We start from the raw sequence: 55,488 nt of genomic DNA on the forward strand, positions 1-55,488 counted from the left end.
GCGGCGCCAGTCGTTCGACGACAGGATCTTATAGGCGACGGACGTCATGCCGCCCCGCCCAGGGTGCGCGGGGTCAGAAAGCCTTCGTAGGTGCAGCGCCCGGCCGCATCGACGGTGAACAGGGCCGCCGCCCCGGTCGGAAAACCCCCGGCCAGGCGATCGAGAATGGCGGGCGAGGCCGCGCTTTCCGACAGATAGTCGCCGGCCAGCGCATGGACCCCCGGATTGTGGGCCAGAACCAGCAGACAGCCGGCCTCTTCCTCGCTGGCCTCGACGAAGCCGCGCAGGACGTCGGCGGGGGCGTTGTACAGGCGCGGCTCGTCGCGCACCTCCACATCGCCGAAGGCGTCATGCATCTGCTCCCAGGTCTGGCGGGTGCGGACCGCCGAGGATACCAGGGCCAGATCGGGCTTCAGCCCGCGCTCAGCCAGGGCCCGCCCCATCAGCAGGGCTTCGTTGCGTCCGACGGCGGACAGGGGGCGGGCTTCATCGCCGCCAGACGGGCTGTTCGGCTCGGCCTGGGCGTGCCGCATGAGGATCAGTCGATGCATGGGGCTTCGCCATAAGGCCGTTCGCAGGCGGCGACCAGATGGAACGACGTCAACTCCCCGTCAGAAGCGATCAGCCGAGCGGCCCGTCATGCGAGACGGAGGCGGCGGGCTGGGGCGCAAGCGCCGCCTTGGCCGGGACGCGCTGGGCCTTGCCGCTGGGGCGGATGCGGGCGTAGGCCTGACGCGACGCCTCCAGCAGGATCAGACCGGCCGCGCCAGGCGCGATCCGACGGCCGACCTGTTCGAAACCGTCGGCCAGGGGCAGAAGGGGCGACCAGGGTGGGACATAGAGGGTCTGGGACCAGGCCGTCGGCTCCAGCCCCGCCTCGCGCACCAGCCGTTCCAGCTGGCCCCGCGTGAACGGCCGGCCGTGGCCGAAGGGGGTGTTTTCAGCGCGGGACCAGAGCCCGCCCCGCGCGGCGGCGGCCAGGATGATGCGGCCGGTTGGGGCCAGGGCGCGCACCGCCTCCAGCAGCAGGGCCGTCGGGTCGTCGGCCTCTTCCAGGGCGTGGACCAGCAGGATGCGGTCAAAGGCGCCGGCGGCGAAAGGCAGGCGGCGGTCATCGACCAGCAGGCTGCGGTTGCGGCCGACGCTGGGCCAGTGTTCGACCCCCTGGCCGCCGGGCATGGCCGCCACGACCCGTCGCGCCCCGACGAAGGCGTCCAGCCAGGGGGTGGCGTAGCCCAGGCCCAGAACGTCGCAGCCTGTCGCCTCGCCCCAGGCGTCCTCCAGCCGACGCGCCAGCAGTCGACGAGCCAGGGCGCCGGTCGGCTCGCCGTAGAAGGTTCGAAGCTCGTCGATGCTGCGCCGCATGTCGCCACCATAGGCCGCCTGGGTCCGTCCTGCTAGAACGTCGCCATGACCCTGGATGTTCACCTGTTTCCCTGCCGCAGCGACAACTACGGCTTTCTGATCCGCGACCGGGCGACCGGAACCGTCGCGGCCGTCGATACGCCGGACGCGGCGCGCATCCTGCAAGAACTGGACGGCCTGGGCTGGGGGCGGCTGGACCTGATCCTGAACACCCACTGGCACCCCGACCATACCGAGGGCAACGAGAGGCTGAAGGCCGAGACGGGGTGCGAGATCGTGGGGCCGCAGGAGGTCGCGCGCGTGGCCCCGCTGGACCGCGTCGTCGGCGATGGGGACACGGTCGCGGTGGGCGAGACCCGGTTTGAGGTCACGGGTACGCCGGGCCACACCCTGGGCCACGTCGTCTATCGGTCGGTGGAGGCGGGGGCGGCCTTCGTCGGCGACACCCTGTTCGCCCTGGGTTGCGGCCGCCTGTTCGAGGGGACGCCCGAACAGATGTGGGCCAGCCTTCAGACCCTGGCGGCCTGGCCGCCGGAGACGGTGATCTTGTGCGCCCATGAATATACGGCCGCCAATGCGCGCTTCACCCTGAGCCTGGACCCCCGGCCCGAGACGGCCGCCCACGCCGAGGCGATCTTTGAGGCGCGGGCGCGGGGCGAGGCGACCGTGCCCACGACCCTCGAGACGGAACTGCGGTTCAACCCCTTCCTGCGGGCGGGTGACGCAGAGCAGTTCGCCGCGCGTCGGGCGGCCAAGGACGGCTTCAGCGGCTGAGGACGTCGTCCGCCACCAGGCGCACGATCCGCGCCGAGGACGGGCGGCCCGCGACGCCGGCGCGCGGCTCGATCACGATCCGCAGGGTGCCGCGGCTGAAGGCCGTCTGGCTGGTGCGGCCCTGATCGACGATTTCGATCCGCCGGATGCGGTTGGCTTCGGACCGTAGATTGGGCGAGCGGGCCATGCGGACGATGGCGTCCACGGCGGTGGACAGGGCGTCGGCGGCCACCGCCTCGGACCCCGGCTGGATATCGACATCGACCACGACCAGGCGCCCCAGAGCCCGGCTGGCGCGGTCGCTCTGGCGGACGATGTAGTTCCACAGCTGAACGGCGGTCAGGCCGGGCGCCAGAAGGGGCGCGGCCTCGCCGTTGCGCGACACCGGCGATCCTTGCGGCGCGGCGGTGGTGTAGAGGGTCATGCCGCCGTCGGGCGTGACCCGCAGGATCTGATCGCCGTTGTCGTTGCGATAGATGATGTCGCCGCGCGGCGCGGCGGTTGGACGCAGCACCCAGATCTCGGTCGACTGCTCGAACCGCATCAGGGGCCGGGCGCCCGTCACATCCAGCACGAAGGCTTGACCCGTGCCGGAGACGTAGCGGGCCGACGGGGGCAGGTTGCGGCGCGACTGGGCGTGGCAGTCGGCCGGCAGGACGGCCGGGGCGGCGACGGACAGGCCAAGGGCGACGACGGCGGCAAGCGCCGTCGCAGTCCCGCGCGGCGATTTTTTCGCCCAGGCCGATCCCGTCAACATCATGAGACTATGGATGAAACCGTCACGCGGCGGATTTTGGGCGAAGCCCGTTCACCCGACCAGGTATTGGCCGCCGTTCAGCGACAGGGTGCAGCCTGTGACATATCCGGCACGCTCACCGACCAGCCAGGACACCATGTCGGCGATCTCCTCGCCCTTGCCCAGGCGGCCGACGGGAATCTGGGCCACGATCGACTCCAGAACCTTGGGGTCCATGGCGCCGACCATTTCGGTGTCGATATAGCCGGGGGCGATGCAGTTGACCGTCACCCCCTTTCTGGCGTTCTCCAGCGCCAGGGCCTTGGTGAAGCCGATCATTCCGGCCTTGGCGGCGGAATAGTTGGTCTGGCCGATCTGACCTTTCTGACCGTTGATCGAGGAGATGTTGACGATCCGGCCGTGGCCCCGGTCGCGCATGCCGTTGATGACCTGGCGCGTCATGTTGAAGACGCTGTCCATGTTCACCCGGATCACGTCGGACCACTGGTCGTGGCTCATCTTGTGGAAGAAGCCGTCGCGGGTGATGCCGGCGTTGTTGACCAGGATGTCGATCGGACCCAGTTCGGCCTCGACCTCGCTGACCGCGCGGGCGCAGTCCTCGAAACTGCCGACATTGCCCTTGACCACCATGACGCCCAGGGCGCGGGCGGTGGCCTGGGCCGCCTCGTCATTGCCGGAATAGCCGGCGGCCACCCTTATGCCGTCCTCGCTGAGGCGTTGAACGATCGCCTTGCCTATGCCCCGGGTTCCGCCGGTCACCAATGCTACGCGCGCCATCCGTCCGTCCTTGTTTCCTCGCGTCCGTCTGCTGCGGACTGTCGCTCAAGGTGTAGCCGCGCAGGGGTTGCGGATCAAAGGCCGATTTCCCCTGCGGCGCCTTTGCGCCTGTTCAGGCGCGTCAGGCCGCCATCTTCGCCATGTCGATGACGAACCGATAGCGGACGTCGGACTTCAGCATCCGCTCATAGGCGTCATTGATCTGGTCCGGGGCGATGGTCTCGATGTCGCAGACGATGCCGTGTTCGGCGCAGAAGTTCAGCATCTCCTGGGTCTCGGCCATGCCGCCGATCAGAGAGCCGGCGATCCGCCGCCGACGCCACAGCAGGGGCACGGCGTAAACCGGCAGGCCCTCGGTGGTCAGCCCCAGCATGACCATGGTCCCGTCGCGGGCCAGAAGCTGGGTGTGGGCGGCGATCTCGTGGGTCGCCGAGACGGTGTTGATGATGAGGTCGAAGCTTTCGGCCGCCGCCTTCATCGCCGCCTTGTCGCTGCTGATCAGGAAATGTTCGGCGCCCATCCGCTCCGCATCGGCCTTCTTGCGGTCGGAGGTGGACAGGACGGTGACCTCGGCGCCCATGGCGGCGGCCAGCTTGACCGCCATATGGCCCAGTCCGCCCAGGCCGATGACCGCCACCTTGGAGCCCGGTCCGACCTTCCATTCCTTCAGCGGCGAATAGGTCGTCACGCCGGCGCACAGCAGGGGGGCGGCGACGTCCAGCGGCAGGCTGTCGGGAATGGTGACGACAAAGTGCTGATCCACCGTGATATGATCGGAATAGCCGCCCTGGGTGATGGTCTCGGCCGTGCCGCCCTTCCTGTCCTTGGCCCCATAGGTGCCGGTGAAGCCGGGCACGCAATATTGCTCAAGCCCCTCGCGGCAGGATGAACATTCGCGGCAGCTGTCGACCATGCAGCCGACGCCGACGCGGTCGCCTTCCTTGAACCGGACGACGTTGGAGCCGACGGCCTTGACCACGCCGGCGATCTCGTGGCCCGGCACCAGGGGATAGGAGGCGGGTCCGGTCTCGCTGCGGGCCATGTGCAGGTCCGAATGGCAGATGCCGCAGTATTTGATCTCGATCAGCACATCGTCCGGGCCGGGATCGCGCCGCTCGAAGCTGTAGGGGACCAGGGGCTTGTCGGCGGCGGTCGCGGCGAAGGCGCGGGTGGCGATCGGCATGGGGAGTCCTTCAGGCTTTGGGGCGTGGCTGACAGATGCGCACCGCAGGCGCCGCCCGCAAGGCCGGCCCTATTTGAGCTGGGCGATCAGAGCCATGGCCGCCGCCGGATTGCGCACCTTGGCCCCCGAGATGAAATAGGCGAACACCTCGCCGCGCTTGGCCCAGGCGCGGACCTGATCGGCGACGGCGGACAGTTCGTCGGCGGTCATGCCGGTCGGTTCGTCTTCGCGGCTGGACATCAGCCGGGCATAGGAGAAGTCGGCGGTCGCCTCGTCGATCTGGGGCCAGGTCGGCTCTTCGTCATCGACGGCGTAGACGATGGCGACGCCATACTTCCGCGCCAGATCATAGAACTGTTCGGTGGCGAAGGTCGGGTTGCGCACCTCCAGGGCGTGGCGCAGGCGGACCCCGTCCTTTTCGGGCGGCAGCAGCTTCAAGAAACCCTCGAAGTCCTCAGGATCGAACTTCTTGGTCCCCATGAACTGCCAGTTGATCGGCCCCAGCCTGTCGCCCAGTTCGGTCAGGCCCTGGGACAGGAATCGGTCGAAGCTCTCGCCGCCTTCGGACAGGACCTTGCGATTGGTGCAGTAGCGGCTGGCCTTGACCGAAAAGACGAAGCCGTCCGGCGTCTCGTCGCGCCACTTCTTCCAGCTGTCGGGTTTGAAGGTCGAATAATAGGTGCCGTTGATCTCGATCGAGGTCAGTTTCGAGGCGGCGTATTCCAGCTCGCGCTTTTGAACCAGGCCCTCTGGATAGAAGACCCCGCGCCACGGCTCATAGGTCCAGCCGCCGACGCCGATGTGGATGGGGTGGGTCATCATGGATCGTCTATCTCCTGAACCAGATTCATCCAGTCCTCATGTGCGTGACGGATGCGAATGACGACGACGCCGTCGTCATCCTCCAAATCATACAAGATCACATGAGACCTGAAGACATACGCCCTAACGGCCGGCGTGATGGTCTCACGCAGTCGGGCGATGTTCGGGAAGTCCTGGATTCGGTCCAGCGCTTGCAGAAGGTCGTCGATATATCGGTCGGCTTGCGCCATGCCGAACGTCTGCACACCTTGGATGTAAATGTTCGCGAGATCATGATCCGCGTCTTCGGTGAGCCGCAAGCGCCCCACGGCTCAAGCCGTATTGCGAAGTTTGGCGCGCAATTCGTCGATCACCTGACGAGGTGTGCGGTCGCTGATGCCGCTGGCCCGGCCTTCATCGATCAATCTTTGCCAGTGCGCGATTTTTTCGGCTTTGACCTGCTCTCGGCGGATAAGGTCGCGGATGACGTCGGAGGCGTTGGCGTAGCGGCCCGATTGGGCCTGTTCCTCGACCCAGGCCTTCATCGGGTCGGGCAGGGAGATGTTCATCGTGGCCATGGGCGATCCTTCCCTATCGCGTTGGAGGATGGACCTTTGGCAAACTTTGTCAATTCTCACCCCCCAAAGGGACGATCGGCCGAAAAAGGGTGTCCGAACTGTCCGATGTGTCCGATCTGTCTCCTTACCCCGCCCGGACGTCAGGGGCGGTCGCAGGGGCGGCCGTCAGGGCCTGAATGCCGCCCAGCAGGGCGGCGGCGGTGACGGGTTTGGAGACGTGCAGATCGGCGCCGGCCGCCAGGGCCTGACGGCGGTGGTCATCCATGGCGTTGGCGCTGAGCATGATGACGGGGGTGCGCCTATGGCGGCTCGCCTCCGCCCGGCGAATGGCGCGTGTCGCCGTCAGGCCGTCCATTTCCGGCATCTGCATGTCCATCAGCACCAGGTCGAAGTCCTGGCTCTGGAAGGCCTCAAGGGCCTGGAGCCCGTTGTCGACCGTGACGATCTGCATGTCGTGCGCGCCCAGGATCAACTGGACGACCCGCTGGTTGACGGGGTGATCTTCGGCCAGAAGCACGCGGAGCGCGGGCAGGGGCGCGGCGATCTGGGTCGTCCGGCCGCGCGTCCGGACATCGTAGTCGCCCAGGCTGCTGACGCGCGGCAGCGGAATCTCGACCATGAACCGGCTGCCGACGCCCGGGGTCGAGGCGACTCTGATGCGGCCGCCCATCATCTCCGTCAGGGCGTGGCAGATCGACAGACCGAGGCCAGTCCCGCCGAAGCGACGGGTGACGGTGCTGTCGGCCTGAGTGAACCGCTCGAACAGGCGCGCGCCCTGGTCGCAGGAAAAGCCCACCCCGGTATCCTGCACCGTCAGGCTCAGCACGGTCAGGCCGTCGGAGTCTTCGCACACCCGGACGTCGACTTGGACGCCGCCGTGCTGGGTGAACTTGACCGCATTGGACAGGAGATTGTCCAGGATCTGGCGGATTCGCAGACTGTCGCCGACGAAGACGCCGCGGGCGTCGGCGTCGCGCCGCACCTCCAGGGTCAGGCCCTTGGCCTCGGCCCGCAGCCGCGCCACGTCCAGGCCGGCCTCCAGCGCCTCGTCCAGGTCGAAGGGGCGGGTCTCCAGGTTCAGCTGGCCGGCCTCGATCTTGGATACGTCCAGAATGTCCGAAACCAGGCGCTCCAGCGTCACGCCCGAACTCGCGATCAAGGCGACCATCTCGGCCTGTTCTGGGCTGAGGTCGGTCTTCGACAGGGCGTCGACGATTCCGATGACGCCGTTCAACGGCGTGCGGATTTCATGGCTCATATTGGCCAGGAAGTCGGATTTGGCCTGGTTGGCGGCTTCCGCTGCGGCCTTGGCCTCCATCAGGGCGCGCTCAGCCGCGACCTTCTCGGTGACGTCGCGCGCGACGCCGAAGATCCGGTTCCCCAGCCGCTGGGCGCGCCATTCCAGGGTGACGTAGCGGCCGTCCCGGTGGCGATACCGGTTGATCTGGCCCAGAACGGGATCACCCGGCCGACGGTTGACGACCTCGGCCATGGCCTCGCGCGTCGCCTCCTGGTCGTCGGGATGGATCAGGCTGGGCAGGAGGCGGCCCACCAACGCCTCGGGACGATAGCCGAGCACGGTGAACCAGGAGGCGCTGGCCTTGAGCACGGGCCCGTTGATGTCGCGCACCACCAGCAGATCCAGCGAGACGTCGAAGAAGGTGTCGAGATCCAGCTCCGGCGCCCTGCGAGGGGCGTCAAAGGGCGCGGCAGGCGTGAGCGAGTCTGCGATCGAGCGGCTGGTCATTGTTCGGCTTACCCGTATGGGACACGCCGTACAGCTTGCGGGTTAAGGACGCCTTTTCATCAGTAGGCGAAATCGGCGTAAATCCGCTTCACATCGCCGCCCCAGGGGCCGTGGTACAGGTCCAGCAGCCGCTCGGCGGGGGTGATCCCGCTGTCGGCGATGTCTTCCAGTTCGGACAGATAGCCGCGCTCGTCCACCATGCCGCCCGAGAAGCGCGCCCGGTTCTTCAGGCCCTGTTTGGCGATATTGACCAGGTCCACGGCGATGTCGCGCACGCTGCGGCCCGCGACCTCGGCCTTGAGGCCCAGGCGGGTCACGTCGCGGCGCAGGCGCTCGTGGTCGGCGATGTCCCAGTCCTTGACCAGGTCCCAGGCGGCCGCCAGCGACGGCGCGTCGTACAGGACGCCGGCCCAGAGGGCGGGCAGGGCGCAGATCCGGCTCCACGGGCCGCCGTCGGCGCCGCGCATCTCCAGATAGGCCTTCAGCCGCACCTCGGGGAAGAGGGTGGTCAGATGGTCGTTCCAGTCCTTGATGGTCGGATAGTCGCCGGGCAGGGCGGGCAGTTTCCCGGCCTGGAAATCACGGAACGACTGGCCCGAGGTGTCGACGTAGCGGCCGTCGCGCTTGGCGAAATACATCGGGGTGTCCAGCGCATAGTCGGCGTAGCGCTCGAAGCCGAAGCCGTCTTCGAAGACGAAGCCCAGCATGCCGGTCCGGTCCGGGTCGGTGTCCGTCCAGACATTGGCGCGGGCCGACAGGAAGCCGTTGGGCCGGCCTTCGGTGAAGGGGCTGTTGGCGAACAGGGCGGTGGCGATCGGCTGAAGCGCCAGGGAGGTGCGGAACTTCAGCACCATGTCGGCTTCGGAATCGAAGTCCAGATTGGCCTGGATGGTGCAGGTGCGCAGCATCATGTCCAGGCCCAGCGACCCCACCTTGGGCATATAGGCGCGCATGATGTCATAGCGGCCCTTGGGCATGACCGGCGTCTGCTCGCGCGTCCACAGAGGGTCGAAGCCGACGCCCAGGAAGCCGACGCCCAGCTGGTCGGCCACCTGTTTGACCTCCATCAGATGCTGGCCGGTCTCGTTGCAGATGTCGTGGATGGTCAGGAGCGGGGCGCCCGACAGTTCGAACTGCCCGCCGGGCTCCAGGCTGACTGAGGCGACGAAGCCCTCGTCGTTCTTGCGCTCCAGCCCGATCAGAAAACCGTTCTCCTCGACCGGCGTCCAGCCGAAGCGCTGCAGCCCCTCCAGCATGGCCTTGATGCCGTTCGGGCCGTCATAGGCGGGGCGGGCCAGGGTGGTCTTGTCGAAGCCGAACTTTTCGTGCTCGGCGCCGATGCGCCACTGGTCCTTGGGCTTGATCCCCTTGGACATGGCCTCGATCAGGGCGGTCCGGCTCAGCGGCGCGTTGTCGGTCATGCGTCAGTCCCCTTCGGCGCATCAGCGACCGTCTGTCGCGGCTAGATGGGCGAGGTTGAGGCAAGGCTCAAGGGGGCGGCGCGTATTCCGGAACGGATCGCAACGTCAAAAATCCTCCCCCTCTGGGGGAGGTGGCTCGGAGCGCAGCGGAGAGACGGAGGGGGCGCTGCGGCGTCGGGCCCCCTCCACCCCCGCGCAAGGGCGCGGCGGTCCCCCTCCCCCAAGGGGGAGGAATGGGGGGGAATGGCGTCTCTCAGCGGTCCCAATCCCCGACCGCCGCCTGCCACAGGCTCATGGCGGCGATGGCGGCGGTGTCGGCCCGCAGGATGCGGGGGCCGAGCGAAACGGCGGTGGTGAAGGGCAGGGCGCGGAGCCGTTCGCCCTCCTCGGGCGAAAAGCCGCCTTCGGGACCGATCAGAATGGACCATTTGGCGGCCGGAGGAGACGCCTGGGTCAGCGCTCGGATCGCCGGCGCCCCGCCGGTCTCGTCGCAGAACATCAGCCGCCGCCCGGCCTCCCAGCCTTCCAGCAGGGCGTCCAGCTTGATCGGATCGTCGATGCGGGGGACGTCCAGGCGGCCGGTCTGTTCGGCGGCCTCCTCGGCGATGGCGTCCAGCCGGTCCAGACGGATACGGTCCGCATTGGTGCGTTTCGTCAGCACCAGCCGCACCCGGCGGGCGCCCAGTTCCGCGGCCTTCTCGACGATGGTCTCGACCCGGGCCTTCTTCACCACGGCGACGATCAGCTCCAGATCTGGGCCGAGCGTCTGGGGTCGGGTCTGGGCCTCGGCGCGCAGGATGACGCCCTTCTTCAGCACCTCGGCGATCGAGGCGCGCCATTCGCCGTCGCGGCCGTTGAAGACCAGCAGTTCGTCCCAGGCCTTCAGCCGCATCACCTGGGTCAGGTAGCGGGACTGGTCCAGGGTCGGGGCGACGGCGGCGCCGGGCGACAGGTCGCCGGTCACATAAAGACGTATCATGGGTCAGGTCTCGGTCGCCGCAGGGGCTCAGCTGCTCATCATGTCCTGGGCGAACTCCAGGTCCATCTTCTTCATACGCTTGATCTCGTCGCGCAAGCGAGCCGCCTCTTCGTGCATGGACTCGGTCAGGTCCTCGGCCATCTCCATGGTCAGGTGGCGACCGGGGCGCGGCGGCCGGCGCGGCTTGCCGGAGGATGACGAACGATCAGGGGATAGCTTGGCCGCCGAAATGGAGACCGCCGCGCTCAACTTCTTCCTTCTCCCCTTGCGGGAGAAGGTAGCCCGCAGGGCCGGATGAGGGGTCGGTTCGGCGTGGACCGTCAGGGCTGGTGCAACCCCTCATCCGACCTCCCCTCGGGACAAGCCCGAGGGTCGCCCACCTTCTCCCGCAAGGAAAGAAGGAGTCCCACCTCCACCCCCTCCGGCACGCCCACCGCCCGGCGCCACTCCTGCGGGTGCAGACGCGCCATCTCTGCATCCAGCCGGTGAAGCGGCCTCAGCGCCCCGTCCTCGTCCCAGAACGCCTCGGCCCAGACATACCCCATCTCCACCGCCCGTTCCCGGTCCCGCGCCGCCGCCTCGGGGCCCAGATGGTCGGCGCGCCAGCGATACAGCCACGGAATATGCCAGTGCGGCGCCCGCATCAGCCGCTCGTCCTTCATCGCCTCGACCAGACATTCGGCCAGCGCCCGCGCATCCGCCAGGCGAGCCTCGAAGGCGTCGCGGCGCGTCTGCACATAGGCGCCCCAGCCCTCGGCCGGCTCCACCGGCCCCGCCTTCGGCTCGGGCCGCGTCCAACCCTCCGCCTCGCGCCGCTTCCATAGGGCGTGAACCCCGACGTCATACCGCCGCGCCACCGACCGCGCCGTCTCCCCATCCTCCCACGCCTTGCGCACCTCGGCCCAGACGGCGTCGGATCGGATCTTGCGGTGAATGCCCTGGCTCATGCCCCCACGGCCTAAACCCCCGTTACGCCAAACCCGGACGCAACTCTCTCTTCCTTCTCCCCCTGCGGGAGAAGGGATTGGAACGGCGATGAAGGCTCAGGACCTGACCTGCCCCTCCTTTCGTCATCCTCCGGCGCGAAGCGACCGGGGGACCCAGCGGCGCCGAAGGCGAAATCCATCCGCCGCACACTGTCTGAACACCGAGTCCGCGACAGGTTCGCGCTCCCGCGCGCCGCTGGGTCCCCCGGTCTGCGCCGCGAAGGCGCGGCTTGCCGGAGGATGACGAAAGGTCAGGGAATAGCTTGGCCGCTGAAATGGAGACCCACCGCGCCCAACTGAACCGTTTTCCCGATCAGGAGGCTGTCAGTTCAGTTCTTTCCATACTGCATCGCTGTCTCTCTGGATCGCCCATCGATAAGCCATATGAACTTCCCAATCCCATTGCCCAAGTCGGACCTCTCGAAGACGTCGATCCGCGAAGTCGTAATACATGCGCTCCACAAAGCCGTTGCTGTCAGTTCGGCTGGCGACCAAAAAATTAATGCGGAATAGAAATTCAGCTAGCTCCGCTGAAGAAGCTGGCACGTTCGCGTAGGAAAATCGGAGACTGAGATTTCCCTTTATAGCATTTATTTTGGCTATTAATTGGTCGTGTGTGTAGTAATGTTTCTTGATAGATGTTGCTTTTTTATTATCTTTCCGATCTGATGGTCGCATTTCATTTAGTAACTTTTGTACGTCTGGAAGTTCATTGGAGAACTCAACCACCGTATCGTTAAATCGATTCTGACAATATATCGGTATTACGTCGTGAAGGGCGCGCGTATCTATAATTGTTCCAGATGATTCCGCTTCTTTTGCCGCTAAACGGCATAATCCGATCAGGTCTCGAGGCCGCTGTCTAACAAATGATAATAGCACTTGGCGCATGGGGGCGTTTTCCCAGGCGCCGGCGTACCGAAATCGCTCTTCAAAATACGGCGTAAAGAATCGTTGGAAAACAGCTTCTTGAGGTAACCTATCGACTTCCTCATCGTCGTATTCTCGACCTTCGTATATAGCGATACGTTTGGCGATGACTCTAAAAATCTCATCCACTGTCCAACGTACGCGAACAACTCCGCTTTGTACTTTGTCGATTATGTCAGATGTTACGGAAAGAGAGTTAAATAAATCAGATCTTATCGAGATTTTGAATCGTACATCTCCGTCGCTGTCCGCAGAAATCTGAAAACAGGATTGTATGAGGCGATTTACTTGGCTGGCCGCAGCCTTGCTTCCGTCCCAATCGACATCCGTATCGTCGATATATACATTGACCGCAGGAATTTTATCTAAAAGCCAAGGGGAAGCTTTCGCAGCAGCATTCTTTAGAGCTTCATTTTGGCTGGTAGCGATCGACGTGCCTAGCGCTGTCAGTCGGCCTAAGAATGATCCCACTCCTTCGGGTACTTTCAACGCCGACGCGGCTTCTTTTGCGATGCCCTCTGCCACCTGCGAGAGCAATGCATCTTCGATTACAGTCCGGAATTTGCCAATCGTGGCGGATCCGGATCCTCCTGCTTCCGCAGCCGCCAAAATCCTTGAGCCCCGAATAAATATACTTGGAAAGCGGTTCCGCTGATCATCCAAAGCGGACACTCGCATAAGCGCTGTCTTCCCAATTCCTTTCTGGCCTACAACAAGGCAAATTGGATTCGGTGCTCGCACGTTGTGGTACGAATCGTTTGAGATAAAGAAGGTGTAGAGGCGTGCGGCATCTTCGGTGTCGGCGGCATCTGAACCGAAGATTTCGCCGATATTGTCGGGCGTAAATGGCGACATAAGACCCCCTTAGCTATTTCATCATATCCTAGGCAATCTGAAGGTCCATGACCTTCATCCAATTGATCGCGCGCTGCCCGCTATGGCTTGTCCGCAGGCCCTACACCCTCCCCTTCCTAAACGCCTCCGCCTTCTCCGCCGCCGCCTCCCTGCGCCACTTCTTCGGCGCCGACCGGTCCACCTCTTCGCCCGCCCCCGTCAGGGCCTCGTTGGCGAATTCCAGGTCCAGCAGCTTCATGCGCTTGATCTCGTCGCGCAGGCGGGCGGCTTCCTCGAACTCCAGGTTGGAGGCGGCCTCGCGCATGCGGCCTTCCAGGTCCTTGAGCGCGGCCTGGAAGTTGGAGCCGACGAAGGGTTTGGAGGCCTCGGCCACGCCGGGGCGGGTCAGGCGGTCCATCTCGCGGGACTCATAGGGGCTGTCGAGGATTTCCTTGATGTCGCGCTTGACGCTTTCGGGCGTGATGCCGTGCTCGGCGTTATAGGCCATCTGGCGTTCGCGGCGGCGGTCGGTCTCGGCGATGGCGCGCTCCATACTGCCGGTCATGCGGTCGGCGTAGAGGATGACGCGGCCGTCGACGTTGCGCGCGGCGCGGCCGATGGTCTGGATCAGGCTGGTCTCGGAGCGCAGGAAGCCCTCCTTGTCCGCGTCCAGAATGGCGACCAGGCCGCACTCGGGGATGTCCAGCCCCTCGCGCAGCAGGTTGATGCCGATCAGACAGTCGAAGGCGCCCAGACGCAGGTCGCGCAGGATTTCGATCCGCTCCAGCGTGTCGACGTCTGAGTGCATGTAGCGGACGCGGATCCCCTGTTCGTGCATATATTCGGTCAGGTCCTCGGCCATCTTCTTGGTCAGGGTGGTGACCAGGCTGCGATAGCCCTTGGCCGTCGTCGCCTTGACCTCGTCGATGACGTCGTCGACCTGGTTGCGCGTGGCGCCCGAGACGGGGCGGATCTCGACCGGGGGGTCGATCAGGCCGGTGGGGCGGATGACCTGTTCGACGAAGACGCCGCCGGCCCGCTCCATCTCCCACGGGCCGGGGGTGGCCGAGACGTGGATGGTCTGGGGGCGCATGGCGTCCCATTCCTCGAACTTCAGCGGGCGGTTGTCGATGCAGGAGGGCAGGCGGAAGCCGTATTCGGCCAGGGTCGACTTGCGGCGGTAGTCGCCGCGGAACATGCCATTGATCTGGCCGATGGTGACGTGGCTCTCGTCCACGAACAGCAGGGCGTTGTCAGGGATGTATTCGAAGAAGGTGGGCGGCGGCTCGCCCGGCGCGCGGCCGGTCAGCCAGCGGGAATAGTTCTCGATGCCGGCGCAGCTGCCGGTGGCCTCCATCATCTCCAGGTCGAAACGGGTGCGCTGCTCCAGCCGCTGGGCCTCCAGCAGTTTGCCGTTCTCGATCATCCAGTCCAGCGTCTCCTTCAGCTCGGCCTTGATGCCGTTGACGGCCTGGTTCAGCGTCGGGCGCGGGGTCACATAGTGGCTGGCGGCGTAGACGGTGATCTCGTTCAGCTCGGCGGTCTTCTTGCCGGTCAGGGGGTCGAACTCCTGGATCGCCTCCAGCTCGTCGCCGAACAGGCTGAGGCGCCAGGCCCGGTCCTCCAGGTGGACCGGGAAGATTTCGATCACGTCGCCGCGCTTCCTGAACATGCCGCGTTCGAAGTTCAGGTCGTTGCGCTTGTACTGCAGCGCGATCAGGTCGGCCCGCAGCTTCGCCTCGTCGATCTGGTCCCCCACCTTCAGCGTGAAGGTCATGGCCGTATAGGTCTCGACCGAGCCGATGCCGTAGATGCAGCTGACGCTGGCCACCACGATCACATCATCCCGCTCCAGTATCGCCCGCGTCGCCGAGTGCCGCATCCGGTCGATCTGCTCGTTTATCGAGCTGTCCTTCTCAATATAGGTGTCGGTGCGGGGGACATAGGCCTCGGGCTGATAGTAGTCGTAGTAGCTGACGAAATATTCGACCGCATTGTCGGGGAAGAAGCTCTTGAACTCGGAATAGAGCTGGGCCGCCAGGGTCTTGTTGGGGGCCAGGATCAGGGCCGGGCGCTGGGTCTGTTCGATGACCTTGGCCATGGTGAAGGTCTTGCCCGAGCCGGTGACGCCCAGCAGCACCTGATCCCGGTCGCCCGCCTCGGCCTGGGCCACCAGTTCGGCGATGGCGGCGGGCTGATCGCCGGCGGGGGTGTATTTCGTCTCCAGCCGAAAGCGCCCGCCCTTCTTGGCGCCTTCGCGCGAGGGGCGGTGCGGCACCCAGTCGGCCGGGGCGGCGACCGGCTCCTCCGGCGTCAGGCGCGGACCCGTCACCGGGGCGAACATCGGCATTTTCCCGGTGTCGCGAATGAAGGCGGCCGCCGCCTCCCGCACGCCGGGATCGGGCACATGGACGGGTTTGGCGGGGACGGGCTTGGCGGGCTTGGCCGCAGCGGGCTTCGGCGTCGAAGAACGGTTCATGAACAGAACTTAGTGCGGCGACGGCAAGGGCGCCAGAGAGCCGAAGAGCGCCTGTAGCGCGCAGAATGTGGCGCAGGCGGGCCAAAAAATGGCGACAAAACGTCACTACGCGAAAAGAACATGCTTCGATATGCCGCGACGTGGCTGCTGTTTTTCGGTTTTTCGTCGCTAATCGTACGTTTGTGCGACTTTTTGGTTGCGGCCCGTATTCCCGATCCTTAACAGGGTCACAGAACTGATACATTTGATGTATCGGTGATATATACCTTTGCTACCCGGCTACCGATCTAAGTAGTGTATCAATACTGTTTGTGAATGGGGCGTATGCGTACTCGTAAAAACACTCTTCTTTCTTCGACTATTGTCGGGGGATTGGCCGCTTCTATCTCGGTCTTGGCCGCTTCCGGCGCCTTGGCCCAGGACGCCGCCGTGGTTCAGGACGGAACGGCGGCCCAGGACGGCTCCGCCCAGGTCGAGGACATCGTCGTCATCGGCTCGCGCATCCGGCGCGACAACTACAATGCGCCCTCGCCGACCCAGGTGGTGACGCGCGAAGAGGCGACCCTGCAGGGCTTCGCCTCGACCACTGAGGCGCTGCAAAGCACCGCCGTCACCGGCGGCACGTCCCAAATCAACAACGCCTACGGCGGCTATGTCACCGACGGCGGCCCCGGCGCCAACACCATCGGCCTGCGCGGCATGAGCCCGAGCCGGACTCTGGTGCTGCTGAACGGCCGTCGCGTTTCGCCGGCCGGTTCGCGCGGTTCGGTCGGCGCGGCTGACCTGAACGTCCTGCCGACCGCCATGATCGACCGGGTCGAAGTCCTGCGCGACGGCGCCTCTTCGGTCTACGGCTCCGACGCCGTCGCCGGGGTGGTCAATATCCAGACCCGCCAGAACTTCGAAGGCCTGGTCTTTGAAGGACAGCGCAACGAGCCCCTGGAGGCCAATGGCGCGGGCGGTTCGACCCGTCTGTCGCTGACCGCAGGCGTTCGTGGCGATCGCTGGCGCGCCGCCGGTTCGATCGAGCGCTACGAGCGCGACGAACTGACCCTGCGCGACCGCGAGTTCACCCGTTGCCAGACCGACGGTTTCCGGAACGGTCAGGACTATATCGACCCGCTGACCGGCCAGTCGAAATGCTATCCGGTCACCACGACCGGCTCGAACGGCGTGACGATCAACACGATCGCCACGGGCGCCACGACCGGCGTCGCGGCGCCGGGCGCGACCGGCACGACCTTCAACCGCTGGCGTCCGAACTCGGCCGTCACGACCGGTCTGGTCGGCTTTGAGGGCGTGGGCGGTCCGGGCAACGACCTGAACGTCCGCGACACCTTCGAAGACCGGATGCTGAACGAGTCGCTGATCTCGCCGGTCGAGATCACCACCCTGTACGGCGAAGCCGGCTATCAGTTGAACGCCCTGGGCAATGCTGAAATCTACGGCGAGGCCCTGTTCAATCAGCGCAAGTCGTCGCAAACCGGTTACCGCCAGCTGGCGCTGGACTACGCCGTCGGCAGCCCCCTGATCCCCGCCAATCTGCAGGGCAGCGTCGCCTTTGGCGACCAAGGGCTGAACCAGGGCCAAGACGTCGGCGTGCGCGCCTTCATCGGCTACGGCAACGATCACTCCGAACAGGAAGTCGATTTCGGCCGCTACGTCGCCGGGATCAAGGGCGACTTCTTCGTGCCTGAATGGCGCTATGACGCCTATGTCAGCTATTCGCGGTCCAAATCGACCTACACCAGCGAACAGTTCCTGACCGACAATCTGATCGCTTCGCTGGACGTGGTCAGCGACGGCGCGGGCGGCTTCCAGTGCGCCGCCCTGGCGTCGAACCCCGGCTGTGTCGCGGCTCCGGCCCTGACGACCCAGACCATCGGCGGCGTCCTGCCGCAGGACTGGAAGGACTATGTCTTCCGTCCGGTGACCGGCACGACCGAGTTCATCGAGAAGGTCGCCAGCATCGGCATCGACGGTCCGCTGTTCAGCCTGCCCGCCGGCCGCGTCATGGGCTTCTTCGGCGCCGAATGGCGTGAGTCCGAGATCGACGACACCCCGGGCCTGGATAGCCAGCTGGGCAACACCTACAACTATTCGACCTCGGCCATCACCCGCGGTTCGGATTCGGTGAAGGAAGTCTTCGGCGAGATCGAGGCCCCGCTGCTGGTTGATCTGCCTGGCGTTCGCGAGCTGACCCTGAACGGTTCGGCCCGTTACACCGACTATGACTCCTACGGCGACGACACGACCTACAAGGTCGGCCTGGTCTATCGTCCGATCGACTGGATCACGGTTCGCGGCACCTACGGCACCTCCTACCGGGCCCCGGCCCTGTTCGAACAGTTCGTCGGCGCCACCAGCGGCTTCCAGTCGAACTCGATCGACCGCTGCAACGACTACGGCGCGCCGGGCGTGAACCCCAACCGCGTCGCCAACTGCGCGTCCGAAGGCCTGGCCGGCGACTTCCAGTCCACCAACAGCGTCCGGGTGATCACCGCAGGGGGCGCTGAGGCCGGCCTGTCGGCCGAGACCTCGACCAACATGACCCTGGGTCTGGTCGTGCGTCCTCCGATGCCTTCAAGCTGGGGCGACCTGGCCTTCGCCGTCGACTACTATGAGATCGAGGTCGAGAACGGCGTGTCGCGCACCGGCGCAGGCGAAATCCTGACCCGCTGCTACGACTCCAACCCGGAAGACTTCGCCGCCGACGCCGGCTTCTGCCGCCTGGTGTCGCGTGATCCGGCGGACAACAGCCTGACGGTCTCGGACAGCTACGTGAACCTGGCCACCGACAATGTGAAGGGGCTGGACTATACGGTTCGCTATCGCAAGGACGTCGGTCCCGGCACGGCCCTGCTGAACCTGGCGATCACCCAGTACACGGAGATCTCCAACAAGCTGTTCGAGGAAGACCCGCTGGTCGACTACACCGGCATGGTCAACAATCCGGAGTTCACCGGCACCGCCGACGTCTCCTACGCTTGGGATCAATGGCGCGTCCGCTATGGCGTCGAATGGATCCAGGGCACCGACAGCTACGCCTACTATGAGGAAGATCCGGTCACCTCGGACTACGACCTCGCGGTGGACGACTACTGGCTGCACAACGCCTCGGTCCAGTATTCGGCCGACGGCTGGACCGCCACCCTGGGCGTTCGCAACCTGTTCAACGAAAACCCCCCGACCATCTCGGCGGGCGTGTACAACCGGGTCGGCAACGCCCCGCTGTACTCGGGCTACGACTACCTGGGCCGCACGGCCTTCGTGAACCTGACCAAGTCCTTCTAAGGCGACGTCAGCGCGACAAGAACGGGGCGGCGGACTTCGGTCCGCCGCCCCTTTTTGCGATCGAAGGCGATTATACCGTCATGTCAGGAACCAGGGTCCAGATGCGTCGCAGCGGCAGTTCGGCGCGTATGTCGGCTGGAAGGTCATCGTAATGGGTCAGCAGGGCGTCAACGATCTGTTTGCGGTCCCAAAGCCGCACTCGGAAGTACAGCTCATTCACACGTTTTCGTACTGGCGGGCTAAAGCCGGACCAACTGACCAAAAGGCCATGATCGGCATGAACGTCATGGATGCAGCCGATCAGTCCTTGAAGCGTCGGCTGGTCCACCACTATGCCGCCGGACTTGACTTGAACGACAAGCTTGGGGCCGCTCAGGCCGAGGGCGCCCTGGCCTGCGACGATGTCGATGCCTCGATCCGGCCCGGGTGGCGAGACCTCGACTTGATATCCCTGAGTTCCTAAAAGGGCGGCGATCAAGCGCGTGAAGGCGTGGCCGGCGAACTGGCTGGATATGCGCCGCTCGATCTGGTCGCGCGCCAGTGCCGCCAGGTCGGCGACGTCTGAAGTCTCTGCTGCTTCTTCCCGCACCGTTTCGGCCGCCGCGAGGGTTGCGGGCGGTCAGGCGTCGAGCCGCGCGGCCTCGGCCTCGATCCGGCGGCGCCAGTCCGCAGCCTCGTCCGGGGGCAGGACGGCCAGCATCTTGGGCACGTTGCGCTCCATCCGCGCCGCCTTCATGTCCGCATCCCAGGGCCAGACCTCGGCCGCCTGCAACATCTCCAGCGTCCGCCGCAGGGTGTTCACCGCAATGGGATAGGGCACGACATAGGCGGGCGCCGCCGGGGCGGGGTCGCCGAAGAGGTCGGGTTGCACCTAGTCCTTGCCGTCGCGGCCGTCCGGTTCCTTGGCGACGCCCTTGAAGGGGCCTTCGCTGGACTTGCGCTCCATGAACTGGCCGCTGCGCTCGTCGCGCTTCTGCCAGTCGCCGTTCGAGTGTTGAAACTGAGTGCGGGCGGTGACTGCGCCGCGTCTAAAATTGCTTCCGGTGTTCTTGGCCATGTCGGATATCTCCAATCAGGTGCTGAAAGTTGGGGCGGGTTTTGACGCCCGCCCCGTTTGGTTAGGCGTAAGCCGTGAGTTGCCAGGTCACCGCGCGGCCCTGATAGGGCGGCAGGATGTTGCCTTTGGCGATCGGAGCGGTGGTCGTGGGATAACCCACGACCTTCCAGACACCGGATTCCGGGCAAGGATGCCCGGTGGTCGCAGTCGTTCCGATGGGTTTACGCGCGCTGTAGGAACCGTCCATGACGGTTTCTCCTTCTCAGCGGACTTGATTGTGCCCTACGAAGAATCGTATTCCTCTGAGCATGCTCGACGCGAGCTCCCGAACCCTCCGTCCGCTTATGGAGGGGTTGGGTCGAGGGAGGCGTTGGCGCGCCTCCCTCTCACCTCATGCAATCCGATTCGGCCGCTGCCGTCCAAGAAATTAAGACTCTTGGATGGTCAACCGCTTTGTGGGCTGCCTTGGCTGTATTGAGCTATATGTTGTGGGAAGTTTCGAGTCCAGACCGCACGATGTAGTGTCGATCCTGTTTTGTTCCATTTATGGGGACGATCAGCGGTTACTGTGGAAAACTATCGCCCTGCCGCCGCGCGCTCCTGATTGAGGGCGAAGAGGTGTTCGAGGACCTGATCGTCGGTCAGGTCGGCGGGCCAGCCGTATGCCGCCGCGACGGCGGCGTCGAGGCGGCGATGGGCCATGTCCAGCCATTCGGGGCGCTGGTTGTAGAGGTTGGTCAGGGTGCGGGTCTTCAACACCTTCGCCGCATCGTCCGAAACCGGCAGGATACGGTCGGGATAGCCGGGCACGACCTCGGGTTCGATGCGGACGAGGTCGACGGGATTCAACCAGGCCTCACGCTTGGCGTTCAGGTCGCGGGCGGCCTCGGCGATGGCGACGGCGCGCGGGTCCTCGGCATAGTCGGCGGCGGGGATGTTCGGGGTCAGGCCTTTGGGGAAGGGGAAGGTCTCGAAGGTGGTGGACGGGGTGTAGCGGGGGTCGTTGCCGACGCCGAGCCATGTGCCCATGCGCAGGGACCAAAGTTCGTGGAAGCGGGAGTGGAGGATGCCGAAGGTGGTGTCGTCGTCGCGGGCAATACCCACAATCGCGCTGTCGGGCACTACACTCGAATGCAGCCATCGGAACAGGCGATACTTAGCCACGCGTGGTGACCCAATATATCTGTCGAGCTTTGCAATCGACGACCGCAACTTTTGCTGGGGCTCTTGATAGCGCCACCAGAGCTCTCGATACGCCTTTCGTCGCAAGTGATCTCGAAGTGGCTTTACGTGCTTCAGGACGTGCTCAAACGGAGCTTCAAACAGAGATGCTGCAGCCAAAGTGCTCTTTGGACCGAAATCCACAATCCACTGCTCGGAAGACCTTGCGCTGATATCCCGGCCGTTCGTCCATGGTGCGAGGACAGCGGAATTGCTCTTGCCGTTTGGGTTTCGCGGAAGAACAAGCCAAGCGCGCGCCTGCTCGCCGGACACATTGAAGGGACCGTTTTTCATCGTTCCTATGAAGGCCACATCTGCGTTCTCAGGTAGGCGAACGGCATCGGTTAGGTCCACTTCGCTGGACGTAAGGTCAGCGTTGATGTCCGCGACGACCGTACCGTTGAGCCGCCGTTCAGCGAAGCCATGCCCGAAGGCTAGCATGGAGACCCGAACTGCAGCGCCTTGAAGAACCCAAGGCTCGTCTGCCCAAGCCTCCCAGATCGCGCCGGCGTCGGCGATAGGGTCGAGGACCTTGCGGCTGGCGCCGCCCCGGATGGAGTTGGTGGTGACGAAGCCGGCGCGTTTCATTCCTCCCCCGTTGGGGGAGCCAATCGACCGCGAAGCGGTGGAGGGGGCTTGACCCGGGTTCGGTGTCTGGGTTGAGCCCCCTCCGTCACGGCGCGAAGGGCGCCGCGCCACCTCCCCCGACGGGGGAGGATTGGGGCTGACTTCGCGCCAGGCCTTCTCGACCCAGTAGGTGACGAAGTCGGAGCCGCCGGGCACGCGGCCCTTGAAGGTCTTGCGGAGCTGGGTGACGTAGTCCTCGCCGATGTCGGCGATCATCTTCCTGTCGCCGAGGAACGGCGGATTGCCGATGATGGCGTCCACAGTCGGCCACTCCGCCTCGCTCCCGTCGGGGTTCAGCAGAGCGTCGCGGTTTTCGATCTGGTCGAGCTTGGCGAGGATGGGTTTGGGCCAGTTGCGGTAGCCGTTCTTCAGGCTCCACTGCAGGTCGCCGATCCACAGGGTGACGCGAGCCAGTTCGGCGGCATAGGGCTCGATCTCGATGCCGCGCACGGCGTCCAGGGTCACGCGCGGCCCCGGCGATTGCAGGCCGGTCAGGCGTTCGGCCTCGATCAGGGCCTTCAGCTCGATATCTTTTAACGCGTGGAGCGCGACATAGAGGAAGTTTCCCGAACCGCAGGCCGGGTCGAGCACGCGATAGGCGCTCAGCCGTTGGAGAAAGGCTTCAAGTCGGTCACGAGCCCGGTTGAGCGCCAGGGTGCGGTCCTTCTCCGCCTGGGTGACGGCCTTGCGGCGTTTCGCTTCGTCGCCCTTGCCCTTTCCGGCTTTCAACGCCTCGCCCGCTTCGTCGAAGATCGCCTGACGGCGGGCGGCGGCGGCGCGCGCCTCCTCGGCTGCTGCGGCTATGTCGGAGCGCGCGGCGGCCCATTCGGCCTCCAGCGGCCAGACGATGACGGGATCGACGATCTTCAGTATCTTGGCGCGGTCGGTGTAGTGGGCGCCTAGGGCGGCGCGCTTGCGGGTGGCCTTCAGCGCCTCTTCGAACATGGTGCCGAAGATGGCCGGGTCGATTTCGGACCAGTCGTGCTCGTCGGCGGTGTCGGCGACCAGTTTCAGGTCGGGCGCTTCCAGCAGCAGGGGCTCGGCGCCGTCGAACAGGCCGCCGTTGAACCAGTTAATGACGCCGACGCCGAGGAAGAAGCGGTCGTCCTCCTCCTCGCTGGCCATGGCGTTGAACAGGCTGGCCAGCGCCTTTTGAGCGCGGACTGGGTGGGTCTGAACGCCCCTAAGCGTTTTGGTGAACAGTTTGTCCGGCAGCAGGCGCGCGTCCTCGGCGAACATGCAGAAGACGAGCTGGTTCAGGAAGTGGGCGATGGCGCGCGGATCGTGCAGCGGCCGGTCGTCCTTGGTTCGGCGATCCTGAAGTCGGCGGCCCAGTTCAGCGAAGCGTTCGACGGCCTTGGCCGTCAATTCCTGCGGGCTGACGGTCGGCTTGAGCTTTTCCGAGCCTTCGAAAATCTGGCGTAGCAGGTCGCGTTTGGCCGGGTCGCGCAGGTCATCTAAGGCAAACTCATAGACCGCCGTCACGGTGTTGGTGAAATTGGTGCGGACGACGATCCGCGACATGTCCGAAGTCACCAGATAGGGCGGATTTTCAAGGTCCGAGACATAGGTCGCCAACTGGCGGAACGCCTTGTCCAGATCCTTGTGGGGGCCCTTGTACTCCCAGGCGAAGCAGCCGCGCCGCCAGACATCGGCCCAGCCGTCGTCGCCGCCCGCCTTGGTCGCGCCGCGCTCGAAACAGTAGCGATCGGGGTCGGTCGGCTGGGGCTGATCCAACAGGGCGCAAAGGTCGAGGAAATGCATCTGCGAGCCCTGCCGCTCGCGCAGGGTCGCGTCGCTCCATTTGGCGATAAAATCTGCGGCGTTCACGTTTGCTCCCTCGGGCTGTAGCTCCCTTCGCCTGCTTCGAGACATGGTGCAAGCTTGACTCCCTCACACAGTATGTCCCATACACTGTGTGTCACACACTATGTGACGCATGGAGACCGGCGGGTGAGTCAGGATGAGGAACTGCTGTTCGAGAGTCTGCGGCTGGAGCTGCGGCGGGGGTCTTTGATCCTGGCGGTGTTGGCCAGTCTGAGGACCGAGCAATACGGCTATTCGCTCAGGGTCGCCCTGAATGCGGCGGGCGTCGAGATGGAGGAGAGCACCCTCTATCCGCTGCTGCGCCGGCTGGAGAGCCAGGGGCTGCTGGACAGCGAATGGCGCGAGGAGGAGCGGCGCAAGAAGCGCTTCTACCGCCTGTCGGCGCGGGGCGAGGTCCTGCTGGCGCGGCTGGCGGCCGAATGGCGGGGCCTGTCGGCCTCGCTGGAGACGATGTTGTGATCATGGGGACTGAGGGAGAGAGCGGGATGGACCTGGTCGAACGGTATCTGAAGGCGGTGGCGGCCCAGCTGCCCAAGGCGACGCGCGACGACATCGTCGCCGAACTGCGCGACGAGATCATGGGGCGGATCGAGGCGCTGGAGGAACGGCTGGGGCGGGCGCCCGGCGACGACGAGGTCGAGGCCCTGCTGCGCGAGGTGGGCCATCCGCTGACGGTGGCGGCGCGCTATCGGTCCGGGCCCCAGTCGCTGATCGGGCCGGAACTGTATCCCTGGTGGCTGTTCGCGGTGAAGACGGCCCTGGTGGTGATGGGCTGCGTCACCCTGATCGGCCTGGCGGTGCGGGTGCTGGTCGGGGACATCTATCTGGGCCAGGCCATAGGCCAGAGCTTCGGCGCCCTGTTCAGCGGGGCGGTGACGGTGATCGGGGTCGTCACCCTGATCGGCTTCGTGCTGGAGCGGCAGGAGAAGAAGCCGGACTTCATCGCCAAATGGCGGGTCAAGGATCTGGGCCTGTTCGAACTGGGCGGCGACCTGGACGCCGAGACCTGGCGCGAGCGGCTGGCGCGCGGTCGCGATGCGGCCCGGGCGGCCAAGCCGGGGCCGGCGGTGCGCAAGAGCGCCGAGATGTCGCCCGCCGCCAAGGCCGTCGCCAGCGCCATCGCCTGGGCGGTTCTGCTGCTGTGGTGGACCGGCCTGTTGCCCATGGCCTCGATCCGGCCGGAAGACCTGGCCGGCAGTCTGGACGGGGTCGATTACGGCCGCATCCTGGTCCAGATCGTCGACGTCGCCTATTGGCCCGTGACCCTGTTCGCTGCGGCGCGGGTGGTGTTCGACCTGATGCGAGCGGCCTCGGGCGGCAATGCGCGGCTGACGGCCGTGGGCGACATCAGCTTTGGGGCGGCGGCGGCCTGGGGCCTGTTGTGGCTGTGGTTCTGGTCGCCGCTGAGCCCGGTGATCTGGGTCGGGACGGCGACCGATTTCTTCGACCGGGTGCGGAGCCTGTTCGACCGGACCGGGGACCACGGCGGCGAACTGGCCGCCCTGTTGATGATCATCGTGGTCTGGGCCTTCGTCGGCGAGGTCTGGCGCGTCCTGCGCGGCGTGGGGCGGATGATCGTCGGACGGTGTTGAACCTCCGGCCGCCTTCGCCGTTGCAGTTGAAACGGCGGCGACGGGCGGCCGGGTCGGGGCTTAAGCGTGACGTTACAACAGGGTTTGGCCTTCGGCCTGGTGGGGCTGACGGTCGCAGCCTTCATCTGGGGAAGGTTCCGCTATGATCTGGTCGCCTTGGCGGCCTTGGTCGCGGGGCTGGCGATCGGGGTCATTCCGGCGGACGCGGCCTTCGAAGGCTTTTCCAACGACGTCACGGTGATCATCGCCTGCGCCCTGGTGGTCTCGGCCGCCTTCGCCAAGTCGGGCATCGTCGAAATGGCCCTGAAGCGGATCATGCCGTACCTGAAGACCGAGCGGTCTCAGGCGCCGGTGCTGACGGCGGCCGTGACCCTGCTGTCCATGGTCACCAAGAACGTCGGCGCCCTGGCCATCATGATGCCGGTGGCGTTGCAGGTCAGCCGACGCACCGGCACCAAACAGTCGCGCCTGCTGATGCCCATGGCCTTCGGCGCCATGGCGGGGGGAATGGTCACCCTGGTGGGCACCGCCCCCAACATCCTGGTCGCCGAGGTGCGCGAGACCATGACCGGCGAGCCGTTTCGCATGTTCGACTATGCGCCCGTCGGCCTGATCCTGACGGCGGCGGCCCTGGTGTTTCTGGCCTTCGGCTACAGGCTGCTGCCCAAGGACCGGACCGGCACCATCGGCCTGTCGGCGGCCCTGTCGGCGAACGCCTATCTGACCGAGGCCCGCGTTCCCGAGGATTGGGTGATGGAGCCGCGACCGATCAACGCTCTGAAGGCCCTGGCTGTGGACGACATCCAGGTCATGGCCCTGATCCGCGATGGCAAGCGCAAGACGCGCCCGCGCGGCAACACCATCATCCGCCCCGGCGACACCCTGTTGATCAAGGGCGATCAGGAGGCGCTGGAGGGCTTCATCGACGCCGCCAAGCTGAAGCTGGTGCGCGGCGACCGGCCGGTGTTGCTGGAGGAGGCCAAGGACGAGGTCACTCTGGCCGAGGCCGTGATCGGGGCGGATTCTAAGCTGGTGGGGCAGTCGGTGCGGTCGCTGGATCTGTATGGTCAGCACGGGCTGAATCTGCTGGGCGTGTCGCGCAGCGGCTATGAGCTGACCCAGCATCTGCGGACGGCCAAGCTCCAGGCCGGGGACGTTCTTTTGCTCCAGGGGTCGGAATCGGGCCTGCCGGGGAGACTGGCGGAACTAGGCCTGCTGCCGCTGGCCGAACGGGAGATGCGGCTGGGCGGACAGAGGCGAAAATTCCTGCCCGCCCTGGTCCTGACGGCGGCGATGGTGATGGTGGGCTTCGGCCTGATCCCGGTCTCCATCGCCTTCTTCGGCGCGGCGGTGATCATCGTGGCCCTGGGCGGTCTGAAGATGCGCGAAGCCTATGCGGCGCTGGACGGACCGCTGCTGGTGCTGATCGCCGCCCTAATCCCCGTCTCGGACGCGATCCAGCAGACGGGCGGAGCCGATCTGATCGCCGGCGGACTGCGGTCGGTGTTCCAGGGCATTCCGCCCGTGATCGCGGTGGGTGGAATGATGTTTGCGGCCATGGCGGTGACGCCCTTCCTGAACAACGCCGCGACGGTTTTGGTGGTGGCGCCCATCGCCGCGACGCTGGCCCAGCAGCTGGGCTACCGCCCCGACCCCTTCCTGATGGCCGTGGCCGTGGGGGCGGCGTGCGACTTCCTGACCCCCATCGGACACCAGTGCAACACCCTGGTCATGGGGCCGGGCGGCTACAAGTTCTCGGACTATCCCAAGCTGGGGGCGCCGCTCAGCCTGCTGGTGCTGATCATCGGTCCGCCGGCCATTCTGCTGTTCTGGCCTATGTAGGTCCGCAGAAAGGCGACCGGTCCGGCCGGTCGCCTCCTCCGCAGTCAGGCCGAGCGGGGGGGCGAAGCCGGCGTGCAGGCCAGGCGGCCGTCGTCATTGCGGATCGCCGCGCCCCGGCAGCTGCGGACGCTGAGGGTCGACGAAACGGACTGACCGTTCTTGGCGATGCAGCGGGCGCGCAGCCGATCGCCGTTCAGAGTGATCCCCCGGCAGGTCTCACGATAGGCGCCGACCGGCAGGGCGCGCCCCGAGGCGGCGGGTTCCGGGCTGACCCTGTCCTGGGCGGCGGCGGTGAAGGCGACGAGGACGGCGCCGGCCCCCAGGACGGCGAGCGTGGAAAAAGGTAGGCGAACCAAGGCGTGACTCCCATTGTTTTATAACTGCGCCTCTGCGTGCGCAGGTGAGAGGTTATGTCGCATGGGGTCTCAGCGAAACCCCCCGTTCTCGGATAGAATTCTCACGCTCATCCATGGCCGAAAACCGCGAGACAGGTGCGGCTGAAACGCCCATTCTGCGCCGATGGAACAGACCCTGGATGCGGAAGCCTGCTGGCGGGCGCTGAGCGCGCGCGACGCCCGGTTCGACGGGCGGTTCTTCACGGGGGTCACCTCGACCGGCATCTACTGTCGGCCGGTCTGTCCGGCGCGGACGCCGCGGCGAGAGAATGTGGTGTTCCACCCGACTGCGGCCTCGGCCGAGGCGGCGGGGTTTCGGGCCTGTCTGCGCTGTCGGCCCGAGACGGCGCCGGAGATGGGCGCCTGGCGCGGCACGTCCAACACCGTCAGCCGCGCCCTGGCCCTGATCGAGGCGGGCGCGCTGGACGACGGGGACGCCGAGGCCCTGGCCGAGCGGCTGGGGGTGGGAGAGCGGCACCTGCGGCGGCTGTTTCGCCAGCATCTGGGCGCCGCCCCCGTCAGCGTGGCCCAGACCCGGCGGGTGCTTCTGGCCAAACAGCTGATCCATGAGACCGAACTGACCATGGCCGAGGTGGCGATGGCGTCGGGCTTCGGCAGCGTGCGCCGGTTCAATGAAACCTTCCAGGCCCTGTACGGGCGCCCGCCCTCGGCCCTGCGGCGGCGCAAGGCGGCGGAGGAGGGCGGCGGGCGCGTGACCCTGAACCTGGCCTATCGCCCGCCCTATGACTGGGACTTCGTGTCGGCGGCCTTGGCGGCGCGTGGGGCGGCCGATGAAACCACGGCGGACGGCGCCTGGACGCGGCGGCTGCGCAAGTCGGTGGATGGGACCGAGGGCGCAGTGACGGTGCGCCCCGGCGCGCTGGGCAAGGCTGTGGTCGAGGCCCGCATCGACGAGCTGAAGGCCCTGCCCGGCGTCCTGGCCCGGGTGCGGCGCGTGTTCGACCTGGCGGCCGATCCGGAGGCGATCACGCGCGACCTGTCCGCTGACCCCGAACTGGCGCCGGTCCTGGCCGCGCGGCCGGGTCTGCGCCCCGTCGGCGACTGGATCGACGACGGAGAGGACGCGCCCAGCGACCGGCTGACCGGCGCCGACGCCGCCCTGACGGCGCGGGCCGAGCGGTGGCGGCCGTGGCGCGCCTATGGGGCCCTGTATTGGACTATGATCAAGGAGATGAGCCATGACTGAACCCGCGACGGCGGCCTCGGACCTGACGCTGGATCGGTTCGCTTCGCCTCTGGGCGAGATTCTGGTGGTGACGGACGCGGACGGGGCGGTGCGGGCCCTGGACTTTCACGACTATGAAGACCGGATGCGGCGGCTGCTGCACCGCCATTACGGGCCGGTCGCCCTGAGGACGGGACGAGCGGAGGCGGTGCGTCGGGCGGCCGACGCCTGGTTCGCCGGCGAGCTGAGCGCCTTCGAGGGATTGGAGGTGCGGACCGGCGGCGGGGTCTTCCAAAGATCGGTCTGGGCGGCGCTGCGCACCATTCCGGCGGGCGAGACCTGGACCTATGGCCGGCTGGCGGCGGCGGTTGGATCGCCCAGGGCGGCGCGGGCCGTGGGGCTGGCCAACGGCGCCAATCCGGTGGCGATCATCGTGCCGTGCCATCGGGTGATCGGCGCGAACGGCGCCCTGACCGGCTACGCCGGCGGGGTGGAGCGCAAACGCTGGCTTCTGGCGCATGAGCGGGGCGCCGATCGGTTCAGCGTCGCGTGAACCGGTCCGGCGCCAAGGCGGCGGGGGTGAAGCGGGCCTGACGCACCGCGCCGTTGAAATAGTTCAGCCGATTGATCCGGCAGCCGACGGAGGCCTGTCCCGGACCCTGGGGCTTGAAGGCGATCGGATGTTCGCCCTGCAAAACGCCGTCGACATAGGACCGGTACATCGTTCCGTCGAAGGTCTGGGCCACATGGAACCACTGTCCGCAGGGGTACAGCCGCTCCGGGAAGATCAGGGTGTGGTTGTAGCCGGGGCCGCGGGTGAAGGCGTCCAGGTACCAGCGGTCGCGCACGACGCGGATTTCGAACAGGAAGCGGGTCTGGGACGGGGGCTGGCCCGCCGGCGCCTCTTCCGCCAGATGGAACCACCGCTGTTCGAAGGCGCCGCCGTCGGGACGGAACAGGGCCTCGAAGGTGAAGGTCTCGGCTCCGGCCAGCGGATGGCTGTCGATGAACAAGGCGTCGTCCACGCCGTCGAACCGCACAGCCCGGCCATAGGGGCTGTCGATCAGGGCCGGCGCACCCTCCACCGTCGTCCGCTCGCCGCCGATGCCGGCCAGCCGGTCGAAGGTCCAGACCGTCTGCCGGGCCGGCGCCCCCGACAGGGTGGCGCAGCCGCTGAGGGCCAGGGCGCCCGCACCCGACAGGACGGCGCGGCGATGGGGAGGGGCGGGATCAGACATGGCGACCGTCTTCCCCTCTGGGTCAGGTCCCGTCAAGGAAGAGGCGGCAGGCGGGGTTGGTGGTTTCATCGACGTAGGGATAGCCGAGGTCGGCGAGGGCGGCGGTCAGTTGAGCCTGTTCTTCGGGCGGGACGCTGAGGCCGGCCAGGACCCGGCCGACGTCGTCGCCGTGGTTGCGATAGTGGAACAGGGTCAGGGCCCAGGCGGGCTGGAGGCTGTTGAGGAAGCGCAAGAAGGCGCCCGGCCGCTCGGGGAACTGGAAGCGCAGGATGCGTTCGTGGGGCAGGCCGACGGTGCGGCCGCCGACCATGTAGCGGACGTGCAGCTTGGCGGTCTCGTTGTCGCTCATGTCCTCGACGGCGTAGCCGCCGGCGCGGAGGGTCGCGATCAGGTCGTCGCGCTCGTGAGGGCCGTTGCGAAGGGCCACGCCGACGAAGATCTGGGCCTGGCCGTCGCCGGACCAGCGGTAGTTGAACTCGGTGACCGAGCGGCCGTCCAGGCTGTCGAGGAAACGGCGGTAGTCGTCGCGGTCGTCCTTCATGGCCACGGCCAGCAGGGCCTCGGCGCCCTCGCCGATCTCAGCCCGTTCGGCGACATGGCGCAGCCGGTCGAAATTGACATTGGCGCCGGAGTTGACGGCGATCAGGGCGCCGGATCCGGGATGGGCTGCGGCCCAGGCCTTGAGGCCCGCAAGCGCCACCGCGCCCGAGGGCTCGGCGACGGCGCGGCTGTCGTCGAAGATGTCCTTGATGGCGGCGCAGATGGCGTCGGTGTCCACCAGGACGATCTCGTCCAACAGATCCCTGCACAGGCGGAAGGTCTCGGTCCCGGCGCGGCGCACGGCCACCCCGTCGGCGAACAGGCCGACCTCGTTCAGGGTGACGACCTCGCCGGCGTCGACGGCGGCCTTCATCGTGGGGGCGTCGACGGGCTCCACGCCGATGACACGGGTCTCGGGGCGCAGGAATTTGAGGATGGACGCAACGCCGGCGGCCAGCCCTCCGCCGCCGATGGGGACGAAGACGGCCTCTATGGGGTCGGCGTGCTGACGGGCGATCTCCAGCCCCACCGTGCCCTGGCCAGCGATCACGTCGGGATCGTCGAAGGGGTGGATGAAGGCGGCGCCGGTCCGGCTCTCCAAATGGCGGGCGTGAGCATAGGCCTCGTCGAAACTGTCGCCGTGCAGGACCACTTCGCCGCCCAGGGCGCGCACGGCGGCCACCTTGATGCCGGGGGTGGTCGTCGGCATGACGATGGTCGAGGGGATGTTGCGGCGAGCGGCGGCTAAGGCCACCCCTTGCGCGTGATTGCCGGCCGAGGCGCAGATCACCCCCTTTGACAGTTCGGCCTGGGACAGGCCGGCGATCTTGTTGTAGGCGCCGCGAATCTTGAACGAAAACACCGGCTGCAGATCTTCGCGCTTCAGCAGGACGGGCCGTTCGAGACGCGCCGAAAGGCGACGCAGCGGATCGAGGGGCGTCTCCTCCGCCACGTCATAGACGCGGGCGGTCAGGATGCGGCGGATGGTGTCTTGCATGGAAATATCAGGCAAAGCGCGGTCGGCAGGAAAGAAGTCGCTGATGCTCTAGGCGATATGGTCGCGGGGCGAAAGGTTCGTGCGCTTACCGAGTGCTGAGCGGCGCTGGTTGAACGGGCGAAGCGGTGCGGGATCGTCGCCGACACGGGTCGAAGGCCCTGCGAAAACACTTGGGGAGCTGATCGACTGAACAATCCGCTTGCGCCCGTCCCCCATCGGCCTACATTGTTTCCGCTTATGCTAACTTTGAGCATAAGGGTCGATGGGAGAGGATCATGGCCGACGGCGCCTTTGGTCTGACGCAGGAACTGGAGCGGGAGACCGCCGGGGTGTGGGCGAAGGTCAAGGACCACGTCACGCCGCTGGAGTGGCCCGAACAGGCCCGGCTGATCAGCGCGATCAATCGGCTGAAGCGCGAGCGCGACGCCGTGATCCTGGCCCACAACTATATGACGCCCGAGATCTTCCATGGGGTCGGCGACTATGTCGGCGACAGCCTGGGCCTGGCCAAGGAGGCCGCGCGGTCGAACGCCAAGGTGATCGTCCAGGCGGGCGTGCACTTCATGGCCGAGACGTCCAAGATCCTGTCGCCTGAGAAGACCGTGCTGATCCCCGACCTGCGGGCGGGATGTTCGCTGGCCTCGTCGATCACGGGGGCGGACGTGCGGCTGATCAAGCAGCGCTATCCGGGCCTGCCGGTCATCACCTATGTGAACACCACGGCCGAGGTGAAGGCCGAGACCGACATCTGCTGCACATCCGCCAACGCCGTTCAGGTGGTGGAATGGGCGGCCAGGGAATGGGGCGTGGACCGGGTCATCCTGATCCCCGACGAATTCCTGGCGCGCAATGTGGCGGCCCAGACGACGGTGGCGATCATCGCCTGGAAGGGGCACTGCGAGGTGCACAAGCGCTTCACCGCCCAGGACATCGCCGACATGCGCGACGCCTGGCCCGACGCCGAGGTTCTGGCCCACCCCGAATGCCCGGAAGAGATACTGGCCGCCTCGGACTTCGCCGGATCGACGGCGGCCATGACCGACTATGTCGAACAGCGCCGGCCCAAGCGGGTGGTGCTGATCACCGAATGTTCGATGGCCTCCAACATCAAGGGCGACGTGCCCAGCGTGGAGTTCGTGGGCCCCTGCAACCTGTGCCCGCACATGAAGCGGATCACGCTTCAGAACATCCACGACTGCCTGCTGAACATGCAGTTCGAAGTGACAGTGCCCGAAGAGATGATCGAACGCGGGCGGATGGCCGTGCAGCGGATGATCGACCTGCCGCCGCCGACGATCCCGGCGCGCTATGACATCGTCAAGGCGCGGCATCACGTCGATGTGGAGCTGATCTGAGCGACGCGGCGATCGGTCCCCTCGCCGGGGCAGGGCGCCGCGCCCATCTGGACGCCATGAGCAAGACAGACACACCCGCCCCCGCGCCCGACCGTCCCCTGGGGCCCTGGGACATCAAGCCCGAAACGGCGGGCGCGCGACCGGCCCAGACCGAGGCGGTCGCCGAAGAACCGGTCGAGAAGGATCAGAGCCTGGTCTGGTCCGTGCTGTCCACGGCCCTGATGGCGGGCTTCCTGTGGTGGGTCACCGGCAGCGTCATCGTGGCGGGGGCGGTTCTGATCGGCCTGTTCGTGCATGAGGCGGGGCACGCCCTGGCGATGAACCGGCTGGGCATGGGTCCGGCGCGCATCTACATCATTCCCTTCCTGGGCGGACTGGCCAAGGGACGGCGCGCGCCCCGAAGCGAGTGGGACGGGGTGCTGGTGTCGCTGGCCGGGCCGGCCTTCGGTCTTCTGGCCATGATCCCCTTCGTCGCCGTCGGCATGGCGACGGGCCAGGGCGAATGGCTGGCCGGCGCCTTCTTCATCGCCATGCTGAATCTGGTGAACCTGGTTCCCGCCCCGCCGCTGGACGGGTCCAAGGCCCTGGGGCCGGTGCTGACGCGGGTTCATCCGCGGCTTGAGCAGATCGTGCTGCTGGTCATCGGCGTGGCCGTGGTCTGGTGGGGCGTGTCCACGGGCCGGTTCATCCTGGCGGCCTTCCTGGCCCTGTCGGTGTTCAGCCACCTGAAGCGCGGCGTCTGGCGCGCGGCCTGGGGCACGCTGAGCTGGCCCGAGGCGGGCAAGAGCCTGGTGCTTTATCTGCTGACCCTGGCCCTCTGCGCGGCGGCGGCGGTCGGCGCCCTGACGCCCCTGACCGAGGGCGATCCGGCCGGCGCCGTTCGGCTGGGGCTGAACTATCTGGGGATCGGACGATGAGCCGAATGCGACATGAGGGGCCGGTGATCGTCGGCGCCGGACTGGCGGGGCTGTCGGCCGCGCTGGAGGCCGCGCAGGTTGGGGCGAGGGTTCTGGTCCTGACGCCGGAGCCGCTGCTGAGCGGCTGTTCGTCCGCCTGGGCTCAAGGCGGGATGGCGGCGGCCCTGACGGCTGTGGACTCGGCCGAGCTGCACGCTCGCGACACCGAGGCGGCCGGGGCGGGTCTGGTCGATCCAGGCGCGGCCCAGGCCTTGACCGAGGCCGGGCGCGAAACCGTCGAATGGCTGGCGGCCCTGGGGGCGCCGTTCGACCGGTATGCGGACGGCGGCTTCGTCGTCAGTCTGGAGGCGGCCCATTCCGTGGCGCGCGTGGCGCGGGTCGGCGGCGACGGCGCCGGGCGGGCCATCCTGTCGGCGGTTGTCGCAGCCGTGCGGGCCGAGGCCCGGATCGAGGTCTGGGAAGACGCCCGGCTGAAGGGGCTGATGCAGGATGAGACCGGCCGGGTGGTCGGGGCTGTGGTCGAGCGCGGCGGGCGGCCGGTCGAGATTACGGCGACGGCGGTGGTGCTGGCCACCGGCGGGGCGGGCGGCCTGTTCGCCGCCACCACCACCCCCGCTGTCTTGAAAGGCGAGGGCATGGCCCTGGCGGCGCGGGCGGGGGCGGAGATTCTGGACCCCGAGTTCGTGCAGTTTCACCCGACCGCCATAGACGTCGGCCTCGACCCGGCGCCCCTGGCGACCGAAGCCTTGCGCGGCGAGGGGGCGCGGCTGATCGACGGCGCGGGCGCCTTCCTGCTGGGCGAAGAGGCCGACGCCGATCTGAAGCCCCGCGACGTGGTGGCCCGGGCTGTCCATGCCGCGCGGACCGCAGGCCGGGGCGCCTTTCTGGATGCGCGCGCGGCTGTGGGGGAGGCCTTTCCGCACGAGTTTCCGGCCGTCTTCGCCGCATGCATGCGGGCCGGGCTGGACCCGCGCGTCAGCCCCATTCCGGTGATGGCGGCCTGCCACTATCACATGGGCGGGGTCGCCGCCGACGCCGACGGGCGCACGACGGTTCCGGGCCTGTACGCCGTCGGCGAATGCGCGGCGACGGGGGTGCACGGCGCCAATCGCCTGGCGTCCAACTCCCTGCTTGAGGCCGCAGCCTTCGGACGGCGGGCCGGGCGGGCCGCGTCGAGCGAGACGGGGGGCGGACGGCCGGTCCCGACGCCCCTGGCGCCCGATCTGCCCGAGGCGGCCCTGGCCGAGCTGAGGACGGCGATGACGGCCCAGGCGGGGGTGGTGCGTGACGAGGCCGGTCTGACGGCCCTGATCGCCCTGATCGACCGGCTGGAGGCCCGGCACGGGCCGGCGGCCTGTCTTCTGGCGGCGCGGCTGATCGCCCAGGCGGCGCTGGATCGGCATGAGAGCCGGGGTGGCCATTACCGCGCGGATTATCCGCAGAAGGCCGCGAACGCTGCTCATACGCGGATCAGACTGGCCGGAGACCTCGCCCTGGCGGCGGAATGACAGCCTCTATGGAGACTCCCCGAGACATGGCCCTGAACCGATCCCTGCCGGAGGTCCTGATCGAACCGGTGGTGCGGATGGCTCTGGCGGAAGACCTGGGGCGGGCGGGCGACGTCACGGCCCTGGCCTGTATTCCCCCAGGGGCGCGCATGAAGGCGGCCTTCACGGCGCGCAAGGCCGGCGTTCTGGCCGGGATTCAGGCCGTGCGGCTGGCCGTGCAGGCGATGGACCCGACGGCCGACGTGGATCTTCGGCTGGCCGACGGGGCGGCGTTCGAGACGGGGGCCGTGCTGGCGGTGGTCGAGGCCGACGCGCGCGCCTTCCTGTCCGCCGAGCGGACGGCCCTGAACCTGGTCGGACGGCTGAGCGGGGTGGCGACCCTGACGCGGGCCTATGTTCAGGCGGTCGCCGGGACCAGGGCGCGGATCGCCGACACCCGCAAGACGACGCCGGGTCTGCGGGCGCTGGAGAAACATGCGGTGGCCTGCGGCGGCGGGGTGAACCACCGGTTCGGCCTGGATGACGCCATCCTGATCAAGGACAACCACGTCGCCGTCTGCGGCGGGGTGGGCGAGGCCGTGCGGCGGGCCAAGACCTTCGCCCCTCACCTGATGAAGGTGGAGGTCGAGGTGGATGGGCTGGATCAGCTGAGCGAAGTCCTGGCCCTGATCAATGACGATCTGGCGCCGGACGTGATCATGCTGGACAATTTCAGCCTGGCGGACCTGAGGCGGGCGGTGGCCTGGACCGGGGGGCGCATCCGGCTGGAGGCGTCGGGCGGGGTGGATTTGACGACGGTGCGGGCGATCGCGGAGACCGGGGTCGATGTGATCTCGGTCGGGGCCCTGACCCATTCGGCGCCCGTGCTGGACATCGGCCTGGACGCCCTGTGAACCCAGGGGAACAGCCCGCCGCGCGCGACGTTCATACGATGAACCGCGCGAGGAGCGAGCGATGTCCCAGACGCCCCAGACGCCCCAGGCCCTGCGGGTGCGGCGGGCGCCCGCTCAACCGCTCAGCGTCGGCTACGACCGGCTGAGCATGATCGGCGTCGGGCGGGAGCAGACCTCAAGCCCGGACAAGCCCGGCCGTCGGTTCGGCGAATTCGATCAGAACCGGACGACACGGGGGCCTTTCGGCCCTGACTGAAGCACCTTTGCGATCAGACGGGGTTGGAGGCGTCCGCTGTTTCCGTCCTGGCCTCAGCCCGGGGCGCAGCGCCGCGCGGCGCCGAGGCGGCCGTGGGCCGGGCGGCGGGCGGGGTGGACGCCTGGCCGGACGTCTGGGTGGCGACGGCCGCTTCCGCAGGCTTGGCGGCGGGGCGGGCGTTCGTCGTCGGCGCAGCCTGGGGCTCGGCGCCGCCCTCCTGGGCCAGGATCAGCGAATAGGCCACGGCCTGTCCGGCCTGGCGGGCCGCTTCGACGGGATTGAGACCCGCCTGGATCAGACGGGGCTGATCGTCGGCCTGAGACGGACGGGCGGCGTAGGTGAAGGCCCCGCCTGAGCCGGCGCGGCCGCCGAACCGATAGAAGAGATGGCTGCCCACCTGGTTCACCCGGATCAGGGTGTTGCGCCAGTCGGGCGACACGCCGGTGGTGTGGAAATGGGTGGCGTTGCCGACGCCTGCATAGACCGATCCGGACAGGGCCGAGGAGGCGATGCCGCGCGCTCGGTTCCAGGCGGCCTGGTTGATCCGGCCGCGCATCACGCCGTTGCAGGTGAAGGAGAACTGGCAGCCGGTGCGGCGCGCGGCGCCCTGATAGACGACGGCGCAGATGCTCTTGGGGAAGGCGGGGTGGCGGACCCGGTTCAGGACGACCTGGGCCACGGCCCGCATGCCGTCGCGGCCCTCGCCGCGCGCTTCATAATAGACGACCTGGGTCAGGCAATCGAGGTCGCGGCTGGCGTCCAGGGCGTGATCCAGGCGGAAGGGCTTGGCGCCGACGGGGGTGGAGAGATTGGCGTGGCGCAGTTTGGGATCGCGGTTGGCGTCCAACTGATCCAGACGGGCCGCCAGAAGCTCGGCCTGGCGATCGCGCTCGGCGGCGCCGGCGCTGGTGTAGGGATCGTGCCGACGAGCGATCGACAGGGCGCTGGCGTCCAGACCGCCGGCGGCGGCGGACAGGGCTTCTTCGGTGAAGCCGGCGGCGGTGGCGCCCTGGATCCGTTCGGCCTGGGCCCGCAGCGTCGCATTGCGCGCCATGGTCCCGCCCAGATAGGCGCCGCCGATCGCCAGTCCCACCAGACAGCCGAAGGCCGCGGCCGCCGTCACGGGCTTGATCTTCGCCACATGATCGGTGCGGGCGGGGCCGCGCGTCTGCGAGGAATGCGACAACGAGTTCATCCTGTTCAGCAGGGCGAGAAACGCTGCCCCCGGGTCGTATCGCCGGCGGGGCGACCCGAAACGGTCGCCTGTCCGGCCGGCATTCGGCGCGCGGCACATACAGCCCGGGCGTCGAGGACGGGCCTATATAGCGAAGTTTGTGACCTGAATGTGGCTGATTCGCAAGCGGCTGGTTAAGGCGACGAAAGGATTAGGTATTTTTACGATATTGCCCCGGCGGCATGACAATATGGGCCGGATTGCGACAGTGGATAGAGCGAATACTGTATTGGGTTGCACGGCGTCTCGGCTGTAGATTGTCACATTTCCCCGTATCTGCTGAATGGCGCGCGGATTGTGTTGTCCGTTGGTCCGTTTTCCGTATTCGCCAGTTCTGGATCGCGCTGGGAACCTCAAGCGCGGCGCGGCGTTCAAGCGTGACCTTTTTGGAGAGACGCCATGTCGCGCATGATCATCACGACCTGCATCGCCGCCGGCGCCCTGGCGCTGACGGCTTGCGGGACCACAATCGAGCAAAAGGCCGCCAGCGGCGCGGTGGCGGGGGCTGTGGTGGGCGGACCCGTGGGCGCCGCCGTCGGTGGAGCGGCCGGAACCGTCGTCGGCCAGGCGCAGAAGCCCAACTGACGAACCCGCCGTTGCGCCTGCTCTTGTAACGGGGCGGGCGCGACCTATCTGCATCACTGGAGCAGGTAAGGGCGCCTTAAGCGCGCCATTTCGTGCGCGCGGCCGATTTCGTGGCGGCGAACCTTGCTTTTGGTCCCTGCATAGGCTTTGTGCGCCCCGCTTCGGGACGCGCGCGTTCTCCGCCGCCCGACCCCCGATGGCCGCTGGCCGATCACAAGGAACCCTGACGCTTTCGCATGAAAGATTTGAAGACCGGATTTACCGACCGCCTGACCGCCCAGCAGGAAGCCAAGAAGGCTCTGCTCGCCAAGTTCAAGCCCAAGCCCGCCGCCCCCGATCCCGAATTCGAGCGCCTGGCTGAGAAGCGCGCCGCCGAAAAGGAAGCCCTGCGCCAGCAGCACGAACTGGCCAAGGCGGAACAGCGCCGCGAGAAGGCCGAGAAGGAGGCTGCGCGCCTGGCCGCCGAAATGGCCGCTCAGGAAGCGATCGAGGCCGAGAAGCGGGCCGACCGCAAGGCGCGCAAGCAACTGACCAAGGAAGAGCAGAAGGCCAGGCGCGACGCGCGCTACGCCGCCCGCAAGGCGCGCCGCTGAGGCGGCCTTGGAACTGACGAAGAAAAACGCGCCGCAGCCTCTGCGGCGCGTTTTTCTTGGATCTAATGGTTTGGCCGCGGCCCCGCCGTCGAAAGAACGGCGCGCAATTGCTCGGGCGAATAGGGTTTGCGCAGGAAGGGCCAGGGCGTGTCGGCCAGAACCTGGTCCACGTCGTCGCCCACATAGCCCGAGGTCAGGACGATCCGCATCTGGGGCCAGTCGCGGGCCGCCTGACGCGCCAGATCGACGCCGCTCAGGCCGCCGGGCATGACCACATCGGTCAACATGACGTCGAAGCGCGCTCGTTCCAGGGCCTCCAGCGCCTCGGGGCCGTTCTCGACCCATTCGACGTCCAGGCCGAAGCTTTCCAACTGATCCAGGGCGATGGCCGCGACATCCGCGTCGTCCTCCACCAGCAGCAGGCGGTGGCCGTTCGGCAGGGCGGCGTCGACGTCGGCCGGTTCGGGCGACGGGGCGGCCTTGTCCGCGATCAGCGGCGGCAGATAGAGGCGAATCTCCGAGCCGCGGCCGGGGCTGGAAGCGATGTGGACCCCGCCGCCCGACTGTCGCGCGAAGCCATAGACCTGGCTGAGGCCCAGGCCCGTTCCCTTGCCGATCGGCTTGGTGGTGAAGAAGGGTTCGAAGACGCGGTCGATGACATCGGCCGACATGCCCGATCCGTTGTCGGACACGGCGACGCAGACATAGTCGCCCGCCGCCAGTTCCGGGATCTGCCCCGCCGAGACGGAACAGGCCTGGGTTTGGATCGTGATGCGGGCGCCGGCGCGGACGGGGCCGTCTCGACCCGATCGAGGCGGGCCGTCGGCCTTGCTGGCCGCATCGGCTGATGCGGCGTCGCGCCCGGTCACGTCGCCCAGGGCGTCGCGGGCGTTGACGACCAGGTTCAGCAGGGCGGCCTCGAACTGGGCTGGATCGACGTTGACGCGAACGCCGCCGCGCTTCAGCCGGATCTTGAAGTCCACGGCCTCGCCGACGGCCCGGCGCAGCAAGGGCTCGCCCTCGCGGATCAGGCCGTTCAGATCGACCGGTTCGGGACGCAGGGCCTGACGGCGCGAAAAGGCCAGAAGCTGGTGGGTCAGGCTCTCGCCGCGACGGGCGGCGGCCAGGGCGGCCTCGCCCAGCTTCTTGCGTTTTGCGGCGTCGTCGGAGCGCAGGATGATGTCCAGCGCCCCGATCACCACCGTCAGCAGATTGTTGAAATCGTGGGCGACACCGCCGGTGAGGCGGCCGACCGCCTCCATCCGCTGGGCGTGCATCAGATGGGCCTCCGCGGCGGCCTTTTCGGCCAGGGCCTCCGCGACCCGTTCCTCCAGCAGCTCATTGATGTGCTTCAGGTCGTCCTCGGCGCGCTTGGCGTCGGTGACGTCGATGGTGGCGCCCACATAGCCCTGGAAGGCGCCGGCCGCGTCGAACCGGGGCACGCCCTCGGTCCGGAGCCAGCGCAGCCCCAGGGTCGGATGATTGGCCCGGCTGAGCGCCTCGAACCGATCCCGCGCCTGGAAGGCCCGCAGGAAGGCGGCGTCGAACACCGTCTCGTCGTCCGGATGCATCAGTCTGCGCCAGCCGTCCAGCAGCTGGCGCTGCGAGCGGATGTCGCAGAACAGCCGATAGCGTTTGTTGGCGAAGACGATCCGGGGCGTCGCGTCCGTCATCCAGATCATGGCCGGAGCGCTGTCCGCGACGGTGCGGAACCGGCTTTCGGATTCGGTCAGCCGGGCCTGGGCCTCGCGCATGTCGGTGACGTCGAAGGCGACGCCGACGAAGCCGATCAACTCGCTTCCGGCCATGCGCGGACGAGAGAAGGATTTCAGCCAGCGCCACTCGCCGTCATGACGCCGATACCGAGCCTCCAGAGAAAACGGTTCTCTCGTCGCCTCTCCGGCCAGGGACTCTCGAAGGATGCGGTCCTGGTCGTCCGGGTGCAGTCGGGCGCGCCAGTCCGCCGCAAGGGCCGTCTCATAGTCCGCGCCGAAGAAGTCCGCATAGGCCTGGTTGATGAAGGCGCGGCGGCGATCCTGGCGCGTGACCCAGATCAGGACCGGCGCGGTGTCGGCGATGGCGCGGAAGCGCTGTTCGCTCTCGCGGGTCTCGGTCTCGGCGCGGGCGCGTTCGATCTCGACCCAGGTGCGGGCGGCGACCTCCTCGACCAGCTGGACCTCCGCGTCAGTCCAGCGTCGGGGGGCGGCGGCGTGGACATAGAGGAAGGCGCGCAATCGGCCGTTGCGGATCAGCGGCGCTCGGATCAGGGCGCGGGTCTGGATTTCGGCGAAGGCGGCGGCGATGTCGGCCGAACGGGGGTCGTCGCGGACGTCGTCGATGCGGATGGTCCGACCGTCGAACAGGTCTGCGACGAGGGCGGGATTGAAGACGCTCGGCGCGCGCCCGTGAACGCTGGCGACGCCCTGAATCCAGTCGCGGCTCAAGGAGACGACTTCGCCCGTCTCGTCCACCTCGCCGTAGCCGACGCGGTTCGCGCTCAGCAGGCCGCCCAGGGACGCCTCGACCTCGGCCATCATCCGCTCCGGGTCGGACAGGTCGCGCAGGCGGTCGCTGAGGTTCAGAAGGAAATGCTGGCGGCGCTCGGCGCGGGCGGCCTTCTCCAGCGGTTCGCGCGCCCCGTCCACGTTCAGGTTGATCCCGGCATAGCCCAGAAAGGCGCCGGTCTCGTCAAACCGCGCGTTGGACAGGGACAGGGCCGAGACGACGGAATCCAGCCGGATCAGGGTCTGGCGCAAGGAGGCGCCCAGCCAGGTGCAGAACAGGCCCACCAAGACGAAGTTGGAGGTGGCGACCACGCCCAGATGCGGGGTCGTCGGGCCGGGGTTCAAGGCGACCAGCGCCCAGCCGCCCAGCAGAGACCCCGCAACCGCCGTCAGACCCGCCAGACGTCCGCCGGCCAAGGCCGCCAGAATGACGCCCGGCAGTAGGATCATGAAGCCGGTGATCCCGCCGTAAAAGCCGGCGGTGGCCGCCCGCACCGCCAGTCCTGCGCCGGCGCCGGCCAGTCCGACCAGAATTCTCCGCCAGGCGGGACCGGACTTCAGACGGGCGAGAACGAGGAGACCGGCTTCGGCGTTCAGAAATCGGCGAAAGACCGCGCCTGGCGTCATATTGTGCCCGTCCCCTCACGTCGTTCGATGCGACGTTATGTGATGCAACGCTTGTTGCGGTTTTGCGTTCCTGCCTGCCGGATTCCGTCTAGATTGCCGGCGACGAACTCACACCCACGGAGCGTATTATGACCGCAACCATTGACACCGGACTGTCCCAGAGCGAGCGCGGCGACGTGGTTGAGCAACTGACCCGGGTTCTGGCGGACGCCTACGCCGTCTATCTGAAGACCCACGGCTATCATTGGAACGTGCGGGGGCCTGAATTCTTCTCCCTGCACAATATGCTGGAGCAGCAGTATCGCGACCAGTGGGCGGCCCTGGACGACATCGCCGAACGTATCCGCGCCCTGGGCGAGTTGGCGCCGCAGGGCTACGGCGCCTTCGCCAACCTGACCAGTATTCGCGACGGCGAGCCGGAAAAGGACGCGCCCGACATGCTGCGCGAGCTGATGCGCGATCATGAGACCTTGATCGCCACCATGCGCTCCGCCCTGGACGTGGCGGACGGGGACGGCGACGACGTGACCGTGGATCTGCTGACCCAGCGTCTGGCGGCGCACGAGAAGTTCGCCTGGATGTTGCGGGCCAGCCTGGGCGGTCGATAAGGCGGATCGGCGGTCCGCCTGAAAACGGCCCCGAAATGCGGGCACGGTCCGGGCCTCCTGCGTCCATGACCTGGTCGCGCCTGCTGTGGAACAGAATGGTCCTTACCCATTGGAACCGGATTTGGGCGGCGGTCAGGCGCTCGGCTGCGGCCTTGCCCGCCGCCGCCGCCGTGCTGGGCGTCGCCCTGTCGGCCGGCTCGGCCGTGCGGCCGGACGCGGATCGGACGGCGGAGGCCGTGGCGCGGATCACCCAGGGCGATCTGGGGCCCCACGGCCTGGCCGCTCTTGAGGGGCGGCTGAGCGCCTCGCAGCTGGCCCTGGCGCAGCGGCACGATCCGGCCCTGACCCGGGCGGCCTTCACCCCAGGTGCGACCCTGGCGACGGCCGGAGCCCTGCGTCCGGCGCGGCCCTTCGTCTTCAAGGGCGGGGCCGAGGATCGCCGTCGCGCCCTGCGGTGCCTGACCCAGGCGGTCTATTACGAGGCGGCGCTGGAGTCCGACGAGGGCCAGGCGGCGGTGGCTCAGGTGGTGCTGAACCGCGTGCGCGATCCCAACTACGCCGACACGGTGTGCGGCGTTGTGTTTGAAGGCGCCGAGCGTACGACCGGGTGCCAGTTCAGCTTCACCTGCGACGGCGCCCTGTCCCAGGCGCCGGTTCCCTGGGCGTGGGAGCGGGCGCGCAAGGCGGCCGAAAAGGCCTTGAACGGCTATGTGGCCCAGACGGTGGGGACCGCCACCCACTATCACGCCGACTATGTGGACCCCTGGTGGGCGCCGACCGTCTCGCGCGTCAACAAGATCGGGACGCACGTCTTCTATCGCTGGAAGGGTCTTTACGGGGAGACGGCCGCCTTCCGCGCCGTTTACAAGGGACGCGAGCCCCTGATCGATGAAGCGCGGTTCGCCCGCCCCCGACCCGGCGTTCAGCCCGGCCAAGGGACCGGAGGCCCGGACCCGGACGCGGTCCCCGCCGAGGCAGGGCAGGCGGCCCCGCTTAAGACCGTCGAGGTCGATGGACGTCAAAGGGTGGTGGGCGTGGTCAGCCTGGGCGGGCGTCGTCTGCCCACCCAGGAAGAGGTCGCCGCCATCAATGCGCGGCTTCAGGCCCTGGAGGCCAAGCCGGAGCCGGAGCCCGCTCCGGCAGGCGTCGCCGTGATGGCGGTGGAAGAGGTCGGACGCCCCGCCAAGTGAAGCGACGGGCCGCTCTAATGCAACGCTTGTGCGGGTCGAGCATTGAAGCTGCTGATCCCGCTTACGGCCTCGAAAGGACGCCTGTTTGACCGACCCCATTGCTGAACCTGCACGGTGGGATGAGTCCGAGCGTCTGGCGGCCCTGAGAGACTACGGCATTCTGGATACGGCGCGCGAGGCCGCCTTTGACGACGTGGTGGCCTTGATCGCCCGCATCTGCGAGGCCCCGATCGCGGTCGTCAATCTGATCGACTCCGGGCGGCAGTGGTTCAAGGCCGAGGTCGGGCTGGGCGTGCGCGAGACGCCGCTGGCGACCTCCTTCTGCGCCCACGCCCTGTTGAATGAGGACGGGCTGGTGGTGCCGGATGCGACAAAGGACGCCCGGTTCGACGGCAATCCCTTGGTGCATGAGGCGCCGGGCTTGCGCTTCTATGCGGGGCGGCTGCTGAAGACGCCTGAAGGTCTGCCTCTGGGCACCCTGTGCGTTCTGGACACCCAGCCCCGACCGGAAGGTCTGACTGAGCTTCAGGAGACGGCGCTCAAGACCCTGGCCGGTCAGGTGATGTCGCAGATGGAACTGCGCCGCGCCCTGCGTCAGAGAGACGAGGGCCGGGACGCGCTTGAACGGGCCTTGGAGGCGTCCGACGACGTCGCCGCCCGGCTGAGGGCCAGCGAGGCCCAATTCCGGGTGCTGGCCGACGCCATGCCCCAGATGGTCTGGTCGACGCGCCCCGACGGCTTCCACGACTACTACAATGCACGCTGGTACGAGTTCACCGGCGTGCCAGCCGGATCGACGGACGGGGAAGGCTGGAACGACATGTTCCATCCTGACGATCAGCAGCGGGCCTGGGCCCGCTGGAGCCGGTCGCTGGAGACGGGCGAACCCTATGAGATCGAATATCGGCTGAAGCACCATTCCGGGGTGTATCGCTGGACCTTGGGGCGGGCGGTGGCGATCCGCAACGAGGATGGCGAGATCACCCGCTGGTTCGGCACCTGCACCGACATCGACGAGCTGAAGCGGCTGGAGCAGGGTCGCGAACTGGTCAGCCAGGAGCTGAGCCACCGGATCAAGAACATCTTCGCCGTGATCACGGCGCTCGTGGCCCTGTCGGCCCGTCAGTATCCTGAGGCCCGGGCCTTCGCGACGTCGCTCCGAACCCGTATCGCCGCCCTGGCCCGCGCCCATGAGTTCGTCCGACCGCACACGGAGACGTCTCAGCCGACGGTGGGGGCCACCACCCTGCACACCTTCCTGGCGGATCTGTTCAGGGCGTACAGCGATGACACGGGCGCCACGCGCGTTCACATCAGCGGCGACGACGCCGTGTTCGACGACCAGGCGGCGACCTCCGTCGCCCTGCTGTTCCACGAACTGGCGACCAATGCGGCCAAGTACGGGGCCCTGGCGACGGCGGCGGGTCGGGTGGAGCTGGCCACGCGCCGCGACGACGACCGGTTCATCCTGACCTGGACCGAGATCGGCGGCCCGGCGATCGAAGCGCCGCCCGAGCGCCAGGGTTTCGGCTCTTCCCTGGCCAGTCTGTCGGTGGAGGGCCAACTCGGCGGGCGGTTGCACCGCGAATGGGCGGCCGACGGTTTAAGGATTGTTGTGGATTTGCCCGCTACGGCGCTCTCGCGCCGCAGGGCGGCGGAAAAGGACCGCCTTCAGCCACTCTGACGGAAACCGATCGCCTGTCCCCGCGTTGTGTCCGCCACAGAACATAAAACCGCCGCCCATGACCGCCCGCATCCTGATCATTGAAGACGAAGCGCTCGTCGCTATGGAGCTGCGTTTCGTCCTGGAAGACCTGGGCCATAAGGTCGTGGGGGTGGCGTCGACGTCGAAGTCGGCCCAGAATCTGGCGCGTGAAAATGAGGTCGATCTGGCCCTGGTCGACATCCACCTGTCCGACGGCCCCACGGGCATAAGCCTAGGGCGCGAGCTGGGCCAGGAGATGGGCGTGACCGTCCTGTTCATGACCGCCAATCCGGGCATGGTGCGCGACGGCGTCGCGGGCGCCATTGGCGTCCTGTCCAAGCCGACCGATGAACAGGCGGTGCAGACGGCGGTCGATTACGCCCTGCGCCGCCGCACAGGCCAGCCGGTCCAATATGCGCCGCCGGGTCTGCAGCTGTTCGCCTGACTCCGCCCGTCCGGACGTTCACCAGACGCCGATCTTCTCGGCTTCCTTATGGCTGATGGGATGGTTGGCCTTGGCGTGGTCTTCCTCGGCCAGGAAACGGCTGGCTTCGAGCGCGGCCATACAGCCCATGCCCGCCGCAGTCACAGCCTGGCGATAGACGTCGTCGGTCACGTCGCCGGCCGCCCACACGCCCTCGATTGCGGTCTGGGCCGTGCCGGGTTTGACGCGGATATAGCCGCCCGAATTGGTCTCGAGCTGACCCTTGAACAGTTCCGACGACGGGGCGTGGCCGATGGCGATGAAGACGCCGTCGGCGGGGATCTCCTGGGTCGAACCGTCCTGAACGTTCTTCAAGCGAACGCTGGTGACGTTGCGGGCGACGCCGTCCACCACGCCCAGAATCTCTTCCACCGCCACGTTCCAGATCACCTCGACCTTGGGGTGGGCGAACAGGCGGTCTTGCAGGATCTTTTCGGCGCGGAACTCGTCGCGACGGTGCACGACCGTGACCTTGGCGGCGAAGTTGGTGAGGAACAGCGCTTCCTCTACGGCCGTGTTGCCGCCGCCGACCACGACCACGTTCTTGCCGCGATAGAAGAAGCCGTCGCAGGTGGCGCAGGCGGAGACGCCGAAGCCCTGATAGGCGGCCTCGGACTCCAGACCCAGCCACTTGGCCTGGGCGCCCGTGGAGATGATGACCGTCTCGGCCAGGATTTCGTCGCCGCCGTCCAGCTTCAGCCGGAACGGGCGCTGCGACAGATCGGCGGAGACGACGATGTCGTGGATGACTTCCGTGCCGACATGCAGGGCCTGGGCCTGCATCTGCTCCATCAGCCAGGGGCCCTGTATGGTCTCGGCGAAGCCGGGATAGTTCTCGACGTCTGTGGTGATGGTCAGCTGGCCGCCGGGCTGGAGACCGGCGATGACGACGGGGTTCAGCGAGGCGCGGGCGGCGTAGATGGCGGCGGTCCAGCCGGCGGGGCCGGAGCCGATGATGGCGACGCGGACGGTACGAGCTTGGGTCATGCGCCTATTTAGGGGCTGATTCCCGTTTGCGCGATGTTAGTCTCGCCGGAGATGAAGGGGAGATGAGAATGACCAACAAGAACGCGGCCTTCCTGCCGATCGGGATCGGCATGGGTCTGTCGATCGGCGTGGCCCTGGGCGTCGCGATGGACAATGTCGGCCTGGGGCTCGCCCTGGGCACGGCCATCGGATCGGGCCTCGGCGTGGCCTTGATGGGCGCGGCGAACGCCAAGGCCAAGAAGGGCGACGGTTCGGACGGCGGCGCCGTCCCGCCGACGTCGGACACGTCAGGCTGCGCCGACTCCAGCGCGGACGGCGGCTGTGACAGTGGCGGCGGAGGGGGCGGCGACTAAAGGCCACTCCAAATTTTTTAGTGCACTTTCGTGCAGATTTTTGCGAGCGGTTCTTAGTTTTCCTCCTGACGCCAGCGGGTGGCTTGCACCACGGCTGCGTCAGAATCGGACGCAGAAGATTATCTCTGTTGCGCTCATGCCGGCGAAAGCCGGGATAAGCGGAGTGAGTGGCTTAGCGCGCCCCCATCGCCTCCAGCACCGCCCGCGCCGCGCGCTGGGTTTCGGCCAGGGGGGGCGTAGGTCCATCCGTCCAGCGTTCCGTCGAACGGCCGGGTCGCGCCGCGTTCGGCCAGATCGTCGTGCAGTCGGGCGAACTTGTCGCCGGACCTGAGCGCGACCATGGGCAGGATGTGGACCGGCTTGCCGGTCGAGGCGGCCTCGGCGGCCATGTTGGCGCTGTCCTCGGTGACCAGGATGTGGTCGGCGAAATGCAGGAAGCCGAACAGGGGGTTGTCGCCGGTTCCGTCCCAGATCCAGCCGGGCAGGCCCGACAGGCGTTCGGTCATCACCGCCTTGGCGGCGTCCGGCGTGCGGCGCGAGAAGGTCAGCATCAGCGAACCGCCTGAGGCGTGAACGGCCTCGGCGATCTGGTCGGCCAGGTCCGCCGCATGGGCCTGGGTCAGGTCGAAGGCCTTGGACCGGCCGCCGATCAGCACGGCGACGCGCGGGCGGGGCAGGGGGGCGATCCGGGCGGCGAAGGCCGGCGCGGCCTGGGCGATCCGCTCCGGCGTGACGCGATGAGGGGAGCCGGTGATTTCAAAGACATTGTCGCCCGACAGGCCGTCATGGGCCGGGGCGACGATCAGGTCGTAGCGGTCGTTCGCCCAGCGCGGGTCCTGGGTCTGAACCACGAAGGTCTTGCCGCCGCTCCAGCGCTTGATGCGGGTCGAGAGGGGCAGGGTCGCCCGACCGGCGGCGATCCAGAGATCGGGCCAGGGCGCCGCGAGCGGGGCGGACGCCAGCATGGCCGGGGTCTTCAGCGCCGACGGCAGGCGGTCGAACAGCGGCCGCCAGCGGATCTGTTTGACCGTGATCTCGGCGGGGGTCAGGCGCTGGACGGCCTCGGCGAGGCCCAGGGCCTGGTTCTCGATACCCGCACGTCCGTCCGAGACAACCCAGATGGAGAGGCGATGGGGCGGCGGCTCCCCGGTCACGCGGGCGTCGCGTCGACCCAAGCCAACGCCTCGACCTTATTGCCGTCCGGATCGCGCAGGAAGGCGCCGTAGTAGCCGGGTGCGTATTCCAGACGAAAACCCGGCGCTCCTGCGTCGGCGCCCCCCGTTGCCAAGCCGGCAGCGTGAAAGGCGTCAACCGCCTGTCGGTTCTGGGCGGCGAAACAGACGTGGACGCCGTTGCCGGCCGAGGCGGGGGCGCCGTCGTGCGGAACCGAAGCCCAGAACTCAGGAAACCCACGGCCCCAGCTCACACCCAGCGCATGTTCCATGGTCCGGCCGACGCCCAGCGGCGCCAAGGCGGCGTCATAAAATGCAGCGGCCCGATGCAGATCAGAGACGCCGACCGAAACGTGCGACACTAGGCGCGGCGGCGTTTCGGCGGCGTTCGTCACGATCCTATTTCCACTCGACCTTCAGGATCTCATAGGCCTTGACCCCGCCGGGGGTGTTGACCTCGACCACGTCGCCGACCTCCTTGGAGATCATGGCGCGGGCGATCGGCGAGGCAATGGAGATCTTGCCCTTCTTCACATCGGCCTCGTGTTCGCCGACGATCTGATAGCGGGCCTCTTCTTCCGTGTCCTCGTCGACCACGGTGACGGTGGCGCCGAACTTGACCTGATTGCCCGACAGTTTCGACACGTCGATGACCTGGGCGCGGCTGATCTTGTCCTCGATCTCGGCGATCTGGCCCTCGATCCAGCCCTGACGCTCCTTGGCGGCGTGGTATTCGGCGTTTTCGGACAGGTCGCCGTGCTCGCGGGCCTCGGATATGGCCGCGATGACGGCCGGCCGCTCGACCGACTTCAATTGCTTCAGTTGATCGTCGAGGACACGGTAGCCCTCGCCCGTCATCGGCACTTTTTCCATTGGTGTCGTGATTTTTCTGGTTCGCCCGGAGACTGGAAAGACGCGAAATAGGCAGACAAAAGGCCGCGGGGCGGGCGCGGCCGGGCATAGACAATAGGGCTTATCGCGCCGCAATTCAAGGGCGCGCCTCCACGCCCGATCGAGATCAGGCGCGGGCGGGGGGTTTGGTCTTGCCGCTGCGGTGGGTGACGCTCTTGATGAGGCTGTAGGCCAGCCAGGCGACAGCGGCTAGGCCCATCAGCATGAACAGGCTCGACGCCACCGCGGCGCCGGCCGCCATGAAGGCCAGGATGAAGGCGACGGCCGCGACGAGTCCGGCCACGATCTGAATGGTTTGAAGGCGCATGAGACCTTAACGCCTTCATCCCCTTCGGGTTGCGCGGCGCGTCCCCGCGACGCCATCACGCATAGGTGTAGGGGCCGCCCCGTTCCAGCGCCCGCTGATAGGCGGGACGGGCGTGGATGCGTTGCAGGAAGGCGGCCAGGCGCGGCTTGGTCGCTATGTCGAAGGCCCGGTCCGCCCCGGCCTCGACCGGGAAACTCATCATGATGTCGGCGGCGGTGAACTGATCCCCGGCGAACCATTCGGACCGGCCCAGCTCGTCCTCCCAGAAGCCGATATGGGTGCGAAGCTGCGGATCGACGAAGCCGCTCTGGGCCTTGGCGGCGATTCCGTTGACGAGGGGTTTGAGCAGGGCGGGGGCGCGGCGGGGCAGCAGGCCGAACACCAGCTTCAGCAGCAGGGGCGGCATGGCCGACCCTTCCGCATAGTGAAGCCAATAGGTGAAGCGCCGCGCCTCTTCCGTGCCGGGAGGCGGGCGCAGCCGGCCCCGGCCGTGGGCGTCCAGCAGATATTCGACGACGGCGCCGGTCTCGGCGACCTTGATAGCCCCGTCCTCGATGACGGGGGACTTGCCCAGCGGATGGACGGCGATCAGTTCGGGCGGGGCCAGCCGGGTCTTGGCGTCGCGTTCGTAGCGCACGACCTCATAATCCAGCTCCAGCTCCTCCAGCAGCCAAAGGACGCGCTGGGACCGGCTGTCGTTCAGATGGTGGACCTTGATCATCGGGCGGCTCCTGATGCGGCGGAACGGACTATTCCGCCTCACCGTCGGGGAAGTCCAGACCTATCGCGGGGACCGGCCGCTCCATCGCGATCGCGGCCGGGGGCGCGGCTCGGACGTCGTCTGATCCTGGGTCTGACCCGCCTTCTGACGGCGGTTGCGCCAGACCTCCAGCGCCAGTGTGGCCAGGGCCAGTTTGCCGGCGTGGCGTCCGGCCAGACGACGGCCGCCGCGCGATAGCAGCAGGCTGCCGACCAGGGGGACGATGGAGTTCAGACGCGGCATGGAAGCCTCCTTTGTTTCCGGCTCAACGCGCGGCGGCGGGGGCGTTTCCACCTGCGACGACATGGGCTGACGACGGGCGACAGAAGGTTTAACGCGCGCGCGGACGAAACCGGTGCTAGCCGTGGCGTATGCGCTCTTCCCGACTCGCCGCCTTCTTCACCTCGCTCAGCTTCGCTGTGATCGCCGCCCTGGTCGCCGGGGTAGTCGTCGGCGCCTTGGCGCAAGGCGCCGATGCGCCCCTGTTGACCGGAGGGTTGGGCGTGATCGAGAGCCTGGGGCAGGTCTGGCTGAACGCCCTTCGAATGACCGTCATCCCCCTGGTCTTCAGCCTTCTGGTGACGGGGATCGTCTCCATCGCCGATGCGGCGGCGACGGGGCGGATCGCGGCGCGGGCCCTCATGGTGTTCGGCGTCCTGCTGGTCGGGGCGACGGTCTACGCCATCCTGGCGGGCCTGGGGCTGCTGGCCCTGTGGCCCATTGACCCAGAGGCGGGCCGCGCCCTCCTGGCCGGCGTGTCGTCCGATGTGGCCCAGACGGTGGGCGAGGCGGCCCGGACCGACGGGTTCCGCGCCTTCCTGGCCAGTCTGGCGCCGGCCAATCTGATCAAGGCGGCGGCCGACGACGGCGTTCTGGCGGTCGTGGTCTTCGCCGTGGCCTTCGGCTTCGCCGCGACCCGGATAAAGCCCGAGCTGCGCCGCCCCCTGGCCGGCTTCTTCGAGGCGGTGGCCGAGACCCTGGTGGTGATCGTGCACTGGGTGCTGCTGGCCGCGCCTTTCGGGGTCTTCGCCCTGGCGCTCGGCGTGGGCTTGCGGGCCGGGCTGGGGGTGGCGGGCACCCTGGCCCACTATGTCGCCGTCGTCTGCCTGAGCCAGATCGGCCTGATCCTGATCCTCTATGTCGTGGCGACTTTATGGGGGCGGATGTCTTTGGGCCGGTTCGCCCGCGCCGTGGCCCCGGCCCAGGTGGTGGCCGTCTCGACCCAGTCTTCGCTGGCCAGCCTGCCGGTGATGATCGAGCGGGCGCGCGACTGGCTGGGCGTGCCCCAGACCTCGGCGGGCCTGGTGCTGCCCCTGGCGGTGGCGGTGTTCCGCATCACCAGCCCGGTCGCCAATCTGGCCGTCTGCCTCTATGTGGCCCAGCTGAACGGGGTGGATCTGAGCCTGTCCGCCCTGGTCGCCGGCGGACTGACGGCCATCGCCGTCTCGATCGCCTCGGTCGGCCTGCCGGGCCAGGTCAGCTTCTTCGCCGCCGTCGGCCCCATCTGCCTGGCCATGGGCCTGCCGCTGGGCGTTCTGCCCCTGCTGCTGGCGGTCGAGGTCATCCCCGACATCTTCCGCACCGTCGGCAACGTCACCGCCGACCTGGCCGCGACGCGGATCGTGGCCGGCGAAGATGGGGCGGGGGAGGACGCCGCGCCGGAAGCCGATCCGGCGTCCTGACGCCGGTCAGGCGTAGTCCTGGATCGCCTTCACATCCAGGTCGCCGGCCTTGATGGCGCCGATGGCCTGGGCGGCGGCCAGGGCGCCGGCGGTGGTGGTGTAGTAGGGGATCTTCATCATCAGGGCGGTGCGGCGCAGGGAGAAGCTGTCCTGCAGCGACTGCTTGCCCGAGGTGGTGTTGAAGACCAGATGGACCTCGCCGTTCTTCATGGCGTCGACGATGTGGGGGCGGCCTTCCAGCACCTTCCTGACCAGGCCGACCTCGATCCCCTGGGCGGCCAGATAGTCGCGGGTGCCGCCGGTGGCGATGATGGAGAAGCCCTGGGCCAGCAGGGTCTTCACCGCCTCGACGATGAAGGGCTTGTCGTCCTCCTTGACCGAGACGAAGGCGCAGCCGGAGGTCGGCAGCTTGGCGCCGCCGCCGATCTGGGACTTGGCGAAGGCGCGGGCGAAGGCGGGGGCCATGTCGGCCTCGCCCTCGCGCTTCCAGTCCAGGCCCATGACCTCGCCGGTCGAACGCATTTCCGGGCCCAGTATGGTGTCCACCCCGGCGAAGCGGGCGAAGGGGAAGACGGCTTCCTTGACCGCGATATGGTCATAGGGGGCGTCGGTCAGGCCGAAGGAGGCCAGGGGCGCGCCCGCCATGACCTTGGCGGCGATCGAGGCGATGGGCCGGCCGATGGTCTTGGCCACGAAGGGGGCCGTGCGGCTGGCGCGCGGATTGACCTCCAGCACGAAGATGCGCGGGTTATCGCCGTGCGGCTCTTCAATCGCGAACTGGACGTTCATCAGGCCGCGCACCTTCAGGGCCTTGGCCATTTCGGTGGTCTGGCGCTTCAGCTCGGCCACCGTCTCGGGACGCAGCGACCAGGGCGGCATGGAGCAGGCGCTGTCGCCCGAGTGGACGCCGGCTTCCTCGATATGCTCCAGCACCCCGGCGACGAAGACGGTCTCGTCGTCGCACAGGGCGTCCACGTCCACCTCGGTGGCGCGGTTCAGATAGTGGTCGATCAGGACGGGATCGTCGCCTGAGACGCGCATGGCCTCGTGGACGTAGCGGTCCAGCTGCTCGCGGTCGTGGACGATCATCATGCCGCGGCCGCCCAGGACGTAGGAGGGGCGCAGGACGACGGGATAGCCGACGTCCTCGGCCTTTTGCGCGGCCTCTTCGGCGCTGCGGGCCAGGGCGTTGGGGGGCTGACGCAGGCCGATGGCCTCCAGCATCTGCTGGAAGCGCTCGCGGTCCTCGGCCAGGTCGATGGAGTCGACGCTGGTGCCCAGGACGGGGATGTTGTCCTCCTGAAGCGCATGGGCCAGCTTCAGCGGCGTCTGGCCGCCGAACTGGACGACGCAGCCGATCAGATCGCCCTTGGACCGCTCGACCTCGATCAGCTCCAGCACGTCCTCGGCCGTCAGGGGCTCGAAATACAGGCGGTCGGAGGTGTCGTAATCGGTCGAGACGGTCTCGGGGTTGCAGTTGACCATGATCGACTCGACGCCGATGTCGTCGAAGGCGAAGGCCGCGTGGCAGCAGCAGTAGTCGAACTCGATCCCCTGGCCGATCCGGTTCGGGCCGCCGCCCAGGATGACGGCCTTCTTCCTGTCCGACGGCTCGGCCTCGCACTCGGGAACCTGGCCCAGGGCGCCGGTCTCATAGGTCGAATACATATAGGCGGTGGCGCTGGCGAACTCGGCCGCGCAGGTGTCGATCCGCTTGAAGACGGGGCGGACGTTCAGGCCGCGACGGGCGGCGCGGATCTCTTTCTCGGTCTTGCCGGTCAGGGCGGCCAGACGGGCGTCGGAGAAGCCCTTGGCCTTCAGGCGGCGGAACTCGGTCGGGTCGGTGGGCAGGCCCTTGATGCGGACGTGGCCTTCCTCGCGCACGATGTCGGCGATCTGGCGCAGGAACCAGGGCTCGTAGGAACAGGCGGCTTGGACCTCTTCCACCGTCAGCCCGTGGCGGAAGGCCTGGGCGATGACGCGGATCCGGTCGGGTGTCGGAACGCCCAGGGCGCGGACCACGGCGGCGCGGGCGGCGCCGGCGTCCTCGACATCGGCGACGCCGTCGATCTCGATCTCGTCGAAGCCGGACAGGCCGGTCTCAAGCCCGCGCAGGGCCTTCTGCATCGATTCCTGGAAGGTGCGGCCGATGGCCATGACCTCGCCTACCGACTTCATCGAGGTGCCCAAGAGGGGCTCGGACCCCGGATATTTCTCGAAGGCGAAGCGCGGGATCTTGGTGACGACATAGTCGATCGACGGCTCGAAGCTGGCCGGGGTGACCTGGGTGATGTCGTTCTGCAGCTCGTCCAGGGTGTAGCCGACGGCCAGACGCGCGGCCACCTTGGCGATGGGGAAGCCGGTGGCCTTGGATGCAAGCGCCGACGAGCGCGACACGCGCGGGTTCATCTCGATCACGACCATGCGGCCGTCCTTGGGATTGATCGCCCACTGGACGTTCGACCCGCCCGTCTCGACCCCGATCTCGCGGAGCACATTGATCGAGCCGGTCCGCATCCGCTGATATTCCTTGTCGGTCAGCGTCAGCGCAGGGGCGACGGTGATGGAGTCGCCGGTATGGACCCCCATCGGATCGACGTTCTCGATCGAGCAGATGATGATGCAGTTGTCCGCCGTGTCGCGGACGACCTCCATCTCATATTCCTTCCAGCCCAGGACGGATTCTTCGATCAGGACTTCGGTGGTCGGGGACAGGTCCAGGCCGCGCAGGACGATCTCCTCGAACTCCTCGCGGTTGAAGGCGATGCCGCCGCCGGTGCCGGCCAGGGTGAAGGAGGGACGAATGACGGCGGGCAGGCCGACGTACTCCAGCCCTTCCAGCGCCTCTTCCATCGAATGGGCGGCCTTGGAGCGGGGCGATTCCAGACCCAGCTTGTCCATGGCGTCGCGGAACTTCTGGCGATCCTCGGCCTTGTCGATGACCTCGGCCTTGGCGCCGATCATCTCGACCCCATACTTCTTCAGCGCGCCCGAGGCGTCCAGGGCCAGGGCGGTGTTCAGCGCGGTCTGGCCGCCCATGGTGGGCAGAAGGGCGTCGGGGCGTTCCTTGGCGATGATCTTCTCGACCATCTGCGGCGTGATCGGCTCGATATAGGTGGCGTCGGCCACCTCCGGGTCGGTCATGATGGTGGCGGGGTTGGAGTTGACCAGTATGACCCGGTACCCCTCGGCCTTCAGCGCCTTGCACGCCTGGACGCCCGAATAGTCGAACTCGCACGCCTGACCGATGACGATGGGGCCGGCGCCGATGATGAGGATCGACTGGATGTCTGTGCGTTTGGGCATGGGGAGGGCCTCTTCTTTTTGTTCTAGTGGGTCACGACCGCGCATTCCCAGCCGTCGTACTCCAGCTGGAAGGCCGCGGCCCAGGTCTGCATCATGGCCGAGACGGGCGCAAAGCTCGCCGCA

The 55,488-nt window shown here is 67.4% G+C and carries 55 protein-coding genes (2 of these 55 cut by a window edge); 20 read left to right on the forward strand and 35 right to left on the reverse strand.

Annotated features, from left to right (window positions below; genetic code table 11):
- The 3 genes from AC1RKE_RS06410 to AC1RKE_RS06420 form a co-directional block, all read right to left on the reverse strand.
- Positions 1-48, reverse strand: partial view of a DUF952 domain-containing protein gene (locus AC1RKE_RS06410; RefSeq protein ID WP_054766580.1) — the start only. The gene continues 297 nt to the left of window position 1, outside the view; the window shows 48 of its 345 coding nt (coding positions 1-48); its start codon is at positions 46-48; its stop codon lies off the left edge, out of view.
- A complete protein-coding gene (locus tag AC1RKE_RS06415; RefSeq protein WP_054766579.1) occupies positions 45-551 on the reverse strand; it encodes a SixA phosphatase family protein in 507 nt (168 codons plus the stop codon). Before AC1RKE_RS06415 ends, AC1RKE_RS06410 begins: the two co-directional genes overlap by 4 nt.
- A 70-nt stretch (positions 552-621) precedes the next feature.
- Positions 622-1,365 (reverse strand): class I SAM-dependent methyltransferase, encoded by a 744-nt coding sequence (locus AC1RKE_RS06420; RefSeq protein ID WP_152950911.1) that lies wholly within the window; start codon positions 1,363-1,365, stop codon positions 622-624.
- 45 nt (positions 1,366-1,410) lie between these two features.
- On the opposite strand from AC1RKE_RS06420, the gene gloB reads away from it, so the two are divergent.
- On the forward strand, positions 1,411-2,139 hold the full coding sequence (gloB, locus tag AC1RKE_RS06425; protein ID WP_201463076.1) for a hydroxyacylglutathione hydrolase: 729 nt from the start codon (positions 1,411-1,413) through the stop codon (positions 2,137-2,139).
- Here gloB and AC1RKE_RS06430 read toward each other — a convergent pair.
- The 13 genes from AC1RKE_RS06430 to uvrB all read right to left on the reverse strand — a co-directional run bounded on the left by AC1RKE_RS06430 (position 2,129) and on the right by uvrB (position 15,611).
- Positions 2,129-2,899, reverse strand: coding sequence for a DUF4908 domain-containing protein (locus AC1RKE_RS06430; protein ID WP_054766576.1), 771 nt, complete (start codon positions 2,897-2,899; stop codon positions 2,129-2,131). The two genes, gloB and AC1RKE_RS06430, sit on opposite strands and share 11 nt — an antisense overlap.
- Positions 2,900-2,947: 48 nt before the next feature.
- Positions 2,948-3,673 (reverse strand): acetoacetyl-CoA reductase, encoded by a 726-nt coding sequence (gene phbB, locus AC1RKE_RS06435; RefSeq protein WP_348684810.1) that lies wholly within the window; start codon positions 3,671-3,673, stop codon positions 2,948-2,950.
- A gap of 121 nt (positions 3,674-3,794) precedes the next feature.
- Entirely contained in the window at positions 3,795-4,856 is a 1,062-nt protein-coding gene (locus AC1RKE_RS06440) for an NAD(P)-dependent alcohol dehydrogenase (protein WP_348684809.1), read from the reverse strand.
- Positions 4,857-4,925: 69 nt separating this feature from the next.
- Positions 4,926-5,675, reverse strand: coding sequence for a DUF72 domain-containing protein (locus tag AC1RKE_RS06445; RefSeq protein WP_348684812.1), 750 nt, complete (start codon positions 5,673-5,675; stop codon positions 4,926-4,928).
- Positions 5,675-5,977 carry a type II toxin-antitoxin system RelE/ParE family toxin gene (locus tag AC1RKE_RS06450; protein ID WP_201463075.1) on the reverse strand — a complete coding sequence of 101 codons (303 nt, stop codon included), beginning with the start codon at positions 5,975-5,977 and terminating at the stop codon, positions 5,675-5,677. Before AC1RKE_RS06450 ends, AC1RKE_RS06445 begins: the two co-directional genes overlap by 1 nt.
- 12 nt (positions 5,978-5,989) lie before the next feature.
- Entirely contained in the window at positions 5,990-6,235 is a 246-nt protein-coding gene (locus AC1RKE_RS06455; RefSeq protein ID WP_201463074.1) for a type II toxin-antitoxin system ParD family antitoxin, read from the reverse strand.
- Between the two features lie 124 nt (positions 6,236-6,359).
- The gene (locus AC1RKE_RS06460) at positions 6,360-7,982 is read right to left on the reverse strand and encodes an ATP-binding protein (protein WP_395942012.1); all 1,623 of its coding nucleotides are present in this window, start codon (positions 7,980-7,982) and stop codon (positions 6,360-6,362) included.
- Positions 7,983-8,041: 59 nt separating this feature from the next.
- A complete protein-coding gene (locus AC1RKE_RS06465) occupies positions 8,042-9,403 on the reverse strand; it encodes a glutamate--cysteine ligase (protein ID WP_348685162.1) in 1,362 nt (453 codons plus the stop codon).
- 253 nt (positions 9,404-9,656) lie between these two features.
- On the reverse strand, positions 9,657-10,382 hold the full coding sequence (locus AC1RKE_RS06470; protein ID WP_348683283.1) for a 16S rRNA (uracil(1498)-N(3))-methyltransferase: 726 nt from the start codon (positions 10,380-10,382) through the stop codon (positions 9,657-9,659).
- A gap of 27 nt (positions 10,383-10,409) precedes the next feature.
- Positions 10,410-10,631 (reverse strand): hypothetical protein, encoded by a 222-nt coding sequence (locus AC1RKE_RS06475; protein WP_348683285.1) that lies wholly within the window; start codon positions 10,629-10,631, stop codon positions 10,410-10,412.
- 71 nt (positions 10,632-10,702) lie between these two features.
- A complete protein-coding gene (locus AC1RKE_RS06480) occupies positions 10,703-11,329 on the reverse strand; it encodes a hypothetical protein (RefSeq protein ID WP_348683287.1) in 627 nt (208 codons plus the stop codon).
- A 363-nt stretch (positions 11,330-11,692) separates the two neighbouring features.
- A complete protein-coding gene (locus AC1RKE_RS06485) occupies positions 11,693-13,153 on the reverse strand; it encodes a P-loop ATPase, Sll1717 family (RefSeq protein WP_348683289.1) in 1,461 nt (486 codons plus the stop codon).
- 100 nt (positions 13,154-13,253) lie between these two features.
- Complete coding sequence (gene uvrB, locus AC1RKE_RS06490; RefSeq protein WP_348683290.1) at positions 13,254-15,611, reverse strand: excinuclease ABC subunit UvrB; 2,358 nt, start codon at positions 15,609-15,611, stop codon at positions 13,254-13,256.
- 393 nt (positions 15,612-16,004) lie between these two features.
- Between uvrB and AC1RKE_RS06495 the strand changes: the two genes are divergently transcribed.
- Positions 16,005-18,905: a TonB-dependent receptor domain-containing protein gene (locus AC1RKE_RS06495; RefSeq protein ID WP_227975989.1), complete on the forward strand. Its 2,901-nt coding sequence runs from the start codon at positions 16,005-16,007 to the stop codon at positions 18,903-18,905.
- 70 nt (positions 18,906-18,975) lie between these two features.
- Here the strand turns inward: AC1RKE_RS06495 and AC1RKE_RS06500 are convergent, their stop codons facing one another.
- The 5 genes from AC1RKE_RS06500 to AC1RKE_RS06520 all read right to left on the reverse strand — a co-directional run bounded on the left by AC1RKE_RS06500 (position 18,976) and on the right by AC1RKE_RS06520 (position 23,640).
- A complete protein-coding gene (locus AC1RKE_RS06500) occupies positions 18,976-19,494 on the reverse strand; it encodes a restriction endonuclease (RefSeq protein WP_082382738.1) in 519 nt (172 codons plus the stop codon).
- 30 nt (positions 19,495-19,524) lie between these two features.
- Positions 19,525-19,776 (reverse strand): hypothetical protein, encoded by a 252-nt coding sequence (locus AC1RKE_RS06505; protein WP_348683292.1) that lies wholly within the window; start codon positions 19,774-19,776, stop codon positions 19,525-19,527.
- Positions 19,777-19,962 (reverse strand): hypothetical protein, encoded by a 186-nt coding sequence (locus tag AC1RKE_RS06510; RefSeq protein WP_348683294.1) that lies wholly within the window; start codon positions 19,960-19,962, stop codon positions 19,777-19,779.
- 61 nt (positions 19,963-20,023) lie between these two features.
- The gene (locus AC1RKE_RS06515; protein WP_348683295.1) at positions 20,024-20,209 is read right to left on the reverse strand and encodes a hypothetical protein; all 186 of its coding nucleotides are present in this window, start codon (positions 20,207-20,209) and stop codon (positions 20,024-20,026) included.
- Between the two features lie 329 nt (positions 20,210-20,538).
- Positions 20,539-23,640 carry a class I SAM-dependent DNA methyltransferase gene (locus AC1RKE_RS06520; RefSeq protein WP_348683297.1) on the reverse strand — a complete coding sequence of 1,034 codons (3,102 nt, stop codon included), beginning with the start codon at positions 23,638-23,640 and terminating at the stop codon, positions 20,539-20,541.
- 123 nt (positions 23,641-23,763) lie between these two features.
- Here AC1RKE_RS06520 and AC1RKE_RS06525 point away from each other — a divergent pair, with 123 nt between their 5' ends.
- From AC1RKE_RS06525 to AC1RKE_RS06535, 3 genes are all read left to right on the forward strand, one after another.
- On the forward strand, positions 23,764-24,096 hold the full coding sequence (locus AC1RKE_RS06525) for a PadR family transcriptional regulator (RefSeq protein ID WP_182713232.1): 333 nt from the start codon (positions 23,764-23,766) through the stop codon (positions 24,094-24,096).
- Positions 24,097-24,122: 26 nt separating this feature from the next.
- Positions 24,123-25,229, forward strand: a complete 1,107-nt coding sequence (locus AC1RKE_RS06530; protein ID WP_348683298.1) for an HAAS signaling domain-containing protein — start codon at positions 24,123-24,125, stop codon at positions 25,227-25,229.
- A 66-nt stretch (positions 25,230-25,295) separates the two neighbouring features.
- Positions 25,296-27,071 carry an SLC13 family permease gene (locus tag AC1RKE_RS06535; RefSeq protein WP_348683299.1) on the forward strand — a complete coding sequence of 592 codons (1,776 nt, stop codon included), beginning with the start codon at positions 25,296-25,298 and terminating at the stop codon, positions 27,069-27,071.
- A 44-nt stretch (positions 27,072-27,115) separates the two neighbouring features.
- On the opposite strand, the gene AC1RKE_RS06540 is transcribed toward AC1RKE_RS06535, so the two are convergent.
- Positions 27,116-27,427, reverse strand: coding sequence for a hypothetical protein (locus AC1RKE_RS06540; RefSeq protein ID WP_152950892.1), 312 nt, complete (start codon positions 27,425-27,427; stop codon positions 27,116-27,118).
- A gap of 163 nt (positions 27,428-27,590) precedes the next feature.
- Here AC1RKE_RS06540 and AC1RKE_RS06545 point away from each other — a divergent pair, with 163 nt between their 5' ends.
- Entirely contained in the window at positions 27,591-28,673 is a 1,083-nt protein-coding gene (locus AC1RKE_RS06545) for a bifunctional transcriptional activator/DNA repair enzyme AdaA (protein WP_183215031.1), read from the forward strand.
- On the forward strand, positions 28,666-29,205 hold the full coding sequence (locus AC1RKE_RS06550; protein WP_183215030.1) for a methylated-DNA--[protein]-cysteine S-methyltransferase: 540 nt from the start codon (positions 28,666-28,668) through the stop codon (positions 29,203-29,205). Before AC1RKE_RS06545 ends, AC1RKE_RS06550 begins: the two co-directional genes overlap by 8 nt.
- On the opposite strand, the gene AC1RKE_RS06555 is transcribed toward AC1RKE_RS06550, so the two are convergent.
- Positions 29,192-29,890: a LamG-like jellyroll fold domain-containing protein gene (locus AC1RKE_RS06555; protein ID WP_333896552.1), complete on the reverse strand. Its 699-nt coding sequence runs from the start codon at positions 29,888-29,890 to the stop codon at positions 29,192-29,194. The genes AC1RKE_RS06550 and AC1RKE_RS06555 overlap by 14 nt on opposite strands.
- A 22-nt stretch (positions 29,891-29,912) precedes the next feature.
- Positions 29,913-31,427 (reverse strand): threonine ammonia-lyase, biosynthetic, encoded by a 1,515-nt coding sequence (gene ilvA, locus AC1RKE_RS06560; protein ID WP_348684487.1) that lies wholly within the window; start codon positions 31,425-31,427, stop codon positions 29,913-29,915.
- Positions 31,428-31,702: 275 nt separating this feature from the next.
- On the opposite strand from ilvA, the gene nadA reads away from it, so the two are divergent.
- From nadA to AC1RKE_RS06585, 5 genes are all read left to right on the forward strand, one after another.
- Positions 31,703-32,782 (forward strand): quinolinate synthase NadA, encoded by a 1,080-nt coding sequence (gene nadA / locus AC1RKE_RS06565; RefSeq protein ID WP_348684486.1) that lies wholly within the window; start codon positions 31,703-31,705, stop codon positions 32,780-32,782.
- A gap of 56 nt (positions 32,783-32,838) precedes the next feature.
- Positions 32,839-33,699 carry a metalloprotease gene (locus tag AC1RKE_RS06570; RefSeq protein ID WP_336969724.1) on the forward strand — a complete coding sequence of 287 codons (861 nt, stop codon included), beginning with the start codon at positions 32,839-32,841 and terminating at the stop codon, positions 33,697-33,699.
- A complete protein-coding gene (locus tag AC1RKE_RS06575; protein ID WP_395941924.1) occupies positions 33,696-35,207 on the forward strand; it encodes an L-aspartate oxidase in 1,512 nt (503 codons plus the stop codon). Before AC1RKE_RS06570 ends, AC1RKE_RS06575 begins: the two co-directional genes overlap by 4 nt.
- 8 nt (positions 35,208-35,215) lie before the next feature.
- Complete coding sequence (gene nadC, locus AC1RKE_RS06580) at positions 35,216-36,100, forward strand: carboxylating nicotinate-nucleotide diphosphorylase (protein ID WP_395941923.1); 885 nt, start codon at positions 35,216-35,218, stop codon at positions 36,098-36,100.
- A 61-nt stretch (positions 36,101-36,161) separates the two neighbouring features.
- The gene (locus AC1RKE_RS06585; RefSeq protein ID WP_201463051.1) at positions 36,162-36,356 is read left to right on the forward strand and encodes a hypothetical protein; all 195 of its coding nucleotides are present in this window, start codon (positions 36,162-36,164) and stop codon (positions 36,354-36,356) included.
- Between the two features lie 13 nt (positions 36,357-36,369).
- Here AC1RKE_RS06585 and AC1RKE_RS06590 read toward each other — a convergent pair whose 3' ends face one another.
- A complete protein-coding gene (locus tag AC1RKE_RS06590; protein WP_233455823.1) occupies positions 36,370-37,542 on the reverse strand; it encodes a cell wall hydrolase in 1,173 nt (390 codons plus the stop codon).
- 447 nt (positions 37,543-37,989) lie between these two features.
- On the opposite strand from AC1RKE_RS06590, the gene AC1RKE_RS06595 reads away from it, so the two are divergent.
- Together AC1RKE_RS06595 and AC1RKE_RS06600 are read left to right on the forward strand one after the other, a co-directional pair.
- On the forward strand, positions 37,990-38,175 hold the full coding sequence (locus AC1RKE_RS06595; protein WP_182713242.1) for a hypothetical protein: 186 nt from the start codon (positions 37,990-37,992) through the stop codon (positions 38,173-38,175).
- Between the two features lie 236 nt (positions 38,176-38,411).
- Positions 38,412-38,768 carry a DUF6481 family protein gene (locus AC1RKE_RS06600; RefSeq protein ID WP_054766543.1) on the forward strand — a complete coding sequence of 119 codons (357 nt, stop codon included), beginning with the start codon at positions 38,412-38,414 and terminating at the stop codon, positions 38,766-38,768.
- Between the two features lie 62 nt (positions 38,769-38,830).
- On the opposite strand, the gene AC1RKE_RS06605 is transcribed toward AC1RKE_RS06600, so the two are convergent.
- The gene (locus tag AC1RKE_RS06605) at positions 38,831-41,899 is read right to left on the reverse strand and encodes a PAS domain S-box protein (protein ID WP_395941922.1); all 3,069 of its coding nucleotides are present in this window, start codon (positions 41,897-41,899) and stop codon (positions 38,831-38,833) included.
- A gap of 128 nt (positions 41,900-42,027) precedes the next feature.
- On the opposite strand from AC1RKE_RS06605, the gene AC1RKE_RS06610 reads away from it, so the two are divergent.
- From AC1RKE_RS06610 to AC1RKE_RS06625, 4 genes are all read left to right on the forward strand, one after another.
- On the forward strand, positions 42,028-42,507 hold the full coding sequence (locus AC1RKE_RS06610; protein WP_054766541.1) for a Dps family protein: 480 nt from the start codon (positions 42,028-42,030) through the stop codon (positions 42,505-42,507).
- Positions 42,508-42,602: 95 nt separating this feature from the next.
- Positions 42,603-43,697, forward strand: coding sequence for a cell wall hydrolase (locus AC1RKE_RS06615; RefSeq protein WP_191557931.1), 1,095 nt, complete (start codon positions 42,603-42,605; stop codon positions 43,695-43,697).
- An 85-nt stretch (positions 43,698-43,782) separates the two neighbouring features.
- The gene (locus AC1RKE_RS06620; RefSeq protein ID WP_348683072.1) at positions 43,783-45,381 is read left to right on the forward strand and encodes a sensor histidine kinase; all 1,599 of its coding nucleotides are present in this window, start codon (positions 43,783-43,785) and stop codon (positions 45,379-45,381) included.
- Between the two features lie 58 nt (positions 45,382-45,439).
- Positions 45,440-45,847 carry a response regulator gene (locus tag AC1RKE_RS06625; protein ID WP_054766540.1) on the forward strand — a complete coding sequence of 136 codons (408 nt, stop codon included), beginning with the start codon at positions 45,440-45,442 and terminating at the stop codon, positions 45,845-45,847.
- 18 nt (positions 45,848-45,865) lie between these two features.
- On the opposite strand, the gene trxB is transcribed toward AC1RKE_RS06625, so the two are convergent.
- Positions 45,866-46,873 (reverse strand): thioredoxin-disulfide reductase, encoded by a 1,008-nt coding sequence (trxB, locus tag AC1RKE_RS06630; protein ID WP_348683073.1) that lies wholly within the window; start codon positions 46,871-46,873, stop codon positions 45,866-45,868.
- A 68-nt stretch (positions 46,874-46,941) separates the two neighbouring features.
- Between trxB and AC1RKE_RS06635 the strand changes: the two genes are divergently transcribed.
- Positions 46,942-47,226: a glycine zipper domain-containing protein gene (locus tag AC1RKE_RS06635; protein ID WP_201463047.1), complete on the forward strand. Its 285-nt coding sequence runs from the start codon at positions 46,942-46,944 to the stop codon at positions 47,224-47,226.
- Positions 47,227-47,360: 134 nt separating this feature from the next.
- On the opposite strand, the gene AC1RKE_RS06640 is transcribed toward AC1RKE_RS06635, so the two are convergent.
- The 6 genes from AC1RKE_RS06640 to AC1RKE_RS06665 all read right to left on the reverse strand — a co-directional run bounded on the left by AC1RKE_RS06640 (position 47,361) and on the right by AC1RKE_RS06665 (position 50,620).
- The gene (locus tag AC1RKE_RS06640; protein WP_492896646.1) at positions 47,361-48,401 is read right to left on the reverse strand and encodes a mitochondrial fission ELM1 family protein; all 1,041 of its coding nucleotides are present in this window, start codon (positions 48,399-48,401) and stop codon (positions 47,361-47,363) included.
- Positions 48,377-48,793 (reverse strand): VOC family protein, encoded by a 417-nt coding sequence (locus tag AC1RKE_RS06645; RefSeq protein WP_152950874.1) that lies wholly within the window; start codon positions 48,791-48,793, stop codon positions 48,377-48,379. Before AC1RKE_RS06645 ends, AC1RKE_RS06640 begins: the two co-directional genes overlap by 25 nt.
- A gap of 4 nt (positions 48,794-48,797) precedes the next feature.
- Positions 48,798-49,271: a transcription elongation factor GreA gene (gene greA / locus AC1RKE_RS06650; RefSeq protein ID WP_333896529.1), complete on the reverse strand. Its 474-nt coding sequence runs from the start codon at positions 49,269-49,271 to the stop codon at positions 48,798-48,800.
- Positions 49,272-49,416: 145 nt separating this feature from the next.
- Entirely contained in the window at positions 49,417-49,617 is a 201-nt protein-coding gene (locus AC1RKE_RS06655) for a hypothetical protein (protein ID WP_152950872.1), read from the reverse strand.
- A gap of 55 nt (positions 49,618-49,672) precedes the next feature.
- Entirely contained in the window at positions 49,673-50,338 is a 666-nt protein-coding gene (locus tag AC1RKE_RS06660; protein WP_182713246.1) for a glutathione S-transferase, read from the reverse strand.
- 60 nt (positions 50,339-50,398) lie between these two features.
- Positions 50,399-50,620 carry a cysteine protease gene (locus AC1RKE_RS06665; RefSeq protein ID WP_191554434.1) on the reverse strand — a complete coding sequence of 74 codons (222 nt, stop codon included), beginning with the start codon at positions 50,618-50,620 and terminating at the stop codon, positions 50,399-50,401.
- Between the two features lie 128 nt (positions 50,621-50,748).
- Between AC1RKE_RS06665 and AC1RKE_RS06670 the strand changes: the two genes are divergently transcribed.
- The gene (locus tag AC1RKE_RS06670; RefSeq protein WP_348683075.1) at positions 50,749-52,059 is read left to right on the forward strand and encodes a dicarboxylate/amino acid:cation symporter; all 1,311 of its coding nucleotides are present in this window, start codon (positions 50,749-50,751) and stop codon (positions 52,057-52,059) included.
- Between the two features lie 6 nt (positions 52,060-52,065).
- On the opposite strand, the gene carB is transcribed toward AC1RKE_RS06670, so the two are convergent.
- Together carB and AC1RKE_RS06680 are read right to left on the reverse strand one after the other, a co-directional pair.
- Positions 52,066-55,365, reverse strand: coding sequence for a carbamoyl-phosphate synthase large subunit (gene carB, locus AC1RKE_RS06675; protein ID WP_333896526.1), 3,300 nt, complete (start codon positions 55,363-55,365; stop codon positions 52,066-52,068).
- 23 nt (positions 55,366-55,388) lie between these two features.
- Positions 55,389-55,488: the final stretch of a ribonuclease E inhibitor RraB gene (locus AC1RKE_RS06680; RefSeq protein WP_224761038.1), read on the reverse strand. The gene runs 218 nt beyond the window's last position; the window shows 100 of its 318 coding nt (coding positions 219-318); its start codon lies beyond the right edge, outside the window; it ends in the stop codon at positions 55,389-55,391.

Source organism: Brevundimonas sp. GW822-FHT03E11 (assembly GCF_058801445.1).

Excerpts from the sequence above, each read along its gene's own strand:
- AC1RKE_RS06430 (WP_054766576.1), bottom strand. The coding sequence starts at position 2,899 with ATGATGTTGACGGGATCGGCCTGGGCGAAAAAATCGCCGCGCGGGACT.
- carB (WP_333896526.1), bottom strand. The coding sequence starts at position 55,365 with ATGCCCAAACGCACAGACATCCAGTCGATCCTCATCATCGGCGCCGGC.
- AC1RKE_RS06480 (WP_348683287.1), bottom strand. The coding sequence starts at position 11,329 with ATGAGCCAGGGCATTCACCGCAAGATCCGATCCGACGCCGTCTGGGCC.
- AC1RKE_RS06470 (WP_348683283.1), bottom strand. The coding sequence starts at position 10,382 with ATGATACGTCTTTATGTGACCGGCGACCTGTCGCCCGGCGCCGCCGTC.
- AC1RKE_RS06610 (WP_054766541.1), top strand. The coding sequence starts at position 42,028 with ATGACCGCAACCATTGACACCGGACTGTCCCAGAGCGAGCGCGGCGAC.
- AC1RKE_RS06420 (WP_152950911.1), bottom strand. The coding sequence starts at position 1,365 with ATGCGGCGCAGCATCGACGAGCTTCGAACCTTCTACGGCGAGCCGACC.
- nadA (WP_348684486.1), top strand. The coding sequence starts at position 31,703 with ATGGCCGACGGCGCCTTTGGTCTGACGCAGGAACTGGAGCGGGAGACC.
- greA (WP_333896529.1), bottom strand. The coding sequence starts at position 49,271 with ATGGAAAAAGTGCCGATGACGGGCGAGGGCTACCGTGTCCTCGACGAT.
- AC1RKE_RS06510 (WP_348683294.1), bottom strand. The coding sequence starts at position 19,962 with ATGGCCAAGAACACCGGAAGCAATTTTAGACGCGGCGCAGTCACCGCC.
- AC1RKE_RS06655 (WP_152950872.1), bottom strand. The coding sequence starts at position 49,617 with ATGCGCCTTCAAACCATTCAGATCGTGGCCGGACTCGTCGCGGCCGTC.
- AC1RKE_RS06570 (WP_336969724.1), top strand. The coding sequence starts at position 32,839 with ATGAGCAAGACAGACACACCCGCCCCCGCGCCCGACCGTCCCCTGGGG.
- AC1RKE_RS06665 (WP_191554434.1), bottom strand. The coding sequence starts at position 50,620 with ATGCCGCGTCTGAACTCCATCGTCCCCCTGGTCGGCAGCCTGCTGCTA.
- AC1RKE_RS06595 (WP_182713242.1), top strand. The coding sequence starts at position 37,990 with ATGTCGCGCATGATCATCACGACCTGCATCGCCGCCGGCGCCCTGGCG.
- AC1RKE_RS06625 (WP_054766540.1), top strand. The coding sequence starts at position 45,440 with ATGACCGCCCGCATCCTGATCATTGAAGACGAAGCGCTCGTCGCTATG.
- AC1RKE_RS06600 (WP_054766543.1), top strand. The coding sequence starts at position 38,412 with ATGAAAGATTTGAAGACCGGATTTACCGACCGCCTGACCGCCCAGCAG.
- AC1RKE_RS06415 (WP_054766579.1), bottom strand. The coding sequence starts at position 551 with ATGCATCGACTGATCCTCATGCGGCACGCCCAGGCCGAGCCGAACAGC.
- AC1RKE_RS06555 (WP_333896552.1), bottom strand. The coding sequence starts at position 29,890 with ATGTCTGATCCCGCCCCTCCCCATCGCCGCGCCGTCCTGTCGGGTGCG.
- gloB (WP_201463076.1), top strand. The coding sequence starts at position 1,411 with ATGACCCTGGATGTTCACCTGTTTCCCTGCCGCAGCGACAACTACGGC.
- AC1RKE_RS06550 (WP_183215030.1), top strand. The coding sequence starts at position 28,666 with ATGACTGAACCCGCGACGGCGGCCTCGGACCTGACGCTGGATCGGTTC.
- AC1RKE_RS06515 (WP_348683295.1), bottom strand. The coding sequence starts at position 20,209 with ATGGACGGTTCCTACAGCGCGCGTAAACCCATCGGAACGACTGCGACC.
- uvrB (WP_348683290.1), bottom strand. The coding sequence starts at position 15,611 with ATGAACCGTTCTTCGACGCCGAAGCCCGCTGCGGCCAAGCCCGCCAAG.
- AC1RKE_RS06605 (WP_395941922.1), bottom strand. The coding sequence starts at position 41,899 with ATGACGCCAGGCGCGGTCTTTCGCCGATTTCTGAACGCCGAAGCCGGT.
- AC1RKE_RS06660 (WP_182713246.1), bottom strand. The coding sequence starts at position 50,338 with ATGATCAAGGTCCACCATCTGAACGACAGCCGGTCCCAGCGCGTCCTT.
- nadC (WP_395941923.1), top strand. The coding sequence starts at position 35,216 with ATGGAGACTCCCCGAGACATGGCCCTGAACCGATCCCTGCCGGAGGTC.
- ilvA (WP_348684487.1), bottom strand. The coding sequence starts at position 31,427 with ATGCAAGACACCATCCGCCGCATCCTGACCGCCCGCGTCTATGACGTG.
- AC1RKE_RS06545 (WP_183215031.1), top strand. The coding sequence starts at position 27,591 with ATGGAACAGACCCTGGATGCGGAAGCCTGCTGGCGGGCGCTGAGCGCG.
- AC1RKE_RS06485 (WP_348683289.1), bottom strand. The coding sequence starts at position 13,153 with ATGTCGCCATTTACGCCCGACAATATCGGCGAAATCTTCGGTTCAGAT.
- AC1RKE_RS06585 (WP_201463051.1), top strand. The coding sequence starts at position 36,162 with ATGTCCCAGACGCCCCAGACGCCCCAGGCCCTGCGGGTGCGGCGGGCG.
- AC1RKE_RS06530 (WP_348683298.1), top strand. The coding sequence starts at position 24,123 with ATGGACCTGGTCGAACGGTATCTGAAGGCGGTGGCGGCCCAGCTGCCC.
- AC1RKE_RS06575 (WP_395941924.1), top strand. The coding sequence starts at position 33,696 with ATGAGCCGAATGCGACATGAGGGGCCGGTGATCGTCGGCGCCGGACTG.
- trxB (WP_348683073.1), bottom strand. The coding sequence starts at position 46,873 with ATGACCCAAGCTCGTACCGTCCGCGTCGCCATCATCGGCTCCGGCCCC.
- AC1RKE_RS06440 (WP_348684809.1), bottom strand. The coding sequence starts at position 4,856 with ATGCCGATCGCCACCCGCGCCTTCGCCGCGACCGCCGCCGACAAGCCC.
- AC1RKE_RS06615 (WP_191557931.1), top strand. The coding sequence starts at position 42,603 with ATGGTCCTTACCCATTGGAACCGGATTTGGGCGGCGGTCAGGCGCTCG.
- phbB (WP_348684810.1), bottom strand. The coding sequence starts at position 3,673 with ATGGCGCGCGTAGCATTGGTGACCGGCGGAACCCGGGGCATAGGCAAG.
- AC1RKE_RS06670 (WP_348683075.1), top strand. The coding sequence starts at position 50,749 with ATGCGCTCTTCCCGACTCGCCGCCTTCTTCACCTCGCTCAGCTTCGCT.
- AC1RKE_RS06460 (WP_395942012.1), bottom strand. The coding sequence starts at position 7,982 with ATGACCAGCCGCTCGATCGCAGACTCGCTCACGCCTGCCGCGCCCTTT.
- AC1RKE_RS06465 (WP_348685162.1), bottom strand. The coding sequence starts at position 9,403 with ATGACCGACAACGCGCCGCTGAGCCGGACCGCCCTGATCGAGGCCATG.
- AC1RKE_RS06635 (WP_201463047.1), top strand. The coding sequence starts at position 46,942 with ATGACCAACAAGAACGCGGCCTTCCTGCCGATCGGGATCGGCATGGGT.
- AC1RKE_RS06445 (WP_348684812.1), bottom strand. The coding sequence starts at position 5,675 with ATGACCCACCCCATCCACATCGGCGTCGGCGGCTGGACCTATGAGCCG.
- AC1RKE_RS06455 (WP_201463074.1), bottom strand. The coding sequence starts at position 6,235 with ATGGCCACGATGAACATCTCCCTGCCCGACCCGATGAAGGCCTGGGTC.